At 55.0% G+C, this 40,862-nt stretch carries 35 protein-coding genes (1 of these 35 cut by a window edge); 23 read left to right on the plus strand and 12 right to left on the minus strand.

Annotated features, from left to right (window positions below):
* The 3 genes in view from aaeB to aaeX are tightly spaced (at most 7 nt apart) and all read right to left on the minus strand, a layout consistent with a single transcriptional unit that may run on beyond the window.
* Window positions 1–1,770: the 5' portion of a p-hydroxybenzoic acid efflux pump subunit AaeB gene (aaeB, locus tag LJA86_RS14790; protein WP_229226353.1), read on the minus strand. It extends 198 nt beyond the left edge of the window; only the first 1,770 of its 1,968 coding nucleotides appear in the window; it begins with the start codon at window positions 1,768–1,770; the stop codon falls past the left edge of the window.
* Window positions 1,771–1,775: 5 nt separating this feature from the next.
* Entirely contained in the window at window positions 1,776–2,708 is a 933-nt protein-coding gene (gene aaeA / locus LJA86_RS14795) for a p-hydroxybenzoic acid efflux pump subunit AaeA (protein WP_023309394.1), read from the minus strand.
* Between the two features lie 7 nt (window positions 2,709–2,715).
* Window positions 2,716–2,919: a p-hydroxybenzoic acid efflux pump operon protein AaeX gene (aaeX, locus tag LJA86_RS14800; protein WP_003860416.1), complete on the minus strand. Its 204-nt coding sequence runs from the start codon at window positions 2,917–2,919 to the stop codon at window positions 2,716–2,718.
* 179 nt (window positions 2,920–3,098) lie between these two features.
* On the opposite strand from aaeX, the gene aaeR reads away from it, so the two are divergent.
* Both aaeR and LJA86_RS14810 read left to right on the plus strand, forming a co-directional pair.
* Window positions 3,099–4,025, plus strand: coding sequence for an HTH-type transcriptional activator AaeR (gene aaeR / locus LJA86_RS14805; protein ID WP_023309395.1), 927 nt, complete (start codon window positions 3,099–3,101; stop codon window positions 4,023–4,025).
* 219 nt (window positions 4,026–4,244) lie between these two features.
* The gene (locus tag LJA86_RS14810) at window positions 4,245–4,859 is read left to right on the plus strand and encodes a YagU family protein (RefSeq protein ID WP_229226354.1); all 615 of its coding nucleotides are present in this window, start codon (window positions 4,245–4,247) and stop codon (window positions 4,857–4,859) included.
* Between the two features lie 47 nt (window positions 4,860–4,906).
* Here the strand turns inward: LJA86_RS14810 and tldD are convergent, their stop codons facing one another.
* From tldD to csrD, 8 genes are all read right to left on the minus strand, one after another.
* The gene (tldD, locus tag LJA86_RS14815) at window positions 4,907–6,352 is read right to left on the minus strand and encodes a metalloprotease TldD (RefSeq protein ID WP_045910133.1); all 1,446 of its coding nucleotides are present in this window, start codon (window positions 6,350–6,352) and stop codon (window positions 4,907–4,909) included.
* An 84-nt stretch (window positions 6,353–6,436) separates the two neighbouring features.
* On the minus strand, window positions 6,437–10,240 hold the full coding sequence (yhdP, locus tag LJA86_RS14820; RefSeq protein WP_229226355.1) for an AsmA2 domain-containing protein YhdP: 3,804 nt from the start codon (window positions 10,238–10,240) through the stop codon (window positions 6,437–6,439).
* Between the two features lie 41 nt (window positions 10,241–10,281).
* Entirely contained in the window at window positions 10,282–11,751 is a 1,470-nt protein-coding gene (gene rng, locus LJA86_RS14825) for a ribonuclease G (protein ID WP_008502847.1), read from the minus strand.
* The gene (locus tag LJA86_RS14830; RefSeq protein WP_045910135.1) at window positions 11,741–12,334 is read right to left on the minus strand and encodes a Maf family protein; all 594 of its coding nucleotides are present in this window, start codon (window positions 12,332–12,334) and stop codon (window positions 11,741–11,743) included. Before LJA86_RS14830 ends, rng begins: the two co-directional genes overlap by 11 nt.
* A 9-nt stretch (window positions 12,335–12,343) precedes the next feature.
* Window positions 12,344–12,832 (minus strand): rod shape-determining protein MreD, encoded by a 489-nt coding sequence (gene mreD, locus LJA86_RS14835; RefSeq protein WP_023309399.1) that lies wholly within the window; start codon window positions 12,830–12,832, stop codon window positions 12,344–12,346.
* A complete protein-coding gene (gene mreC, locus LJA86_RS14840; protein WP_032650442.1) occupies window positions 12,832–13,848 on the minus strand; it encodes a rod shape-determining protein MreC in 1,017 nt (338 codons plus the stop codon). Before mreC ends, mreD begins: the two co-directional genes overlap by 1 nt.
* A 62-nt stretch (window positions 13,849–13,910) precedes the next feature.
* A complete protein-coding gene (mreB, locus tag LJA86_RS14845; protein WP_000913396.1) occupies window positions 13,911–14,954 on the minus strand; it encodes a rod shape-determining protein MreB in 1,044 nt (347 codons plus the stop codon).
* A 281-nt stretch (window positions 14,955–15,235) separates the two neighbouring features.
* Window positions 15,236–17,176: an RNase E specificity factor CsrD gene (gene csrD / locus LJA86_RS14850; RefSeq protein WP_229226356.1), complete on the minus strand. Its 1,941-nt coding sequence runs from the start codon at window positions 17,174–17,176 to the stop codon at window positions 15,236–15,238.
* 182 nt (window positions 17,177–17,358) lie between these two features.
* Here csrD and LJA86_RS14855 point away from each other — a divergent pair, with 182 nt between their 5' ends.
* The 14 genes from LJA86_RS14855 (at window position 17,359) to LJA86_RS14920 (ending at window position 30,278) form a co-directional block, all read left to right on the plus strand.
* A complete protein-coding gene (locus LJA86_RS14855; protein WP_048028798.1) occupies window positions 17,359–18,333 on the plus strand; it encodes an MDR family oxidoreductase in 975 nt (324 codons plus the stop codon).
* 77 nt (window positions 18,334–18,410) lie between these two features.
* On the plus strand, window positions 18,411–19,412 hold the full coding sequence (gene msrP / locus LJA86_RS14860) for a protein-methionine-sulfoxide reductase catalytic subunit MsrP (protein WP_048028796.1): 1,002 nt from the start codon (window positions 18,411–18,413) through the stop codon (window positions 19,410–19,412).
* Complete coding sequence (gene msrQ / locus LJA86_RS14865; RefSeq protein ID WP_024906321.1) at window positions 19,413–20,012, plus strand: protein-methionine-sulfoxide reductase heme-binding subunit MsrQ; 600 nt, start codon at window positions 19,413–19,415, stop codon at window positions 20,010–20,012.
* 234 nt (window positions 20,013–20,246) lie between these two features.
* Complete coding sequence (gene aroQ, locus LJA86_RS14870; RefSeq protein ID WP_024906320.1) at window positions 20,247–20,699, plus strand: type II 3-dehydroquinate dehydratase; 453 nt, start codon at window positions 20,247–20,249, stop codon at window positions 20,697–20,699.
* 21 nt (window positions 20,700–20,720) lie between these two features.
* Window positions 20,721–21,185 carry an acetyl-CoA carboxylase biotin carboxyl carrier protein gene (gene accB, locus LJA86_RS14875; protein WP_013098992.1) on the plus strand — a complete coding sequence of 155 codons (465 nt, stop codon included), beginning with the start codon at window positions 20,721–20,723 and terminating at the stop codon, window positions 21,183–21,185.
* Window positions 21,186–21,195: 10 nt separating this feature from the next.
* Entirely contained in the window at window positions 21,196–22,545 is a 1,350-nt protein-coding gene (accC, locus tag LJA86_RS14880) for an acetyl-CoA carboxylase biotin carboxylase subunit (protein ID WP_024906319.1), read from the plus strand.
* A gap of 108 nt (window positions 22,546–22,653) precedes the next feature.
* Complete coding sequence (locus LJA86_RS14885; protein WP_048028794.1) at window positions 22,654–22,896, plus strand: YhdT family protein; 243 nt, start codon at window positions 22,654–22,656, stop codon at window positions 22,894–22,896.
* Entirely contained in the window at window positions 22,886–24,337 is a 1,452-nt protein-coding gene (gene panF, locus LJA86_RS14890; protein WP_032650448.1) for a sodium/pantothenate symporter, read from the plus strand. Before LJA86_RS14885 ends, panF begins: the two co-directional genes overlap by 11 nt.
* Window positions 24,338–24,348: 11 nt before the next feature.
* Window positions 24,349–25,230 carry a 50S ribosomal protein L11 methyltransferase gene (gene prmA / locus LJA86_RS14895; protein ID WP_045910140.1) on the plus strand — a complete coding sequence of 294 codons (882 nt, stop codon included), beginning with the start codon at window positions 24,349–24,351 and terminating at the stop codon, window positions 25,228–25,230.
* Between the two features lie 128 nt (window positions 25,231–25,358).
* On the plus strand, window positions 25,359–26,099 hold the full coding sequence (locus LJA86_RS14900; RefSeq protein ID WP_069719891.1) for a carbonic anhydrase: 741 nt from the start codon (window positions 25,359–25,361) through the stop codon (window positions 26,097–26,099).
* Between the two features lie 330 nt (window positions 26,100–26,429).
* Window positions 26,430–27,395 carry a tRNA dihydrouridine synthase DusB gene (dusB, locus tag LJA86_RS14905; protein WP_229226357.1) on the plus strand — a complete coding sequence of 322 codons (966 nt, stop codon included), beginning with the start codon at window positions 26,430–26,432 and terminating at the stop codon, window positions 27,393–27,395.
* 23 nt (window positions 27,396–27,418) lie between these two features.
* Window positions 27,419–27,715, plus strand: a complete 297-nt coding sequence (gene fis, locus LJA86_RS14910) for a DNA-binding transcriptional regulator Fis (protein ID WP_000462905.1) — start codon at window positions 27,419–27,421, stop codon at window positions 27,713–27,715.
* A gap of 177 nt (window positions 27,716–27,892) precedes the next feature.
* On the plus strand, window positions 27,893–28,057 hold the full coding sequence (locus LJA86_RS14915) for a DUF2556 family protein (protein ID WP_008502862.1): 165 nt from the start codon (window positions 27,893–27,895) through the stop codon (window positions 28,055–28,057).
* A 139-nt stretch (window positions 28,058–28,196) separates the two neighbouring features.
* A complete protein-coding gene (locus LJA86_RS14920; RefSeq protein WP_111967946.1) occupies window positions 28,197–30,278 on the plus strand; it encodes a putative bifunctional diguanylate cyclase/phosphodiesterase in 2,082 nt (693 codons plus the stop codon).
* Here LJA86_RS14920 and envR read toward each other — a convergent pair.
* Complete coding sequence (gene envR, locus LJA86_RS14925; protein WP_045910143.1) at window positions 30,194–30,913, minus strand: acrEF/envCD operon transcriptional regulator; 720 nt, start codon at window positions 30,911–30,913, stop codon at window positions 30,194–30,196. The genes LJA86_RS14920 and envR overlap by 85 nt on opposite strands.
* A 385-nt stretch (window positions 30,914–31,298) precedes the next feature.
* On the opposite strand from envR, the gene LJA86_RS14930 reads away from it, so the two are divergent.
* The 7 genes from LJA86_RS14930 to LJA86_RS14960 all read left to right on the plus strand — a co-directional run bounded on the left by LJA86_RS14930 (window position 31,299) and on the right by LJA86_RS14960 (window position 40,715).
* The gene (locus LJA86_RS14930) at window positions 31,299–32,438 is read left to right on the plus strand and encodes an efflux RND transporter periplasmic adaptor subunit (RefSeq protein ID WP_045910144.1); all 1,140 of its coding nucleotides are present in this window, start codon (window positions 31,299–31,301) and stop codon (window positions 32,436–32,438) included.
* A gap of 11 nt (window positions 32,439–32,449) precedes the next feature.
* The gene (locus tag LJA86_RS14935) at window positions 32,450–35,563 is read left to right on the plus strand and encodes an efflux RND transporter permease subunit (RefSeq protein WP_048028789.1); all 3,114 of its coding nucleotides are present in this window, start codon (window positions 32,450–32,452) and stop codon (window positions 35,561–35,563) included.
* Between the two features lie 304 nt (window positions 35,564–35,867).
* The gene (locus LJA86_RS14940; protein WP_008502867.1) at window positions 35,868–36,089 is read left to right on the plus strand and encodes a lipoprotein; all 222 of its coding nucleotides are present in this window, start codon (window positions 35,868–35,870) and stop codon (window positions 36,087–36,089) included.
* Window positions 36,090–36,561: 472 nt separating this feature from the next.
* On the plus strand, window positions 36,562–37,587 hold the full coding sequence (locus LJA86_RS14945) for an amino acid ABC transporter substrate-binding protein (protein ID WP_045910146.1): 1,026 nt from the start codon (window positions 36,562–36,564) through the stop codon (window positions 37,585–37,587).
* Window positions 37,588–37,654: 67 nt separating this feature from the next.
* Entirely contained in the window at window positions 37,655–38,836 is a 1,182-nt protein-coding gene (locus LJA86_RS14950; protein WP_048028788.1) for an amino acid ABC transporter permease, read from the plus strand.
* 9 nt (window positions 38,837–38,845) lie between these two features.
* Entirely contained in the window at window positions 38,846–39,949 is a 1,104-nt protein-coding gene (locus tag LJA86_RS14955) for an amino acid ABC transporter permease (protein ID WP_023309439.1), read from the plus strand.
* A gap of 7 nt (window positions 39,950–39,956) precedes the next feature.
* Window positions 39,957–40,715, plus strand: a complete 759-nt coding sequence (locus tag LJA86_RS14960) for an amino acid ABC transporter ATP-binding protein (protein ID WP_014171880.1) — start codon at window positions 39,957–39,959, stop codon at window positions 40,713–40,715.
* The last annotated feature ends 147 nt before the right edge of the window (window positions 40,716–40,862 follow it).

Raw genomic sequence — 40,862 nt, forward strand, 5'->3', positions numbered from 1 at the left:
CTGGCGGTGCCAGGCCGACAGATCGTCGTTGATCGGCACCGGTGCGTTACGCAGACGCTGGTGTGCAATGATCATGGTCAGCGCCAGCCGGAACTTGCCGATATCGCCCGGGAACTTGTTCAGCAATAAAAACAGCTGCTGGTAGAGCGCGGGCAGATGGTTCTCTTTACGGCGCGCGGTGTTGGTTGTCATCGACGACACGGCGGCCGACACAAACTGGCTCAACAGCACGCGGCCCGTTCTTGCCTGCGAATTATCGCGGACCAGCAGAATCACCATCATTGCCAGGAAACAGCCCACCAGCTGACCTAACGCACTGTCGAGGAACTGGCTGAAATGGAAGGTCATCGGGTTATCGAGCACGATGATGTTAATCGTACTCGCCAGCGCCCCCAGCGATCCCAGACGTCGCTTTTGCACTTCAATGCCGATAAAGAACGCCATTACCGCTAGGCTAATACAGAGCAGCAGCATGCTCTGCTGCGTCGACGGGATGATGACCAGAAAGTAGAGCGCGCCTATCGGCAGGGCGGCAATGGTGCCGTACAGGAAATCGATGGCGACCATACGCGGATTAGGCAGACGCATCGCCAGTGCGGTCACGACGGCAATCATCACCATCGCGCCGCTGCCGGACGTCCAGCCCGTCCACAGCCAGAACAGCGTGCCGAGCATACAGGCGAGCGTCGTACGCCAGAAGTTAACCATCGCGTGATGGCGCTCGGCAGATTCCGCCTTGATCACCACTTCGCCCTGCAGCACCTCTTCTTCCGCCGCGCTGATTTTGGTATTTCCGATCACGCCGCGTTTCAGCAGCAGGTAGCGCGTCGCGGCGCCGACCCAGGTGTAGATGGTTACCGGCGTGTCGCGCTCCCCTGTCCAGGCGATCACCCTGCGCATACGCTTCAGCTGCTTGTGCACGTCCTGCACCGTTTCCACCGGCTCGGCGAACAGTTCGCGGAAGGTATCGGTGACCGCTTCCGGGCGCGTGTTCTGTATCAGATAGGTTTCACATGCCTGGGTAATCAGCGTTAACGAGACCGTATTAAGAGCTTTCAGACGACGGTTAGCGCGGGCCCAGCGTGACGACTCCATATTGAGATTGCTGCGCATCCCCTCCAGCGCCTGCGTGCGGCGAACCAGCCCGCTCCAGGCTTTATCCACCTCTTCGCTGTCGCCGTGCTTGATGCAGAGCTGCATCAGCTGGTACTGAGCGACAATCAGCGCGTCAAGCTCACGGTCGACTTCCTGCTTGATGGAGCGCGGGGAGAACAGCAGGTCCGCGACAATCGCACTCACGATACCAATGACAATTTCGCTGCACCGCTCCACCGCAAACTGCGGAGCCAGCAGCGGCTCGGACTGGATGGTGATGATAATAATCAGCGCGGTATAGCCCGCCAGCCCCCAGGCGTAGGAGTTCTCCACTTTCACCAGAGACGAGATCCAGGTGCAAAAGCCCGCCCAGATACAGCACACCATCAGCATCAGCAGCGGCGTGCGGATCATCAGAATAATAATGGTGAGCGCCGCGAAACAGCCGATAAACGTCCCGATGATACGCAGCATCCCGCGATAGCGGATCGCGCCTGAATAGGGTTCCCCACCCGCAGCAAAGGCCGGGCCCGCCGCGACAATCGCAGCCGTCAGCACTGCCCAGCGAGGGGTTTCAAGCTGGAAGTGAAAGCCAACAAACAGCGCCAGCACAATGGCACACGCCAGCTTCACGGCGAAGCGAATGTGCTGGCTGGCGATGGAAAAGATGCCCATAGCGATTAACCAAACTCGCGCAGACGGTGGGCGATTTTACGGAAGAACGAGTCCTGGCTGGCATCCCGATCTTTTTCACCGGTAATCACCACTGTCGCCGTGGTACCCGCAGGCCACAGGTTGCCCTGCTGTTCGTCCAGATGGATACGGACCGGCACGCGCTGGGCCAGACGCACCCACTCGAGATTGGAATCCACCGTTGCCATTCCTTTTGCATCGTTCGAGCTGCTGGAGTTGGTCACCCCTGCGGCGACGCTGTCGACGGTACCTTTAAAGACGCGGTTGCTGCCCAGCGGCGTGATTTCTGCCCGGTAGCCCGGACGTACGCCTTCCAGCTTGGTCTCTTCCATATAGGCGAGTACGTAGAAGGAGTTCTGTTTCACCAGCGCCACGGCGGTTGAGCCTCGGGTAATAAATTCCCCGGCATAGACGTTAAGGTTGGTCACCCAGCCATCAGACGGTGCGCGGATCACGGTACGCTCCAGATCCAGCTTCGCCAGATCGCGCGTTGCTTGTGCTTTCGCCAGCTGGTGCAGCACGGTTTGCAGCACGTTGTTGGACTGATCAATCTCTTCACGGGACATTGCCTGAACACCAAGCTGGTTACGGCGGCCAGCTTCGCGGCGTTTCTCCGCAGCCAGCGCCTGGTAATAGGCCACGTCCGCTTCCGCCTCTTCCAGTGCTTTCTGGTAACGAGGCTGGTCGATGGTGAACAGAACCTGATCTTTTTTCACCAGTTGGTTGTCGTGTACGTTGACCGCCGTGATGAGACCGGCCACGTCAGGGGCGATCGCCACCACATCGGCGCTGAAGCGTGCATCACGCGTCCACGGTGATTCGGTGTAATAGACCCAGGCGCGGAAAATAGCGATGAAGGCGAGGATAACCAGCGCCATGGTGATGGCAGTGCGGGAGATTTTTCTTGTTAGCGTTTTCACATCAACCTCAGACAAACATGCGCGATATCAGGTAGAACAGGCAGCAATACAGCGCGGTATTGAACAATGCAGGGTGCCAGACGAAATCGTAGATCCCGGTAGGGACCAGCACCTTGCGCACCAGCCAGAAGATCGCCAGTGATAAAAGAAGCTCGAAAAATATCGGTGGGAAGGACAAACCGAACACCACGATAACGGGAAACAGACTCATGTTGACCTTGATTAGAGAGAGTGCAGGCTTCAGAATTTTTTAGCGCACGCCATCGCAGGAGAGCAAGAAACGCCGGGCGAGAATGGCGCAGCCGTTATGTAATAAATAATATATTAACGTAACTGTTATGCTGTTATCTATAATATGTGATCTAAATCACTTTTAAGCCAGAGTGAACAATGGAACGTTTAAAACGCATGTCAGTCTTCGCCAAAGTGGTTGAACTGGGCTCTTTTACCGCCGCTGCACGCCAGCTTCAGATGAGCGTCTCATCCATCAGCCAGACGGTGTCTAAACTGGAAGATGAGCTTCAGGTCAAGCTGCTCAACCGCAGTACCCGCAGCATTGGGCTGACGGAAGCGGGCAAAATTTACTATCAGGGCTGTCGCCGTATGCTGCTGGAAGTGCAGGATGTTCACGAACAGCTCTACGCCTTTAACAACACCCCCATCGGCACGCTGCGCATCGGGTGTTCTTCAACTATGGCACAAAATGTTCTCGCTGCCATGACGGCGGATATGCTGAAAGAGTATCCCGGGCTTACCGTTAATCTGGTGACGGGCATCCCGGCGCCGGATCTGATTGCCGACGGTCTGGACGTGGTGATCCGCGTCGGCGCGCTGCAGGATTCCAGCCTGTTCTCGCGTCGGCTGGGCAGCATGCCGATGGTCGTCTGCGCTTCGAAGAGCTATCTGGCCCAGTACGGTGTGCCGGAGAAACCCGCCGACCTCACCAACCACTCGTGGCTGGAGTACAGCGTGCGGCCCGACAATGAATTTGAGCTGATTGCCCCGGAGGGGATCTCCACCCGGCTGCTGCCGGAGGGACGGTTTGTCACCAACGATCCGATGACCATTTCGCGCTGGCTGGTAGCCGGCGCCGGGATCGCCTACGTGCCGCTGATGTGGGTGATCAACGAGATCAACAGCGGCGTGCTGGAGATCCTCTTCCCGCGCTACCAGTCCGATCCGCGTCCGGTGTACGCCCTGTATACCGAAAAAGACAAGCTTCCGCTGAAAGTCCAGGTATGTATTAACTATCTGACCGAGTATTTTGTGGACGTGGCGGAGCTGTTTCAGGGGATGCGAGGAAGAAGAAAGGAATAATCAATTTATTTCTGAATGCATAGGGGCAATGAATATTCCCAGGATGAATCCCTTGTTGATTCAGGAATATTCCTTCGCCACTATCAGGAATAGAGAATTGACACTGCTGCCGCCAGCCCATTACTTTATATGCAGTCTGCTCGTCAGACTGTTATTAATTTGTTGCTGATATGAATAATAAAATGTATTCCGCAGGATGACGTTAAACAAGGAAAAGAAATGAATCTATTTGAACAAACACCGCCTTCACGCAGGCGCTATGGACTCGCCGCGTTCATCGGTTTAATTGCAGGGATTGTCTCCGCGTTTGTCAAATGGGGAGCCGAAGTACCGTTTCCGCCACGCAGCCCCTCCGACTTATTCACCGGCGCATGCGGACCCGAGCAATTAATAAGAGCCGCAAGCCAGATTGACTGTTCCCGCAATTTTTTAAACCCTCCCTATGTATTTTTACGCGACTGGCTGGGCGTTGTTGATCCTAACGCGGCAGTTTATACATTTGCCGGACATATATTTAACTGGGTTGGCGTGACGCATATTATTTTCTCAATCGTCTTCGCTGTTGGCTATTGTGTCGTGGCTGAAGTCTTCCCGAAAATTAAACTCTGGCAGGGTTTGCTGGCGGGTGCGTTAGCTCAGCTCTTTGTGCATATGATCTCCTTCCCGCTGATGGGGCTGACGCCGCCGCTGTTTGAGCTGCCGTGGTATGAACACGTTTCAGAGATCGTAGGCCATCTGGTCTGGTTCTGGTCGATCGAAATTATTCGTCGTGACTTGCGTAACCGCATCACACACGAGCCGGATCCGGAGATACCGCTGGGTAACTTACGTTAAAAAAAAGGCGCTACATCAGTAGCGCCATTTTTTTATGCCCATTCAGGTCAGGCAGTGCCGCCTACCGTCAGGTTGTCCACTTTCAGCGTTGGCTGGCCCACGCCCACCGGCAGGCTCTGGCCCTCTTTACCGCAGACGCCCACGCCGTTATCCAGCTTCAGATCGTTACCGACCATCGAGATCTGCTGCATGGCTTCAATACCGGAGCCAATCAGCGTCGCACCTTTCACCGCTTTGGTCACTTTGCCCTTCTCAATCAGGTACGCTTCTGAGGTAGAGAAGACAAACTTACCGGAGGTGATGTCCACCTGGCCACCGCCAAAGTTTGGCGCAAAGATACCGTAATCAACGGATTCGATAATCTCCTGCGGCGTGGATTTGCCCGGCAGCATATACGTGTTGGTCATGCGCGGCATCGGCAGGTGCGCGTAAGATTCGCGGCGTCCGTTGCCCGTCGGCGCGACGCCCATCAGGCGCGCGTTGAGTTTGTCCTGCATGTAGCCTTTCAGCACGCCATTTTCAATCAGCACATTGTACTGACCTGGCGTACCTTCATCGTCGATAGCCACCGAGCCACGACGATCAAGCATGGTGCCGTCATCCACCACGGTACACAGCTCAGAGGAGACGAGTTGCCCGATCTGACCGCTGAACACGGACGTCCCGCGACGGTTAAAATCGCCTTCCAGACCGTGGCCCACCGCCTCGTGTAATAGCACGCCCGGCCAGCCGGCACCCAGCACAACCGGAAATGACCCCGCCGGTGCCGCGACGGCATTCAGATTCACCAGCGCCATGCGCACGGCTTCTTTTGCCCACGCGTCAGCGCGCGCTTCACCGTCAACGTCGCCCAGGAACCAGTCATAGCCAAAACGACCGCCGCCGCCGCTTGAGCCGCGCTCGCGTTTGCCGTCCTCATCGACCTGCACGCTGATGGAGAGACGCACCAGCGGACGGACATCAGCCGCCAGGGTGCCGTCCGTTGCCGCCACCAGAATCAGTTCATACACACCGCTCAGGCTGGCAGAAACTTCCTGCACGCGTTTGTCCGCCGCGCGGGCGACTTTGTCCACGCGACGCAGGATATCCAGCTTCTCTTCACGGCTCATGCTCTGCAGCGGATCGATGCTGGTATAGAGCGCAGAGTGCTGCACTTCTCCCAGCGTTTTCACACGTCCATCACCGGTATCACGCACAATGGTGCGCGCCGCCTGCGCGCTCTGCTCAAGTGCGGCGAGGCTAATCTGATCCGCATAGGCAAAACCGGTTTTCTCGCCGCTGACGGCGCGGACGCCGACGCCCTGGTCAATGTTGTAAGAGCCATCTTTGATGATGCTGTCTTCTAAAACCCAGGATTCGTGATAGCTCGACTGGAAATAAAGGTCGCCGTAGTCGAGACGGCGTTCGGTCAGTTGACCAAGAATGGAGAACAGGTCCTGATGGCTCAGGCCGTTCGCTGCGAGCAAATGTTCACTTACCAGGTTCAGACTCATCGTATTGCTACTCGTTCGTTGCCGCCCGTGGCGGTATAAAGATCGTATTTATTGAGAGTGAGGCAATTACCTGCCCACGTCAAATCATTGCTGTGCATCTTTGCGCGGCTGGCGCAGCACCTCGTTAATCTGCGGTTTATCGATCGGACCGGTAATGCGGTAGCGCAGAATGGAGACCTTGCTCCACAGCGGCCCCAGCACTTTGCTGGCGGCAAACACCGCCGCACCGACAATCGGGTTCACCACAAAGGCCGCCGCAACGCCCACGCTCGCGGAAATTTCCGGTGCCACCACGGCTTCCATATCCAGCTCGCGGCGCACAAGGTTAACGGAACCTTTCATGGCAATGTCCGCTTCCAGGCCATCCACCAGCGTATCGTCCGTATGCAGAACGCCGTCCTTGATCCACGCCGTACTGCGGATGGAATCGTAGTAGAACCCTTCGCTGAAGGTATCGCTGAAATCGAAGCGCAGCTTGCGCAGCAGCGCATCAAAGCTGAGGAGGCGCAGGATCTGCCCGGCGCGCCCCGTGCTCACGTCGGCGATCTCACCTTTGCCGAAGTGGGTTTTCAGAATGCCGTTCAGCGAGGCTTCATCCGGCTTCCACGGTGCGTCGCGCCAGTGAAGATCGTAATTAACGTCAAATGATGAACCGCGCAGCGGCGTGCTGATGCCAAAGAAATTGGCTGCTGCATCCAGTTTGTTGCCTTTAATGTCGCCCTTGAGGGACGTCCGCTGCTCGCCCGGATTATTCACCCATTCCCCGCCCGCCGTCATGCGGCCGAAGCCGGTATCAACCAGGCCGCCCGAGAGCGTAAGCGTGTTTCCCTGGATGGCAAAATCACCGTCGATGCGGCCATATTTCTGCCCCCACAGCCAGCACTCTGCACAGCGCAGCTGGAGATCGGGCCAGCCGCTAAAATCGACGCGGGAGATTTGACTCAGCGGCGACGTCGCAGCCGGTTTGTCTTTCCCGCTCGCGGCGCTTGCCGGGTTGTAGTAGAGGTAGCGGATCGCCGCCTGCCACGGCGCGTGATTGCGCATGGTCAGCGTACCGTTGATCTCTCTGCCCTGGGCTTCCACCTTCGTACCGTTAGCGCCAGGCTGTGAGACGATGCTCAGGTTGTTCCACTGCTGCCCGCCGAGCATCAGCGACGGCGTGCGTACGGTAATGGCTTGCGGGAACTGGGCGGTTTCATCGACGTTTTGCCCAACGCCTTTCTGGAACAGCGCCAGCCACTCTGCACCGTCCATCGGCGGAAGATTCAGCTCAATGCCCGCCTGCTCCGGCAGCGGTGGCGTGGAGCGGCTATCCGTCGTCCAGATGGCTTTGTCGAGGGTGAGCTTGCGGTTAAGCAACCAGCGGCTGTTGAAGTGGTTCGTCCCGCCCGCGCTGCCGGTCAGCGCGAAGCTGTTCAGATTGCCATCCACGTTCAGCTTCACCGGCAGCGGCTGTCCGGCCTGTTTATCCAGCGGCGCAGGCAGCTGGCTGTGAAGGTTTTTCAGATCGCCCGTGATGTCGACCTTGTACTGCGCGCCCGCGTGATAAGGCAGGTCTATTGCAACTTTACCTTTCCAGGCGACCGCGCCCTCCACGGACGCCTCAATCGGCTTCGGCAGGACGTCCATTCGCGCTGGCTGCCAGTTGCCGTCGAGATTGACGGCCACCTGATACGCCTTTTCACCCTCTGTGGTCGTGAAGTCGATATTCACGGGCTGATTAAACCAGCTGGCGGTAAGCGGCTCGCTCTTCAGGTTACCGTTCTCAAAGCTGAACTGCCCGCTGAGATTTTTCAGGGTGCTCTCAAGGGGTTTGATGTACAGACTGTTGTTCTTCAAACGGACGTCGCCTTTCGCGGTGGTCATCTCACCGTCCAGCGGGATATCAAGATGTAAGCGAGCATTCACATCACCATCAAGCTGGAGCTGCTGAAGCGTCGCGGCCAGCGACTCTTTGAGAGGGGTCTCCTCAAAGTACGGTCCCACCGCCTTGCCGGGACCGTTGATGTCGGCATCAATCAGCAACTTCTCTTTGGAGTAGTCCGGAATGTTGGCCGTCAGGTTGCTGGCCGTCACGCCGCCCAGCGCCACGCTGTCGGACTTCATCCACAGGCCGTCATTGCGGAAATTAAGTTCGATATCCAGGTTTTTCAGCGCGGGCCAGCCCGGCTGGAACGCGAAAGTGGCGTCATGCAGCGGCACCAGAACCTGGAACTGACCTTCATTATGTTTATACGGGAACAGATGGGGATTACCGCCGTAAACCAGCGTGGCATTATCCGCCTGACCGCCCTGGATCGCACCGCTCAGATAGTCTACCAGCGCTTTCCCCATCAGGTTTTCCGGGAAATAGCGCCAGGCCTGGGAGCCGTCATCGGTACTGATCCCGGCCAGAATCCCCAGCCACGGCTCATCCCCTTCAGGCTGCAAATAGCGGAAATCGCCGCGCGCATGCACCGCTTTCGCTTTGACGTCGATATGCCGGCCATCGAGCTGGAAACCCTTGTCGTTACGGAGCCAGTTAAGCACTGCATTACCCTGTTCGATTTCCAGCGGCGCGCGGAAGACCGTCTCGTAAGGCATTTTGGCGTCGTGCATATCAACCGTCAGCCTGCCGTTCTCCACGCTGCCTTCCAGCTTGCCGCTAAAGTGCTCCGCACCCGGCAGCAGCTTCCACTGCTTCCAGGCAAGATCTTTCCATGTCGCCTGGAAACGGGTTTTTTCCGTCGCCTGAAGCGGGATATCCAGCGCCAGAGAATCAATCTTTCCGCTCGGCTGCGTAGCCAGCCAGATCTCGCCCAGGTCAGGAGAGAGCTTTGCCGCCATCGAGCGCAGCCCTTCAATAGCGGCCAAATCCAGGTTACTGGCACGGATACGCAGCTCGTCGCTGCGTTTACTGGCCGTGCCGCCAACGTCCTGCTCCGGCATCCAGGCCAGCGTCAGCGCACCGCGCGGCCACGGCTTGCCGTCCATCGTGATGCGCGTATCGGGAATGGCAAACTGCCAGCCCTCTTTCTCCTGCGTCACGTGCGCGGTGAGGTTATCGACGGAAAGCTGATGCTGCTGGTTTTCACCTTTCCAGCTCGCGCCTCCCTGCTTGAGCCAGATATCGCCGCTGGCAAATTCGCCTTTCGTCAGGGTCAACCAGCCTTCAAGACTGAAGCGGGCCGTTTCCAGCTGCATATTTTGCTGGAGCCAGTCGCCCAGCCATGGCTTGACGTCCACATCGTCGGCCTGCAGCCAGACTTTGCCGTTATTTAACAGGCCGTCATCGTCGCGCAGATCCATACGCACCTGCATCACGCCGTGCTGGCCGTTCAGGCTTGAGAGATTGACCTGCCCCTCGGCGCGGTGCCGATCCTTACCGTTGAGCCAGGTCAGCTGCGGGATCGCCAGCTCGGCGCGCTGGCCGGAAAGGGTAATAAAGCTCACTTCGCTGTCGCGCAGATCGAAATGATCGAACTGGCGGAGGAAAAGATCGCTGAAGCGGTTGGCTTCAAGACCCTGACCGCTATCGCCGCCAGACAGCGGCGTATTGGTCAGGAACTGGAGCTGATAAAAGGTGAGATCGCGAAACTGCCAGCGCAGATGCAGCAGGCTTTGCCAGACGTCCAGCGCCAGGGTCACGCGTTTGATTTTCAGGTAGCCGCCATCTTTCAGGCTGGCGTTGATATCCCGGACATCGAGCGTCGGGCCAAAATTCTGCCAGCTAGCGCTGACCTGGCTGACGTTCACCGGCACGCCGGTGGTGGATTCGATTTTCGCCAGCAGTTGCGGACGCCAGCTGTCCAGATGCGGTAAAACGAGGCGTAGCCCGCTCACGAGCAACGCGACAATCACGACCAGCGTTGCCCCTGTAAGCAATAAAATCCCCGGCAATCGCCTCACGCATCTCTCCTTGTCAGCATTCGTCACGCAGCGTACTGCGCTTACATCATCACGACGTCAAACTGCTCCTGGTTATAGAGCGGTTCAATTTGTACTTTTACCTGTTTGCCGACAAAGATTTCCACTTCCGCCAGCGCGTGTGACTCTTCGCCTTTCAGCGCTTCAGCCACCGCAGGGGAAGCATAGACCAGAAAACGGTCGGAGTCGTAGGCATGATGCACACGTACAATTTCACGCATGATCTCGTAACAGACGGTCTCAACCGTCTTTACCGTTCCGCGTCCATGGCAGGTTGGGCATTCATTACACAGCACATGCTCCACGCTCTCGCGGGTACGCTTACGCGTCATTTCCACCAGCCCCAGCTGTGAGAAGCCGTTGATGCTGGTTTTCACACGATCTTTACTCAGGGCCTGCTCAAGCGAGTGCAGCACGCGGCGACGATGGTCTTCATTACTCATATCGATGAAGTCGATGATGATAATGCCGCCCAGATTGCGCAGACGAAGCTGGCGCGCAATGGCCTGCGTGGCTTCGATGTTGGTATTGAAAATGGTGTCATCGAGATTGCGATGGCCGACGAACGCACCGGTGTTGATATCGACGGTCGTCATCGCTTCGGTCTGATCGATGATCAGATAGCCGCCGGACTTCAGCTCAACCTTACGCTCCAGAGCACGCTGGATCTCGTTTTCGACATCATAGAGATCGAAGATCGGCTGACGCCCGGTGTAGTGCTCCAGCAGGCCTGGCATCTCCGGAATATATTCGGCGGTAAACTCCAGCAACGCTTCATACGTCAGGCGAGAGTCCACGCGGATGCGGTCGAGCTGCGCGTCGGCAAAATCACGCAGAACGCGCTGCGCCAGCGCCAGCTCACCATAGAGCTGATAGCGGGTCTGGTTGCGTTTTTTACGCTCCATCACTTTTGTCCAGACGCGCTTCAGGTAAGCCGCATCCGACGCCAGGTCCTCCTCGCTGATCCCCTCCGCGGCGGTACGGATGATAAATCCGCCCTGTTCATCGCAGTAGGCGCTGACCACTTTTTTCAGACGCTCGCGCTCGCTTTCGCTCTCAATACGCTGTGAGACGCCCACGTGCGACGCGCCGGGCATAAAGACCAGATAGCGGGAAGGTAAGGTGATATCGGTGGTCAGACGGGCGCCTTTGGTGCCGAGGGGATCTTTCACCACCTGCACCATCAGATCCTGTCCCTGACGCACCAGCTCAGAAATGTCGCGCACGGCAAACTGCTTTTGCTCTTCGCCCGCGACGCACTCGGTGTGCGGCATGATATCGGAGGCATGTAAAAATGCCGCCTTATCGAGTCCAATATCTACAAAAGCCGCCTGCATACCCGGTAGTACACGACTGACACGACCTTTGTAGATATTGCCTACTATTCCGCGCCGCGCTTCACGCTCAATATGAATTTCCTGAAGAATGCCACCATCAATATAGGCCACACGGGTTTCCGATGGCGTTACGTTTACCAACAATTCAGCCGTCATAATTATCCCTTCCCTCACGCAGTGAGTTAAAATTGCTCAGCAACTCATACGTTTCCACCAGCGGTAAGCCGACTACGGCGTGATAGCTGCCATGAATCTTCCTGACAAAACAGCCACCCAGCCCCTGAATACCGTATGCACCTGCTTTATCCATCGGTTCACCGCTGGCAATATAAGCGGCGATGTCGTCGTCGGTAAGTACTCTGAAGGTCACTTCCGTCACCACCAGGCAGTCCAGCACGTGCTGGCGATCGGCCAGCGCGACGGCCGTCATCACCTGATGCGTTTGTCCGGACAGCTTGCGCAGCATGCGCGCTGCATGATCGGCGTCGTGCGGTTTCTCCAGCACTTCACCGTTCAGGATAACGATGGTATCTGCCCCCAGCACAGGGAGATCGCGTGGCACACTGGCCACGCCCGCCTGCGCTTTCTCACGCGCCAGACGTGACACGTACTGTTGAGCACTTTCGCCCTCAGCACGTTTTTCTTCAATGCCGGTCACGATGCGTTCAAAAGAGACCCCTAGCTGCGTCAGGAGTTCCTGACGGCGCGGGGAGCCGGAAGCGAGATACAAAGACGTCATAGAAACCTTTTATTGCACAGCAAACTGCTGGCGAACCTTACGCATCAGCAGGAACAGCCATGGCCAGAGCACACCGTTTACTACACTACTCCAGAACACTTCCGGTCGGAAAGAGACGTTGATCACTAAAAACTCTGCCCAGAAAACAACGATATCCGCAGCGAGCGACAACAACATCACAACCAGGGCCTGTTGCCAGAGCGCAAGGTTACGGAAGAGCTGGAATTTGAGTGCGACGAGGTACGCAATAATGCTCATGGACAAGGCGCGTACGCCAAGCGTTGAGCCGCTAATGAGATCCAGTATGGCACCCATCACAAAACCTGTGCCGACATTTACGCGATGCGGCAGGGCAAGGATCCAGTAGAGCAAAATGAGCAATACCCAGTTTGGCCGGAAAACGAGAATGTCATCCGGCCAGGGCATCACTTGCAGCAACAGTGCAATGAGAAACGAGAGCCAGATGACCCAGCGTCCCTGGCTACGATAGCTTGCCACTACTGCCCTCCCGAAGAGAGTTTAGGCGGTGGCGGCGCATCCGGCAGCGGCTGCGTTAACCCGGTTGCCGGCGCCGGGACTGGCGCAGGCGGCCCCATGGAGTCCGCAGGCGGGAGAACCTGCGGCATCATCTGCATCAGGCGTTCATTTGCCACACGATGCACCTCTTCAGGCGTCATCGGGTTAGCCCCGTTACGATCGGCGCCCCACAGCAGCAGCAGATAGCGCAGACGCTGCAAACCGGCGGTTGGACGCGCCTGAATCACGGTATAGGCACGCTGCGTATCCAGCTTCACCGAAGAGACCACCGCAACCGGATAGCCTTCAGGGAAGCGGCCACCCAGACCGGAGGTCACCAGCACGTCGCCCACGCGGATATCCGTGTTGGCTGGCAGGTGTTCCAGCTGCAGGTCATCCGTACAGCCATTCCCGGCCGCAATCACGCGGATGTCGTTGCGCAGTACCTGGATCGGCAGCGCATGCGTGGCATCACAAATCAGCAACACGCGGCTGGTCAGTTTGGCCACGGCAACCACCTGGCCCACGACGCCTTTATCACTGATAACAGGCTGACCTTCATACACCCCGTTCACGCTCCCTTTGTCGATCACAACCTGATCGCTGTAAGGGTCGTTCACGGTGGAGATCACCTGAGTGACCATTTTCTGCTCATCCTGACGCAGCGGCGAGCCGAGCAGTTCACGCAGACGCGCATTTTCCTGCTTGTATTGCCCCAGCATTAGCAGTTCACTGTTTTTCAGCAACAGTTCCTGACGTAATGCCCGGTTTTCGAGTTCGAGTTGGTCACGTGAAGACAGCGTTTGAGAAACGGAGTCGAGCAGTTCACGGGGACCATTGGATATAAAGTAGAAAGGACTGACGGCGGTATCCATGTACGTTCGGATCTGGCTGAACGTACCGAGGCGGCTATCGGCAATAATGACCCCAAGCGCAACCAGAACCGCCAGAATGAGGCGAAACTGTAGCGATGGGCCACGGCTAAAAATTGGCTTCATAGGCTATGCGTATTCTCGCGTCAGAGAGAAAGGGTAGCAAATTGCTACCCTCTCAAACTCGACTACTCTTCGCTGAACAAATCGCCGCCGTGCATGTCGATCATTTCCAGCGCCTTGCCACCACCACGGGCGACGCAAGTCAGTGGATCTTCTGCAACTACGACAGGAATACCTGTCTCTTCCATTAACAGGCGGTCGAGGTTACGCAGCAGCGCACCACCACCGGTCAGAACCATACCGCGCTCGGAGATATCGGACGCCAGCTCTGGTGGGCACTGTTCCAGCGCGACCATTACCGCGCTCACGATACCCGTCAGTGGTTCCTGCAGTGCTTCCAGAATTTCGTTGGAGTTCAGGGTGAAACCGCGTGGCACACCTTCAGCCAGGTTACGGCCACGTACTTCGATCTCACGCACTTCATCGCCCGGATACGCAGAGCCGATTTCGTGTTTGATACGCTCTGCGGTGGCTTCACCGATCAGAGAGCCGTAGTTACGGCGTACATAATTAATGATGGCTTCGTCGAAGCGGTCACCACCGATACGTACGGAAGAGGAGTACACCACGCCATTCAGAGAGATAACGGCCACTTCAGTGGTACCACCACCGATATCCACCACCATGGAACCGGTCGCTTCAGACACAGGCAGACCTGCACCGATTGCCGCCGCCATTGGCTCTTCAATCAGGAACACTTCACGCGCACCAGCACCCTGGGCAGATTCACGAATTGCGCGACGCTCTACCTGGGTTGCGCCAACCGGCACACACACCAGAACACGCGGGCTTGGACGCATGAAGCTGTTGCTGTGAACCTGCTTGATGAAGTGCTGAAGCATTTTTTCAGTCACGAAGAAGTCGGCGATAACGCCGTCTTTCATTGGGCGAATAGCGGCGATGTTGCCAGGGGTACGACCCAGCATCTGCTTCGCGTCATGACCCACAGCGGCCACGCTTTTCGGCGAGCCTGCACGATCCTGACGAATGGCCACAACGGAAGGCTCATTCAATACGATGCCTTGTCCTTTTACATAAATAAGGGTATTCGCAGTACCCAGGTCAATGGACAGGTCATTGGAAAACATGCCACGAAATTTTTTCAACATACTAAGGGATAATCCTGAAAGCTGGGGCGGAAAACAAAATCCGCTTACTTTACCAACCACACGCAGCAGCGACAAGGCGCAAAAATCATCTGCAACGGTGAAAATTTGTGCAGTACGTTTCCTGATGTTACAAAATCATCCCCTGACTCCCTCAGGGCTGAGTAAACAGTAGCGTTCCCCACTGACGTTTGTAACCCGTTAAGGTCGTTCACTGGCTTTTTGCTCGACATACTCAAAGCTACAGGCGCGATATTCTACGTGAAAACAGCGTAAACGGCAGGTCAAACAGAGTATCTTTGCAAATATTTTTTCACGTTGGTGTCAAGCGGTTGAGAGGCAGCAAAAAAATCCCCCTGACCACCCATGACACCGCGCTCTGTTAACATCTGCCATTCCCCTCTGGAGCGCACGCCCGTAGCAAATACTTGTGTTCGCGTTCCCTTGCATGCTTCTACCAGACTCTGTACCAGCAGCTGGTTTTCCGTACGCTTCTCAATATTCCTTACCAGCCCTGGATGTAGCTTTAATAACTCCACATCCAGCGCCTTAATCCAGTCGGTACTGACCAGCGTTAAACCTGCCTGCGTCACCGCGACACGCGCACCGAGCGCATTGATCAAACGTACCACCGGACGTAACCGGCTGATGTGTTGACCTACATCGGCCTCAGCAAGTTCAAAAATAATGTGTTTGCGTTGCGATTTTTCGCATTGCATTAATGTATCACGTAGCCAGCGCTGAAAACGTGGGCGTATTAACGACTCCACGGTGACCTGCAGCGCCAGGCTCTCTTCCGGCCAGAAAGATAAAAACGGAATTAACCGGGTAATTTGCTGGCGGTCATACTCTTCGGACAGACCAAATTGCAGGACCATTGGCAGATATTCCGCCGAGATAACCTCTTCCGTACCGTCAAAAATACGGCACATCAGTTCACGGTGGTGAACGTTGCCGTTTTTCATGACCGCGGGTTTTTGATAAATACGCGGTCCGCCGCGGCTCAGCATTTGCTCAATCAGCGTTCGCCAGCGCACGTTACCGCGCCCTTTTTCCGGCAGGGAGTCATCATACACCGCCCATCCGTTCGCGCCCTGCAACACGGCGTTGCGGGTGGCCGCTTCCGCATGTTCCATCACCTGTTCTGTCGATTGCCCGCCACGCCAGGCGCAGATCCCCATGTGGACCATATCGTCCCTGTCGAGCATTTTGCTCTGCGGCAGCGCATCCACCGCCTTCAGCAACTGGCTGGCGATGCTTTCTGACTCTTTCAGCGTTCGGTGCGGCAGCAACACGGCAAAGTCGCTGCGGTGATAGCGGGCCAGCAGCGCACCCGGGTAGCGCATAATAAAGGTGGAGAGCAGGTTGATCAGCGTAAAGAGATTTTCTTCCGCGGCCCGCTGTCCCCAGGTATCGCGCAGGAGATCAAAGTCAGGCAGGCGAATCATCATCACCACCCCGTGCGTCCCCACTTTTTCCGAATCGTCGAGCAGCGTGGCGAGTTGATTATCAAAGAAGAGGCGGTTGTTCAGGCCAGTTTTATTATCCTGGGCGGCATAGGAGCGGATCAGCGAATCCATACGGCTGCGCTGGTCGCTGGCAAACTGGATTTCCGAGAGCAGCGTATCCAGCGCGCTGCTGGCGCGTGACGGCCATTCGTGGACGGAACCACGCACCTGCGGGCCGCGCTCACCGTTAAGGATCCGCACGGAGCGCATCTCCAGCAGCTCCTGTCCGGAGAGCTGGCGACGCAGCCAGCGGACCGCGAGAAAGATCAGCAGGACGATAAACGCCACCGCCACGGTGAGCGGCGCGGTGGTCATCATGGAACGGAAATAGCTGGCCATCGGATCGAGGTAGACCATGTGGATGGTCATCCCCGGATTTTTCAGGGAATGCACCGTCACTTCCCGGTACTGGCTCACCACGCCCGCAGGCCGATAACCTCCCGGCCGTTCATGGCTTAACACATGATGCTTTCCCTGCTGAATGTCGATTTGAACAATATCAACAGGTACCATCAACTCATCGAGCTCACGGGTGAGCGCCGGTAGCGGCGTCGTCAGCAGACGCGTATCAATCACCGACGCGACGGACTGCACCCGGTTGACCAGTTTGTCCTGAATGGCGTTGTAAAAGCTCAGAGAGCAGCCCAGAAGGGTGACAAAAATGGTAAGCCCCGTCAGCAAAGTGATAAAAGCTGAGAATTTCGTCGTTAATCGCATCCTTGAGATTACTCCGTGGGTTGATGGGGTAGCGAGTAAGCGCTAACTTGCATTTCGAATGCGGCATACTACCAAATCGGGTGTATCTGGCAATTTATTGCGTTAAATCGGCACTGCGTTTCCCTGAGCGAGTATAGTCTTCAGAAATTATTTTCCAATCATATGAGTCGAGAGGACCCCGTATGCAGGCTTTGATCTTAGAACAGCAGGACGGCAAAACGCTTGCCTCAGTGCAGGCGGTAGAAGAGAGTCGCCTGCCGGAAGGCGAAGTAACCGTCGACATCGACTGGTCTAGTTTAAATTATAAAGATGCGCTGGCGATTACCGGTAAGGGTAAAATCATCCGAAATTTCCCTATGGTGCCAGGTATTGATTTCGCGGGCCGGGTTCATACCAGCGAGGATCCGCGCTTCCACCCGGGCCAGCAGGTGCTGCTCACCGGCTGGGGCGTAGGTGAAAATCACTGGGGCGGGCTGGCCACGCAGGCGCGCGTGAAGGGCGACTGGCTGGTGCCGATGCCGAAAGGCATGGATGGCCGCAAAGCGATGATCGTCGGCACGGCAGGCTTTACCGCGATGCTGTGCGTAATGGCGCTGGAAGAGGCGGGTATCCGCCCTGAATCGGGCGAAATTGTCGTCACCGGTGCCAGCGGGGGCGTGGGGAGCACGGCAGTGACGTTACTGCACAAACTGGGCTATCAGGTCGCGGCGGTTTCCGGTCGTGAAAGCACCCACGATTACCTGCGCCAGCTCGGTGCAAACCGCATTCTCAGCCGTGACGAATTCGCTGAAACCCGTCCGCTGGAAAAACAGGTCTGGGCAGGCGCGGTAGATACCGTCGGTGATAAGGTGCTGGCAAAAGTCCTGGCGCAGATGAACTACGGCGGCTGCGTGGCTGCCTGCGGACTGGCGGGCGGATTTGCCCTGCCCACCACCGTGATGCCATTTATTTTGCGTAACGTCCGCCTGCAGGGTGTGGATTCCGTGATGACCCCAGCGGCTCGCCGTACGCAGGCATGGGAACGTCTGGTACGCGACCTGCCGGAATCCTTCTACACCCGGAGCGCCACGGAGATTACGCTCAGCCAGGCACCGGACTATGCCAGTAAGATCATGGACAACCAGTTCCACGGTCGCGCGCTGGTGAAAATCGCCTAATCTTCAAATTTTCGTGACATATTCGCGCGAATCCCTCTCCTCCGTCATGCTTAGGAAAACGCATGACGGAGGATGCCATGAAAAACCGAAAACTGACGGAAGCCGACGTAACGTCTGAGTCTGTCTTTATGTTACAGCGCCGCCAGATCCTGAAAATGCTTGGCATCAGCGCCACCGCGCTCTCGCTCTCGCCGGCAGCACACGCCGACCTGCTCGACTGGTTTAAAGGCAACGATCGGCCGAAGGCCCCTTCCGGCGCCCCGCTCACCTTTACGAAACCCGCCCAATGGCAGAACAAACTCGCGCTTACGCCAGAAGATAAAGTCACCGGCTACAACAACTTCTACGAATTTGGTCTCGACAAGGCCGATCCTGCCGCCAACGCCGGTAGCCTCAAAACCGATCCGTGGACGCTGAAGATTGAGGGCGAAGTGGCGAAACCTCTGACGCTGGATCATCACGATCTGACCACCCGTTTCCCGCTCGAAGAGCGTATCTACCGTATGCGCTGTGTGGAAGCCTGGTCGATGGTGGTGCCCTGGATTGGCTTCCCGCTGCATAAATTACTGGCGATGGTTGAGCCCACCAGCAACGCAAAATATGTCGCCTTCCAGACGCGCTATGCGCCGGACGAGATGCCTGGACAAAAAGACCGGTTTATTGGCGGCGGGCTTGAGTATCCGTATGTGGAAGGGTTACGCCTCGATGAGGCGATGCACCCGCTTACCCTGCTGACCGTCGGCGTGTACGGCAAGGCGCTTCCGCCGCAGAACGGTGCCCCCATTCGTTTAACCGTACCGTGGAAATACGGTTTCAAAGGAATTAAGTCCATCGTCAGCATTAAGCTCACCCGCGAGCGCCCGCCTACCACCTGGAATCTGGCGGCCCCGGACGAATACGGTTTCTTCGCCAACGTGAACCCGCATGTGGATCACCCGCGCTGGTCGCAGGCGACCGAGCGGTTTATCGGTTCCGGCGGTGCGCTGGACGTGAAGCGTCAGCCCACGCTGCTGTTTAACGGTTATGCGGATGAAGTGGCCTCGCTGTACCGTGGCCTCAATTTACGGGAGAACTTCTGAGTGCGTTTAACGGCAAAACAGATTACCTGGCTGAAAGTGCTTCTGCATCTGGCCGGGCTGCTTCCTTTTATATGGCTGTTCTGGGCCGCCAGCCAGGGGCTCTTTAGCGCCGACCCGGCCAAGGATATCCAGCATTTTACCGGTCGGATGGCTCTGAAATTTTTGCTGGCCACCTTGCTCGTCTCGCCGCTGGCGCGCTACGCTAAACAGCCGCTGTTGATACGCACCCGTCGGCTGTTAGGGCTATGGTGTTTTGCCTGGGCGACGCTGCATCTCACCAGCTATGCCCTGCTGGAGCTGGGAATTAACAATCTGGCACTGCTTGGCCGCGAACTGGTGACACGCCCTTATCTGACGCTGGGTATTGTGAGCTGGGTGATTTTACTGGCGTTAGCGCTGACCTCCACGCAATATGCACAGCGAAAACTGGGCAGGCGCTGGCAGCTGCTGCACAACTTCGTCTATCTTGTCGCGATCCTCGCTCCCATTCATTACCTGTGGTCGGTGAAGATCCTCTCCCCGCAGCCGGTCCTGTACGCACTGGCCGCCGTGGCGCTTTTAGCATGGCGTTACAAGAAGTTCCGCCAGTGGTTGCGATAGTGCGCGAAACTGTGCGTTTTCCCGCATATTCCCCGTCAACCGCAAATCTTTTTCGGATAGCGGTTGATAATCTTCCCTGATAAGACCAGTATTTAGCTGCTAAATGCTACGAAATCGTTATAATGTGCGACCTTGGTTCGCCTGACAGCGGTTTTAAGCCTCTGAAAAGGTGACATTTGCGTTTCGAAGGTATATTTTGTTTTTTACCCGAAAATCGCAGGAGATAGCGGCATAATGACTGATAAGTTCCATATCTTAGTTTTGAACGGACCGAACCTGAACATGCTCGGAACCCGTGAGCCAGAGAAGTACGGCACGCTGACATTGAGTGAAATTGTTAACCGTCTGGGAACGGAAGCAGCGTCACTGAATGTGGATTTGGATCATTTTCAGTCGAATGCGGAGTACGCAATCATCGACCGTATTCATCAGGCTAAAGACAATGTGGACTATATCCTGATCAATCCGGCCGCGTTTACGCACACCAGTGTTGCTATCCGCGACGCACTGCTCGCGGTGAGTATCCCGTTTATCGAGATCCACCTGAGTAACGTGCACGCCCGAGAGCCGTTCCGCCACCATTCGTATCTGTCAGATATCGCTGCTGGCGTTATCTGTGGACTGGGCGCTGACGGCTATTCATACGCTTTACAGACAGCGGTAAAACGCTTGTCACAATCACACTAAACAAGAGTACGGAACCCACTCATGGATATTCGTAAGATTAAAAAACTGATCGAGCTGGTTGAAGAATCAGGCATCTCCGAACTGGAAATTTCTGAAGGCGAAGAGTCTGTACGCATCAGCCGTGCAGCCCCAGCCGCTAGCTTCCCGGTAATGCAGCAGGCTTATGCTGCGCCAGTGCAGCAGCCTGCGCTCTCCGCAGCCGTTGCGCCAGCAGCAACTGAAGCCGCACCTGCCGCTGCAGCAGAAATCAGTGGTCACATCGTACGTTCCCCAATGGTTGGTACTTTCTACCGCACCCCGAGCCCGGACGCGAAGGCGTTCATCGAAGTGGGTCAGAAAGTCAACGTAGGCGATACCCTGTGCATCGTTGAAGCGATGAAAATGATGAACCAGATCGAAGCAGACAAATCAGGTACTGTAAAAGCGATTCTGGTCGAAAGTGGTCAGCCGGTTGAATTTGACGAGCCGCTGGTCGTCATCGAGTAACGAGGCGAACATGCTGGATAAAATTGTTATCGCCAACCGCGGCGAGATTGCTCTGCGTATTCTTCGTGCCTGTAAAGAGCTGGGCATCAAGACCGTCGCGGTGCACTCAAGCGCGGATCGCGATTTAAAACACGTATTGCTGGCGGATGAGACGGTCTGTATTGGCCCGGCTCCGTCCGTAAAAAGCTATCTGAACATCCCGGCTATCATCAGCGCCGCTGAAATCACCGGCGCGGTGGCAATTCATCCGGGTTACGGCTTCCTCTCTGAGAACGCCAACTTTGCTGAGCAGGTTGAACGCTCTGGCTTCATCTTCATCGGTCCGAAAGCCGACACCATCCGCCTGATGGGCGACAAAGTGTCTGCAATCACCGCGATGAAAAAAGCCGGTGTGCCAACCGTACCAGGCTCTGACGGCCCTCTGACCGACGACATGGATGCTAACCGTGCTCATGCTAAACGCATTGGCTACCCGGTTATCATCAAGGCGTCCGGCGGCGGCGGCGGTCGCGGTATGCGCGTTGTGCGTAGCGATGCCGACCTGGCGCAGTCCATCTCCATGACCAAAGCTGAAGCGAAAGCCGCTTTCAGCAATGACATGGTATACATGGAAAAATACCTGGAAAACCCACGCCACATCGAAATTCAGGTGCTGGCTGACGGTCAGGGTAACGCGATCTATCTGGCAGAGCGTGACTGCTCCATGCAGCGTCGTCACCAGAAAGTGGTCGAAGAAGCGCCAGCACCGGGTATTACCCCGGAACTGCGTCGCTACATCGGCGAGCGTTGCGCCAAAGCGTGTGTCGATATCGGCTATCGCGGGGCGGGTACCTTTGAGTTCCTGTTCGAAAACGGCGAGTTCTATTTCATCGAAATGAATACCCGTATTCAGGTTGAACACCCGGTTACCGAAATGATCACCGGCGTTGACCTGATCAAAGAACAGCTGCGTATCGCTGCAGGCCAGCCGCTCTCCATCAAGCAGGAAGAAGTTGTGGTGAAAGGCCATGCGATCGAGTGTCGTATCAACGCCGAAGACCCGAACACCTTCCTGCCAAGCCCGGGTAAAATCACGCGTTTCCACGCGCCGGGTGGTTTTGGTGTGCGTTGGGAGTCTCATATCTACGCCGGTTACACCGTACCGCCGTACTATGACTCAATGATCGGCAAGCTCATCTGCTACGGCGAAAACCGTGACGTGGCGATTGCCCGCATGAAGAACGCCCTGCAGGAGCTGATCATCGACGGTATCAAAACCAACGTTGATCTGCAGATGCGTATCATGAGCGACGAGCACTTCCAGAATGGTGGAACCAACATCCACTATCTCGAGAAGAAACTCGGTCTTAACGAGAAGTAAGACTGCGCGCGCACGAAAAGGCCGGATTATCCGGCCTTTTTTATTTCTGGGGCCTGGAAAGCCTCATCATGTACAATCCCCGCTTTCTTCATCCACAAGGGACAAAAAATGGACAAACGTTTTGTTCAGGCCCATAAAGAAGCGCGCTGGGCGCTGTGGCTGACCCTTCTCTATCTCGCCGCATGGTTAGTAACTGCTTACTTACCAAATTCAGCCTCCGGTATCACCGGCCTGCCGCACTGGTTTGAAATGGCGTGTCTGCTGGTACCGTTGATTTTCATTTTGCTCAGCTGGCTGATGGTGCGCTTTATCTTCCGCGATTTCCCGCTGGAGGATCGTGATGCAAACTGAAATCATCACCGTACTGGTTGTCTATTTGATCGTGGTTTTTGGCCTCTCTTTCTATGCCATGCGCAAACGCAGTACCGGATCGTTCCTGAGCGAATATTTCCTCGGCAGCCGTTCGATGGGCGGGTTTGTGCTGGCGATGACGTTGACCGCCACGTACGTGAGCGCCAGTTCGTTCATTGGCGGGCCGGGCGCGGCGTATAAATACGGGCTGGGCTGGGTACTGCTGGCCATGATCCAGGTGCCCACGATCTGGCTGTCACTGGGTATTCTGGGCAAAAAATTTGCCATACTCGCTCGCCGCTATAACGCCATTACGCTAAACGATATGCTGCAGGCGCGTTATCAGAGCCGCGCGGTGGTCTGGATTGCCAGTATCAGCCTCATTGTCGCCTTCGTCGGCGCCATTGCTGTTCAGTTTATTGGCGGCGCGCGCCTGCTGGAAACGGCTGCGGGTATTAAGTACGAGACCGGGCTGCTCATCTTCGGGATCACGATTGCGCTGTACACCGCGTTTGGCGGCTTCCGCGCCAGCGTGCTGAACGATACCATGCAGGGCATGGTGATGCTGATAGGCACCCTTGTGCTGCTGGTCGGCGTCATCTACGCGGCCGGTGGATTACACAATGCGGTGCAAACGCTGGAGCAGATCGATCCTAAACTGGTCAGCCCTCATGGTGCTGATGATATCCTGACGCCCGCGTTTATGACCTCCTTCTGGGTGCTGGTCTGCTTCGGGGTTATCGGTCTGCCGCATACCGCCGTGCGCTGTATCTCCTATAAAGACAGCAAAGCCGTTCATCGGGGAATTGTGATTGGTACCGTCGTTGTCGCGCTGCTGATGCTGGGTATGCATCTGGCGGGCGCGCTGGGACGGGCCGTATTACCTCACCTGACCGTGCCGGATCAGGTGATCCCTACGCTGATGGTGCAGGTTCTTCCCCCGTGGGCCGCAGGTTTGTTCCTTGCCGCACCAATGGCGGCCATCATGTCTAACGTTAACGCGCACCTGCTGCAGGCTTCCGCCACTATCATCAAAGATCTGTGGCTCAGCGCGCGTCCGGCTAAAATGCATAATGAGCAAAAGCTGAAACGCATCTCGACCTGGACCACGCTGGTGCTCGGCATTCTGATGATGTTAGCCGCATGGCGCCCGCCGGAGATGATCATCTGGCTGAACCTGCTGGCGTTTGGTGGGCTTGAAGCGGTATTCCTGTGGCCGCTGGTGTTAGGGCTCTACTGGGAGCGTGCAAACGCGGCGGGCGCGCTGAGCGGCATGATTGTCGGCGGTGTGCTGTACGCCGTCCTCGCAACGTTTAAGATTCAGTACCTGGGCTTCCATCCGATTGTGCCTTCGTTACTGCTAAGTTTACTGGCGTTTGTGGTGGGGAACCGTTTTGGTCAGCCCGTCCCACAGCCCGCTATGATTTCTACTGATAAATAAAGAGTTTTGCCATGCCGTGGATCCAACTAAAACTGAACACAACCGGCGCTAACGCCGAGGAACTGAGCGATGCGCTGATGGAGGCCGGCTCGGTCTCTATCACCTTCCAGGACACGCATGACACGCCGGTCTTTGAGCCTCTGCCGGGCGAAACACGCCTGTGGGGCGATACCGACGTTATCGGCCTGTTTGATGCTGAAACCGACATGAAAGAGGTCGTCGCGATTCTGGAAAACCACCCTCTGCTGGGCGCTGGGTTTGCGCACAAAATCGAACAGCTGGAAGACAAAGACTGGGAACGCGAGTGGATGGATAACTTCCACCCGATGCAGTTCGGCAAGCGTCTGTGGATCTGCCCGAGCTGGCGCGAGGTTCCTGATGAAAACGCGGTTAACGTCATGCTCGATCCGGGTCTGGCGTTTGGTACCGGCACCCATCCCACGACGTCCCTGTGCCTGCAGTGGCTGGATGGTCTCGATCTGGACGGTAAGACGGTGATCGACTTCGGCTGTGGATCCGGGATCCTCGCGATTGCCGCCCTGAAACTGGGTGCGGCTAAAGCCATCGGGATCGATATCGATCCGCAGGCCATTCAGGCCAGCCGCGACAACGCCGAGCGTAACGGCGTTTCCGATCGTCTGGAGCTGTATCTGCCGGATGCGCAGCCAGAAGCCATGAAAGCCGACGTGGTGGTCGCAAACATTCTGGCAGGCCCACTGCGTGAGCTGGCCCCGTTAATCAGCGTGCTGCCCGTTGAGGGCGGTCTGCTGGGGCTTTCGGGTATCCTGGCAAGCCAGGCGGACAGCGTGTGCGACGCCTACGCCGATCTTTTCACTCTCGACCCGGTGGTGGAGAAAGAAGAGTGGTGTCGTATTACCGGTCGTAAAAAATAAGCATTTGGCGTGGTCATCTGACCACGCCTTTCTCCCACTGATAATCCTCTCTCCCTCTGCCATTCTTCGGTAAAATAACCACACAAATCATGTTGATTTGTATTATAAAAATTCACCGGAAGAATATGATGAAACACATTACAGGCAAGGCAGCGCTGCTGGCGCTGAGCATGGTTTCGGCTTCAGCATTTGCGTCACACTGGAGCTACGAAGGGGAAGATTCACCGGAACACTGGGGCGAACTGGACGAGGCTTACAAGACCTGTCAAAGCGGAATGAACCAGTCTCCAATTAATATTGATTCAACCGCTAACGCCCATCTCTCCCCGCTTAAAACGCACTACATTGATGGCCCCGTGGGGCTGACAAACAATGGCCATACCATCCAGGCCAGCGAAAAGGCAGATACCCGCAACACGATCACCCTGGACAAGCAAACCTGGACGCTACAGCAGTTCCACTTCCATGCGCCGAGCGAAAACACCGTGCACGGCAAAAAGTACGCGATGGAGATGCATCTGGTACATAAAAACAGCGCGGGTGAGCTGGCCGTGGTGGCCGTCATGTTTGATAAAGGTGCTGCAAATCCGGAGCTGGAAAAGCTGTGGAGCGTGATGCCGCAGCAGGCTGAACAGAACGTAACCCTTGAGAAGGATCTCAACCTGAACAAACTGCTGCCAAAGGTGAAAACCTACTGGCGCTTTAGTGGCTCGTTGACCACGCCACCGTGTTCTGAAGGGGTCACCTGGATCGTGCTCAAACAGCCGTTAACCGTCTCAGCAGAACAGCTTGAGAAATTTACTCATACCATGCATCACGATAATAACCGTCCGGTACAGTCTCTGCATGGGCGTGTTGTGGTCGAATAACGCCCATCCTGAGCCTTAAGATCATGTTCTAAAATGCGACGCAGATCGCAAAGAAGAGGGAAAATCTGCTGCTAAAAACAGCAGATTATCCCGCTGAGGTAAGCCGTTTATTCAGAAATGATGAGAAGTTACGGGAAATTGTAAGCGCCCATAAAATAGCCATTCCCACATAACATAATGATTTAAATAGTGAATAATTCTTAACGGAAAGATTGAGCGGCGATTCCTTGATCTACAACAGTGGATTGTTCAAAGTTTGGCCTTTCATCTCGTGCAAAAAATGCGTAATATACGCCGCCTTGCAGTCACAGTATGGTCATTTCTTAACTCATGCGCATCGGACACCACCAGCTTAGAAATCACCTGATCGCAGCCCCTATGGCAGGTATTACCGACCGGCCGTTCAGGACGCTGTGCTATGAGATGGGAGCCGGTTTAACCGTATCCGAGATGATGTCGTCTAACCCGCAGGTTTGGGAAAGCGATAAATCCCGCCTTCGGATGGTGCACATTGATGAACCGGGTATTCGCACCGTGCAAATTGCCGGAAGCGTGCCTGAAGAGATGGCAGATGCCGCGCGTATCAACGTGGAAAGTGGTGCCCAGATTATTGATATCAATATGGGGTGCCCGGCCAAAAAAGTGAATCGCAAGCTTGCAGGTTCAGCCCTTCTGCAATACCCCGACCAGGTGAAAGCTATCCTGACGGCGGTTGTCAGCGCAGTGGACGTTCCTGTTACGTTAAAGATTCGCACGGGTTGGTCGCCGGAACACCGTAACTGTGTAGAGATTGCCCAACTGGCCGAAGACTGTGGCATTCAGGCCCTGACCATTCATGGACGCACGCGCGCCTGTTTGTTCAACGGTGAAGCTGAATACGACAGCATTCGGGCAGTTAAGCAGAAAGTTTCCATTCCGATTATCGCGAATGGCGACATAACTGACCCGCTTAAAGCCAGAGCTGTGCTCGACTATACGGGAGCTGATGCTCTGATGATAGGACGTGCCGCTCAGGGAAGACCCTGGATCTTTCGGGAAATCCAGCATTATCTGGACACTGGAGAGCTGCTTGCTCCACTGCCTCTGGCAGAGGTTAAGCGCTTGCTTTGTTCGCATGTTCGGGAACTGCATGACCACTACGGTCAGGCGAAAGGGTACCGAATTGCGCGTAAACACGTTTCCTGGTATCTCCAGGAGCACGCTCCAGATGACCAGTTTCGGCGCACATTCAACGCCATAGAGGATGCCAGCGAACAGCTGGAGGCGTTGGAGGCATACTTCGAAAATCTTGCGTAATGAAATAAAGAGCTGACAGAACTATGTTCGAACAACGCGTAAATTCTGACGTACTGACCGTTTCTACCGTTAACTCTCAGGACCAGGTAACTCAAAAGCCCCTGCGTGACTCGGTTAAACAGGCACTGAAGAACTATTTTGCTCAACTGAACGGTCAGGATGTTAATGACCTGTATGAGCTGGTACTGGCTGAAGTTGAACAGCCACTGTTGGACATGGTGATGCAATACACCCGCGGTAACCAAACCCGCGCTGCGCTGATGATGGGTATCAACCGTGGTACTCTGCGTAAGAAACTGAAAAAATACGGCATGAACTGATACTAATCAGTTAAATGCTTGTTTAAAAAGGCGCTCTTCGGCATGGGGAAGCGCCTTTTTTATTTCCTGCTTCAGTCCGTCAACGCTTTGTAAACCTTCGCTTATCCCTCTTTAAAACCGCTGCTTTTGGTGTATATTTCCCCCACTCTACTGGCGCTCTTCTCGCGGAATGACACAATGATTCGTAAATACTGGTGGCTGGTTGTCTTTGCAATCTCCGTTCTGATTTTCGATGCACTCCTGATGCAGTGGATTGAACTGATGAGCACCGAAACCGATAAGTGTCGCAATATGAACTCCGTGAATCCCCTGAAACTCGTGAACTGCTCAGAGCTCGACTAATCGCCTGATTGCGCAAATCTCCCCGTTATTACCCACTAAAAACGGGGATTTAAATCCCTTTGAGCCATTACCCGACGGTGATAATGTCTCGCCCTTCTCAACCGCTCTAGCGTAACCTCACACTCGAGTAGAACCGTCCATGCTGGTCAGCCAATACAACCATATCCTTGTTGTCCTCTCCTTTGTTGTCGCCATTCTTGCCGCATATACCGCACTGAATATGGCGGCACGTGTCGCCGGGAGTCAGGGCGTCGCTGCCCGCGTCTGGCTGGCTGGTGGCGGTATTGCAATGGGCATAGGCGTGTGGGCCATGCATTTTATCGGCATGCTGGCGATGGACCTCTCCATGAGCATGAGCTACAACGCCACCCTGACGGTGTTATCGATGGTCATCGCCGTGGGGTCGTCACTATTTGCGCTCTGGCTCGTTAGCTGCGATCGGTTACGCTTGCGCCGTCTGCTGCCCGGTGCGCTGGTGATGGGAAGCGGTATTGTTGCCATGCATTACACCGGCATGGCTGCGCTGGAGGTGATGCCCGGGATTATCTGGGACAAGGTCTGGGTGGCCATTTCGGTCGCCATTGCGCTTGCCGCTTCACTCGCTGCATTATGGCTGACCTTCCGCCTGCGTCACGATGCCGCTCAGGTCGTGCTGATGCGCACGGGTGCCGCCATCACCATGGGCATTGCCATTGCCGGGATGCATTACGCCGGGATGAAAGCCGCACAGTTTCCGATGTCCACAATGGTTCACCATGAGGGTATCAACGGGAGCTGGCTGGCGGTGCTGGTTAGCGTCGTCGCGCTCTCTATTCTTGGGATTACCCTGCTGGTATCGATGCTGGATGCCCGCCTTCAGGCACGTACCGCCCTTCTGGCCTCGTCACTTGCAGAAGCTAACCGGGAACTCGCACAACTGGCCCTGCACGATACCCTGACGCGTCTGCCCAACCGTATCCTGCTGGAAGACCGACTCGATCAGGCCATCAGCAAAGCCGATCGTGAAGGGACCCATTTCGCCCTGATGTTCATGGATCTCGACGGTTTTAAAGCCATCAATGACGCTTACGGCCATGATGTTGGTGACAAGCTGCTGATTGCCGTTACGGAGCGTCTGCTGCATCTCCTGAAGGGCCAGTTCACCCTGGCACGTATCGGCGGTGATGAGTTTGTTCTGCTGGCTGAGGGAGAAGGCCCGGACGATGCGGCATCGCTGGCGAATTCGCTGGTGCGCGCGATCGATAGCCCGTTCAACCTCGACCACTATGAACTGGTGGTGACCCTCAGCATTGGGATCGCGCTGTATCCTCACGACGGCAAAACCGAACGTGAGCTCATGTTTAACGCCGACGCGGCGATGTACCATACCAAGCACATGGGCCGGAACGGTTACCACTTTTTCCAGCCCTCGATGAATACGCTGGCGCAGACCCATCTTCAGTTGATGAACGATCTGTGGATGGCGATCGATCGCAATGAGCTACGCCTGCTGTACCAGCCAAAATTTCACGCTCCCGCCGGTCCAATCCTTGGATTTGAGGCGTTATTGCGCTGGCAGCATCCTAAGCAGGGGTTACTGACCCCGGACCTTTTCCTGCCGCTGGCGGAGAAAACGGGGCTGATTATCCCTATCGGCAACTGGGTAATTAATGAAGCCTGTCGCCAGCTGCGTGAATGGCATCTTCAGGGACATCAAAACTGGTCAATGGCGGTAAACCTGTCGACGCTGCAGTTTGAACAGCCTTCGCTGGTCAACACGGTTCTCAACTGCCTGGCACTTCATCATGTGCCACCAGAAATGTTGATCCTGGAAGTGACGGAAACCACGGCAATGAGCAACCCGGATGAAAGTGTACGGGTGCTGACAGAGCTGACTGAAGCGGGCGTAAAGGCCTCCATTGATGATTTTGGTACCGGATATTCGAGCCTGCTGTACCTCAAGCGCTTACCGGCCTGTGAATTGAAAATCGACAGGGCGTTCGTGAAAGAGCTAAGCGGGGAAAGCGAGGATGCCACCATTGTCTCAGCGATTGTGGCCCTCGCCAAAACACTCAACCTGAAAGTCGTGGCTGAAGGTGTGGAAACCGAAGCACAGCAAGCTTTTTTAACCGAGCTGGGTTGCAACACCCTTCAGGGTTATCTGTTAGGTAAACCCGTCAGCGCGCAAACCATTGAGGCACTTTGCGCGCGAGGGGAAATGTTACCTGGCGCTGAGCTGTAAGCATCATCATGAGGCGATACGCGAATGACAGGCAGTGTCGCCAGAATGCTATCAACCAGGGCGGGAGCCTGCTGAAAAAGATTGAAACTGTCGTTATTCATTAACCAGTTTTTAATGATCCCGCTAAAAAAACCGTGGAATACGATCAGGGTCAGATCAACATTTACCTTTGGCGAAATGATGTTACGTGAAATACAGGCCTCCAGCGTGGCACGCAGCGTGTCATAATTGAATCCAATCCGTTTTCTTATCTCACTCTCAGAAATCATATCACTGCTAAATTCACATTTGTGATACAGAATTTGTAAAAGGGCACATTGTCGGGGCTCACGCGCAATATACTGCAGCGCAGTAATAAATTGCTCACGAAGTATTAACAATGGATCATCACCTTCGGAAAGGGAAAGCCGGTCGCGAATAATGTCGCGAAGCGGCAATTGCTGCTCCCAGATGGCATTAAATATTTCGGCTTTACTGGTGAAGTGCCAGTAAATGGCACCGCGCGTAACCTTTGCGGCATCCGCGATGTCCGTCAGCGTCGTGTTGGCTACGCCACGCGTCGCAAACTGGCCGATAGCCGCCTCAATCAGCTGCTGCCGGGTTTGTTGAGCTTCTTCTTTCTTTTTACGCGCCATAGACAACTACTCGCTACTCACAAGATTTATACGTAACACAGGGGTCAGGAGAAAGTATTCACCAAATTCCGTTTTAATTTTGCACAAAAAAAGTCAATCTTCTTAATTTATAGCTTAGCTAAATATATATTTAAGTTTAAATTCACAGCATGAATAATTAAATCACGTTAAGCGCTATTTAACTGATTAGCTTGCCGGAAGATGACGGAGAAATAAACCGAGCCTGATTCTGATTTTTCCGCTCAGACCATGTTATTCGCACTTATAAATTAAAAAACATTAAATACCCTCATTATTATACGCAGCTACATTTTATTTTTTATCCCGCTGCCCCTGCTACCGATTCACGCCAAATATCGGTTTCCGGGTATTTAAAGGACCAGTAATGACGAATCATTTCAGACGCTTACCTTTAGCCGGTTTCATTGTCTGCGCTGCACTGCTCTCAGGATGCGATGGCCAGGAAAACCAACCGCAACATCCGCAGGCCCCCCAGGTCAGCGTGCATATTGTGAAAAGCGCACCGCTGGCTGTCACCACTGAACTCCCGGGCAGAACTGATGCGTTCCGCGTGGCAGAGGTTCGTCCGCAGGTTAGCGGTATTATCCTGCGCCGCAACTTCACGGAAGGCAGTGATGTAAAAGCCGGGGATTCGCTTTATCAGATTGATCCTGCAACCTATCAGGCGGCTTACGATAACGCGAAAGGCGAGCTGGCGAAGGCCCAGGCGGCGGCCAATATTGCACACCTGACGGTGAAACGTTATCTCCCGCTGGTCGGCACACAGTATGTCAGCAAGCAAGAGTATGACCAGGCCGTCGCCACGGCCCAGCAGGCAGATGCCAGCGTCGTCGCCGCCAAAGCGGGCGTTGAAAGTGCACGCATCAATCTTGCCTATACCAAAGTGACGTCTCCCGTCGATGGCCGCATCGGCAAATCCAGCGTGACGGAAGGCGCGCTCGTGACGAACGGACAAACCGCGGCGCTGGCAACGGTCCAGCAGCTTGATCCGATTTACGTTGATGTGACCCAGTCCAGTAATGATTTTATGCGTCTGAAGCAGACGAGCCTGCAAAAAGGCGATACCGCCAGCAGCGTTGAGCTACTGATGGAGAACGGGCAGCCCTATCCACTGAAAGGCACATTGCAGTTCTCCGACGTCACGGTGGATGAAAGTACCGGCTCGATTACCCTGCGCGCCATTTTCCCGAATCCTCAACATCTGCTGTTACCCGGTATGTTCGTTCGCGCCCGCATTGATGAAGGTACACAGCCGGATGCGATACTGGTTCCCCAGCAAGGCGTGACCCGCACACCGCGAGGCGATGCCACCGTGATGGTGGTGAACGATAAAAATCAGGTTGAGTCTCGCACCGTCGTTGCGCCACAGGCGATTGGCGACCGCTGGCTGGTAACGGAAGGGCTGAAAAACGGTGACCGCGTGATTGTCAGCGGACTACAGAAGGTTAGACCGGGCGTAACCGTCGTCGCTACGCCTGATACCACCACCGCTCCGGCCAGTTAAGGGACGACGACATGGCTAATTTCTTTATTCAGAGACCGGTTTTCGCCTGGGTACTTGCCATCATTTTGATGATTGCAGGCGGACTGGCCATTCTCAAACTTCCCGTCGCACAGTATCCGACCATTGCACCTCCCGCCGTGGCGATATCCGCGACCTACCCGGGAGCAGATGCCCAGACGGTACAGGATACCGTGACCCAGGTTATCGAACAGAACATGAACGGTATCGATAACCTGATGTATATGTCCTCCACCAGCGATTCAGCGGGTAACGTCACGATCACCCTGACCTTCGAGTCCGGAACCGATCCGGACATCGCCCAGGTGCAGGTTCAGAACAAGCTGCAGCTCGCCATGCCGCTGCTGCCGCAAGAGGTGCAGCAGCAGGGGATTGGCGTTGAGAAGTCCAGCAGCAGCTTCCTGCTTGTTGCCGGTTTTGTATCAGACAACAAAAACCTGACGCAGGATGACATCTCCGACTATGTCGCCTCGAACGTCAAAGATGCCATCAGCCGAACGTCTGGCGTCGGTGACGTGCAGCTGTTTGGCGCCCAATATGCGATGCGTATCTGGCTCGACAGCAATGCGATGAACAAATACCAGCTGACGCCGCTGGATATCATCAACCAGTTGAAAACGCAGAACGACCAGATAGCGGCAGGCCAGTTGGGCGGGACGCCGTCCATCCCGGGACAACAGCTGAATGCCTCGATCATCGCGCAAACCCGCCTGAAATCACCGGAAGAGTTCGGTCGCGTGACGCTCAAGGTGAACCAGGACGGCTCGATGGTGCATCTGAAGGACGTGGCTCGCATTGAGCTGGGTGGCGAAAACTACAACATGGTGACGAAAATCAACGGGCAGGCAGCAACCGGCCTGGGGATTAAGCTGGCAACCGGGGCCAATGCGCTGGATACGGCAGCAGCCATCAAGAGCAAGCTGGCACAACTGCAGCCGTTCTTCCCGCAGGGGCTCAAAGTCGTCTACCCCTATGACACCACGCCGTTTGTGAAAATCTCTATCCACGAAGTGGTGAAGACCCTGTTTGAGGCGATCGTTCTCGTCTTCCTGGTCATGTACCTGTTCCTGCAAAACCTGCGGGCAACGCTCATCCCGACGATCGCGGTTCCGGTCGTTCTGCTGGGTACCTTCGCGGTTCTGGCGGCGTTCGGTTTCTCCATCAATACCCTGACAATGTTCGGCATGGTGCTGGCGATAGGCCTGCTGGTTGATGACGCTATTGTCGTCGTCGAGAACGTTGAACGCGTCATGGTTGAGGACAAGCTGCCACCGAAAGAGGCCACGCAGAAGTCGATGGGGCAGATTCAGGGTGCGCTGGTGGGGATCGCCATGGTGCTCTCGGCGGTCTTTATCCCGATGGCCTTTTTTGGCGGCTCGACGGGGGCGATCTATCGCCAGTTCTCGCTGACTATCGTTTCCGCTATGGCGTTGTCCGTACTGGTTGCGCTAATCCTGACGCCTGCACTCTGTGCAACGTTGCTTAAGCCCGTATCCGCCGATCATCATGAGAAAAAAGGGGGTTTCTTCGGCTGGTTTAATGCGCTTTTTGATAAGAGCGTGGAGCACTACAGTAACAGCGTGAGCGGTATCTTGCGCAAAACCGGGCGCTATCTGGTGGTGTACGTCATTATTGTCGGTGGGATGGCGGTGCTCTTCCTGCGCTTACCCACCTCTTTCCTCCCCGAAGAGGATCAGGGGGTGTTTATGACGATGGTTCAGCTGCCTGCGGGGGCAACCCAGACGCGTACTCAGCAGGTCCTCGATCAGGTTCAGGACTACTACCTGAATAAAGAGAAGGCGAATGTTGAATCCGTCTTTACCGTAAACGGCTTTAGCTTTAGTGGCCAGGGCCAGAACTCCGGTATTGCCTTCATCAGCCTCAAACCCTGGGAGGAGCGACCTGGGGCACAAAATGGGGTCGAGGCGATTGTGGGTCGTGCGACGAAAGCCTTCAGTCAGATTAAAGACGGCCTTGTTTTCCCGTTTAACCTGCCTGCCATTATTGAGCTGGGTACCGCAACGGGCTTCGACTTTGAACTGATCGATCAGGCTAACCTCGGACATACCCAGCTGACGCAGGCGCGTAACCAGCTGCTCGGCATGGTGAAAGAGCACCCCGACCTGCTGGTACGCGTGCGTCCTAACGGTCTGGAGGATACGCCACAGTTCAAGCTGGACGTCGACCAGGAGAAAGCCCAGGCGCTGGGCATCAGTCTTTCTGACGTCAACCAGACGATTTCGACAGCCTTAGGCGGCACCTATGTGAATGACTTTATCGATCATGGGCGCGTGAAAAAGGTCTACGTCCAGGCTGATGCAAAATTCCGTATGTTGCCAGGAGATATTAACAATCTTTACGTGCGCAGTGCGAACGGGGAAATGGTGCCGTTCTCAGCCTTTAGCAACGCTCACTGGGTTTACGGTTCACCTCGTCTGGAGCGCTACAACGGAATGCCCTCTATGGAGATCCTCGGTGAATCAGCCCCGGGTAAAAGTACCGGCGAAGCCATGGCTATGATGGAAAGCCTCGCGGCAAAACTGCCTTCCGGCATCGGTTATGACTGGACAGGAATGTCTTACCAGGAGCGACTTTCGGGTAACCAGGCGCCTGCACTGTACGCCATCTCACTGATCGTGGTGTTCCTGTGTCTGGCGGCGCTGTATGAAAGCTGGTCCATTCCGTTCTCCGTCATGCTGGTTGTGCCGCTGGGGGTCATCGGGGCGCTTCTCGCAGCATCACTGCGCGGGTTAAACAATGACGTCTATTTCCAGGTCGGCCTGCTGACCACGATTGGTCTGTCAGCGAAAAACGCCATTTTGATCGTCGAATTTGCTAAGGACCTGATGGAGAAAGAGGGTAAAGGCATCATTGAGGCCACGCTGGAGGCGTCAAGGATGCGCCTTCGACCGATCCTGATGACGTCTCTGGCCTTTATACTGGGCGTCATGCCGCTGGTGATCAGCTCCGGGGCAGGGAGCGGTGCGCAAAACGCCGTCGGTACGGGCGTGATGGGGGGAATGCTTTCCGCAACGCTGCTGGCGATTTTCTTCGTACCCGTATTCTTTGTGGTGGTCCGTCGACGCTTTACCCGCCATAAAGATTAACATTTCCCTAAAAAGGCACCTCTGGTGCCTTTTTTATTTTTAACACAAACAATGAATTAGGCATTAAGCAAAACTAATGTTAAAAATACGATGATTTGCATTAAGTAAAAATACTCTCTTGCAGCTTCATAATGTCTCCATTAATTCGTCCTGAAAACGACTTTTCTCCACGATTTTTACAAACTACATAATTTGAGATTATTCCTCGTGTAACGCGGACTTACCCCGGTGGTAAAATAACCTCCAGTTCGTTAATTGCCCTCCTGGCTTTATAGCGGATGAGAAATAATATTGAGGTAACATCATGAAAAGATTCATTTCCGTTGCACTACTCGCTGCGCTGCTTGCTGGTTGCGCGCACGACTCTCCATGTGTACCGGTTTACGACGACCAGGGCCGACTGGTTCATACCAATACCTGCATGAAAGGCACCACCCAGGATAACTGGGAAACTGCGGGTGCTATCGCCGGCGGTGCTGCCGCAGTGGCAGGTTTGACGCTGGGTATTGTTGCCCTGACGAAGTAACAGTTGTTAAGAAAGCGCGGCTCTGGCCGCGCTTTTGCTTTTAATCAGTGCACTATTTTCAAATAAGTAAAAAATAGCCCCGTATTTATTCGCGCTGTTCATTTCATCCTGAAACCAGTCACATCTTTTTCGTATACTCATTTAAATTACCGGTTCTATTGTGATGATTTTCACACATTAATATTATTGACTACCCTGCCAATATTCACGCTAGAAACTATCTTGTCTTTTTCCTGACGCGACTCAAAACTTTTGCTCCAATTTGTGGCACAGGTTGTAATTTCGCACCGTTTCAGGGCGCTCGTTTTATTTAAGCCTGTCTACACTCAGCATTAAGCGTTCACTCATCTCTTATTTTGTCGAACGCAAAACTGGCATTACGTTTGCTTTATAAACGTTGGCCAACGCCACAGACAGGTAAAGCGTTTAAAAACGCCTCTATAACGATAAATTTCGCCACACAGGATGCATTATGAAAAAGACGATGATAGCCAGCCTGGCCGCTGCAGGCATGATATTTGCCGTAGCCGGTCAAGCCCATGCGGGAACGACACTGGATGCCGTTAAAAAGAAAGGTTTTGTTCAATGCGGTATCAGTGACGGTTTGCCTGGCTTCTCTTATGCCGATGCGAACGGCAAATTTACCGGTATCGATGTGGACGTCTGCCGTGGCGTTGCTGCCGCCGTTTTTGGTGATGACAGCAAAGTAAAATATACCCCGCTGACGGCGAAAGAACGCTTTACGGCGCTGCAGTCCGGTGAGGTTGACATGCTCTCCCGTAATACCACCTGGACTTCCTCCCGCGACGCAGGGATGGGGATGTCATTCACGGGCGTGACCTATTATGACGGTATAGGTTTCCTGACCCACAATAAAGCGGGCCTGAAAAGCGCCAAAGAGCTGGATGGTGCCACCGTTTGTATTCAGGCGGGCACCGATACCGAGCTGAACGTCGCCGATTATTTCAAAGCAAATAACATGAAATACACGCCAGTGACATTCGACCGCTCGGATGAGTCGGCCAAAGCGCTGGAATCCGGCCGTTGCGACACGCTGGCCTCTGACCAGTCACAGCTGTATGCCTTACGCATTAAGCTGAGCAATCCTGCAGAATGGATTGTTCTGCCTGAAGTGATCTCCAAAGAACCTCTCGGGCCGGTGGTACGTCGTGGCGATGAAGACTGGTTCTCCATTGTTCGCTGGACGCTGTTTGCCATGCTGAACGCAGAAGAGATGGGCATCAACTCGAAAAACGTGGATGAGAAAGCGGCTAAACCATCCAACCCGGATATGGCACACCTGCTGGGTACAGAAGGTGATTTCGGCAAGGATCTGAAGCTGGATAACAAGTGGGCCTACAACATCATCAAACAGGTGGGCAACTACTCTGAGATCTTTGAACGCAACGTGGGATCGGAAAGCCCGCTGAAGATCAAACGCGGCCAGAACAATCTCTGGAACAACGGCGGTATTCAGTACGCACCACCAGTACGTTAAGTCATAGCTGTAACGGGCACTGCTCCGGCAGTGCCCACTCCAGAGTCATGGTTACTGAGGTTTCTTTATGTCCCATCGCCGCTCAGCCGTAAAAGGATCGCTATCCTTTTCTCATCCCGCGGTCCGCGCCTGGCTATTCCAGATTATTGCTATTGTTGCGGTTGTTCTCATCGCCGTGTATCTCATCCATAACACCATCACCAACCTGAATAATCGCGGCATTACCTCCGGTTTCGCGTTTTTAGATCGCAGCGCGGGGTTTGGCATTGTTCAGCATCTTATTGATTACCAGGAAGGTGACACGTATGGACGCGTGTTCGTGGTCGGTTTACTGAATACGCTGCTGGTATCGGCGCTTTGTATCGTCTTCGCGTCGATACTGGGCTTCTTTATTGGTCTGGCGCGTCTTTCTGAAAACTGGCTCCTGCGGAAGCTGTCGACTGTTTATATTGAAACGTTCCGCAATATCCCCCCGCTCCTGCAGATCTTCTTCTGGTATTTTGCCGTATTGCGTAACCTACCCGGCCCCCGTCAGGCCGTCGACGCGTTTGAGCTTTTCTTCCTGAGCAACCGTGGGCTATCCATTCCTTCTCCTCTGCCGGGCGAAGGGCTGTACGCTTTTATCGGCGCGATTGCGATCGCGCTTGCTCTCACTACTGGGGTATTCCGTTTTAACCGCACGCATCAGATCAAAACCGGCCAGCTTCGCAGAACCTGGCCCACGGCAGTCGTCCTGATCGTTAGCCTGCCGCTGGTGGCTCACTGGCTGTTTGGGGCCGCACTGCACTGGGACATTCCTCATCTGCGGGGCTTCAACTTTCAGGGCGGGATGGTATTAATTCCCGAGCTGGCAGCTCTGACATTGGCGCTGTCGATTTATACCTCAGCCTTTATCGCTGAGATTATTCGTGCCGGGATCCAGGCAGTACCTTACGGACAGCACGAGGCGGCACGCTCACTGGGATTACCGCATACCGTGACGCTTCGCCAGGTCATCATCCCGCAGGCTTTACGGGTCATCATTCCCCCTCTGACCAGCCAGTATCTTAATATTGTCAAAAACTCGTCGCTGGCCGCTGCCATTGGTTATCCCGATATGGTGTCACTCTTCGCCGGAACCGTGCTTAACCAGACCGGACAAGCCATTGAAACCATCGCCATCACCATGTCTGTCTATCTCATCATCAGCCTGGTGATTTCATTGCTGATGAACCTCTATAACCGTCGTATAGCACTGGTCGAGCGCTAAGGATTTATGATGACAAAAGCGATACTGTCGCACTCCTCGCGCCCTGCCAACTCAACAGGTGGACGTTTCATTCTCTGGGCGCGCAAGAATCTGTTCTCCAGCTGGAGTAACAGCCTGCTGACGATTGTCTGCCTGTGGCTCATGTGGGAGTTGATTCCTCCCCTGCTGAACTGGGCGTTTTTACAGGCCAACTGGGTCGGTTCAACCCGGGCAGACTGTACAAAAGCCGGTGCCTGCTGGGTGTTTATCCATGAACGCTTCGGTCAGTTCATGTATGGGTTGTATCCGCATGAACAGCGCTGGCGGATTAATCTGGCGCTGGTTATCGGCCTGCTCTCTGTCGCAGTCATGTTCTGGAAAAAGCTGCCTCACCGTGGACGCTATATTGCCGTCTGGGCGGTGGTTTATCCGATTATTGTCTGGGTGCTGCTCTATGGCGGTTTTCTGGGGCTGGAACGCGTTGAAACACGCCAGTGGGGCGGGCTGACGCTGACGTTGATTATCGCATCAGTGGGGATAGCCGGTGCTCTGCCGTGGGGGATTTTACTTGCCCTGGGGCGACGTTCAAAAATGCCGATCGTCCGCGTGCTCTCCGTTATCTTCATTGAGTTCTGGCGCGGCGTACCGCTTATCACCGTCCTGTTTATGTCGTCGGTCATGCTGCCGCTGTTTATGGCTGAAGGCACAACGATCGACAAACTGATCCGTGCCCTGGTCGGGGTAATTCTCTTCCAGTCCGCCTATGTTGCAGAAGTTGTGCGCGGTGGTCTGCAGGCGTTGCCTAAAGGCCAGTACGAAGCGGCAGAATCACTGGCGCTCGGCTACTGGAAAACGCAGGGGCTGGTCATTCTTCCCCAGGCACTCAAGCTGGTCATCCCGGGTCTGGTCAACACGATCATTGCCCTCTTCAAGGATACCAGCCTGGTGATCATCATCGGATTGTTCGATCTCTTTAGCAGCGTGCAGCAGGCAACCGTTGACCCTGTCTGGCTGGGCATGTCCACCGAAGGATATGTCTTTGCTGCCCTGATCTACTGGATCTTTTGTTTTAGCATGTCGCGCTACAGCCAGCATCTGGAAAAGCGCTTTAACACCGGGCGTACACCGCACTGAGGAAAATATGAGCCAAATAACTATGACACCCGCCGACGCGATGATTACGCTGGAAAACGTGAACAAATGGTACGGACAGTTTCATGTCCTGAAGGACATTAATCTCAAGGTCAAGCAGGGCGAACGCATTGTCCTGTGCGGCCCTTCCGGATCCGGGAAATCCACAACCATTCGCTGCATTAACCATCTTGAAGAGCATCAGCAAGGACGCATCGTGGTTGATGGTATTGAGTTGAATGAAGATATCCGCAATATCGAACGCGTGCGTCAGGAAGTGGGAATGGTCTTTCAGCACTTTAATCTGTTTCCGCACCTGACCGTTCTCCAGAACTGTACGCTTGCACCGATTTGGGTACGGAAGATGCCGAAAAAGGAAGCCGAGGCGCTGGCAATGCACTACCTGGAGCGCGTACGTATCGCAGAGCATGCGAATAAGTTCCCTGGCCAGATATCGGGTGGCCAGCAGCAGCGTGTGGCTATCGCCCGTTCACTGTGTATGAAACCGAAAATTATGCTGTTTGATGAACCGACATCAGCTCTCGATCCGGAAATGGTGAAGGAGGTTCTGGATACCATGATTGGGCTGGCACAATCCGGCATGACTATGCTGTGCGTCACGCATGAGATGGGGTTCGCGAGAACCGTGGCTGACCGGGTGATCTTTATGGACCGTGGGGAGATTGTTGAGCAGGCGCCACCGGATGAGTTCTTTGCGCATCCGAAGTCAGAACGTACGCGAGCATTCCTGTCGCAGGTGATTCATTAATCTGCTGTTTTTGCCCGGTGGCGCTGCGCTTACCGGGCCTACCGTTTTCACGAGAATCATAACGCAAAAAGGCCATCCTTTCGGATGGCCTTTTCACTTGTTTGATGTCTGGCAGTTCCCTACTCTCACATGGGGAGACCCCACACT

Source organism: Enterobacter sp. TCD1-1, from assembly GCF_020567405.1.
GTDB classification, from domain to species: Bacteria; Pseudomonadota; Gammaproteobacteria; order Enterobacterales; family Enterobacteriaceae; genus Enterobacter; species Enterobacter quasiroggenkampii.

What these genes read in the sequence shown, in the direction of transcription:
- envR (WP_045910143.1), bottom strand. Translation starts at nt 30,913, where the DNA reads ATGGCGCGTAAAAAGAAAGAAGAAGCTCAACAAACCCGGCAGCAGCTG.
- LJA86_RS14920 (WP_111967946.1), top strand. Translation starts at nt 28,197, where the DNA reads ATGCTGGTCAGCCAATACAACCATATCCTTGTTGTCCTCTCCTTTGTT.
- tldD (WP_045910133.1), bottom strand. Translation starts at nt 6,352, where the DNA reads ATGAGTCTGAACCTGGTAAGTGAACATTTGCTCGCAGCGAACGGCCTG.
- mreC (WP_032650442.1), bottom strand. Translation starts at nt 13,848, where the DNA reads ATGAAGCCAATTTTTAGCCGTGGCCCATCGCTACAGTTTCGCCTCATT.
- LJA86_RS14950 (WP_048028788.1), top strand. Translation starts at nt 37,655, where the DNA reads ATGTCCCATCGCCGCTCAGCCGTAAAAGGATCGCTATCCTTTTCTCAT.
- LJA86_RS14855 (WP_048028798.1), top strand. Translation starts at nt 17,359, where the DNA reads ATGCAGGCTTTGATCTTAGAACAGCAGGACGGCAAAACGCTTGCCTCA.
- csrD (WP_229226356.1), bottom strand. Translation starts at nt 17,176, where the DNA reads ATGCGATTAACGACGAAATTCTCAGCTTTTATCACTTTGCTGACGGGG.
- LJA86_RS14900 (WP_069719891.1), top strand. Translation starts at nt 25,359, where the DNA reads ATGAAACACATTACAGGCAAGGCAGCGCTGCTGGCGCTGAGCATGGTT.
- LJA86_RS14930 (WP_045910144.1), top strand. Translation starts at nt 31,299, where the DNA reads ATGACGAATCATTTCAGACGCTTACCTTTAGCCGGTTTCATTGTCTGC.
- aaeR (WP_023309395.1), top strand. Translation starts at nt 3,099, where the DNA reads ATGGAACGTTTAAAACGCATGTCAGTCTTCGCCAAAGTGGTTGAACTG.
- LJA86_RS14945 (WP_045910146.1), top strand. Translation starts at nt 36,562, where the DNA reads ATGAAAAAGACGATGATAGCCAGCCTGGCCGCTGCAGGCATGATATTT.
- dusB (WP_229226357.1), top strand. Translation starts at nt 26,430, where the DNA reads ATGCGCATCGGACACCACCAGCTTAGAAATCACCTGATCGCAGCCCCT.
- LJA86_RS14955 (WP_023309439.1), top strand. Translation starts at nt 38,846, where the DNA reads ATGACAAAAGCGATACTGTCGCACTCCTCGCGCCCTGCCAACTCAACA.
- LJA86_RS14885 (WP_048028794.1), top strand. Translation starts at nt 22,654, where the DNA reads ATGGACAAACGTTTTGTTCAGGCCCATAAAGAAGCGCGCTGGGCGCTG.
- aroQ (WP_024906320.1), top strand. Translation starts at nt 20,247, where the DNA reads ATGACTGATAAGTTCCATATCTTAGTTTTGAACGGACCGAACCTGAAC.
- LJA86_RS14940 (WP_008502867.1), top strand. Translation starts at nt 35,868, where the DNA reads ATGAAAAGATTCATTTCCGTTGCACTACTCGCTGCGCTGCTTGCTGGT.
- aaeX (WP_003860416.1), bottom strand. Translation starts at nt 2,919, where the DNA reads ATGAGTCTGTTTCCCGTTATCGTGGTGTTCGGTTTGTCCTTCCCACCG.
- LJA86_RS14935 (WP_048028789.1), top strand. Translation starts at nt 32,450, where the DNA reads ATGGCTAATTTCTTTATTCAGAGACCGGTTTTCGCCTGGGTACTTGCC.
- panF (WP_032650448.1), top strand. Translation starts at nt 22,886, where the DNA reads ATGCAAACTGAAATCATCACCGTACTGGTTGTCTATTTGATCGTGGTT.
- LJA86_RS14830 (WP_045910135.1), bottom strand. Translation starts at nt 12,334, where the DNA reads ATGACGTCTTTGTATCTCGCTTCCGGCTCCCCGCGCCGTCAGGAACTC.
- mreB (WP_000913396.1), bottom strand. Translation starts at nt 14,954, where the DNA reads ATGTTGAAAAAATTTCGTGGCATGTTTTCCAATGACCTGTCCATTGAC.
- LJA86_RS14915 (WP_008502862.1), top strand. Translation starts at nt 27,893, where the DNA reads ATGATTCGTAAATACTGGTGGCTGGTTGTCTTTGCAATCTCCGTTCTG.
- prmA (WP_045910140.1), top strand. Translation starts at nt 24,349, where the DNA reads ATGCCGTGGATCCAACTAAAACTGAACACAACCGGCGCTAACGCCGAG.
- accB (WP_013098992.1), top strand. Translation starts at nt 20,721, where the DNA reads ATGGATATTCGTAAGATTAAAAAACTGATCGAGCTGGTTGAAGAATCA.
- rng (WP_008502847.1), bottom strand. Translation starts at nt 11,751, where the DNA reads ATGACGGCTGAATTGTTGGTAAACGTAACGCCATCGGAAACCCGTGTG.
- msrP (WP_048028796.1), top strand. Translation starts at nt 18,411, where the DNA reads ATGAAAAACCGAAAACTGACGGAAGCCGACGTAACGTCTGAGTCTGTC.
- LJA86_RS14960 (WP_014171880.1), top strand. Translation starts at nt 39,957, where the DNA reads ATGAGCCAAATAACTATGACACCCGCCGACGCGATGATTACGCTGGAA.
- fis (WP_000462905.1), top strand. Translation starts at nt 27,419, where the DNA reads ATGTTCGAACAACGCGTAAATTCTGACGTACTGACCGTTTCTACCGTT.
- LJA86_RS14810 (WP_229226354.1), top strand. Translation starts at nt 4,245, where the DNA reads ATGAATCTATTTGAACAAACACCGCCTTCACGCAGGCGCTATGGACTC.
- accC (WP_024906319.1), top strand. Translation starts at nt 21,196, where the DNA reads ATGCTGGATAAAATTGTTATCGCCAACCGCGGCGAGATTGCTCTGCGT.